This window comes from Dactylosporangium salmoneum (genome assembly GCF_039532525.1).
GTDB lineage: Bacteria > Actinomycetota > Actinomycetes > Mycobacteriales > Micromonosporaceae > Dactylosporangium > Dactylosporangium salmoneum.
Genome location: NZ_BAAARV010000070.1, coordinates 86,980 through 127,353 on the forward strand (window position 1 = coordinate 86,980; position 40,374 = coordinate 127,353).

41 protein-coding genes (1 of these 41 only partly in view) are annotated in these 40,374 nt (G+C 73.0%); 17 read left to right on the plus strand and 24 right to left on the minus strand.

Annotated elements, in window-relative coordinates; translation table 11 throughout:
• From pdxS to pgsA, 5 genes are all read right to left on the minus strand, one after another.
• Positions 1-180: the 5' portion of a pyridoxal 5'-phosphate synthase lyase subunit PdxS gene (gene pdxS / locus ABD352_RS36190; protein WP_344617042.1), read on the minus strand. Its footprint begins 720 nt before the window's first position; only the first 180 of its 900 coding nucleotides appear in the window; the start codon lies at positions 178-180; its stop codon lies off the left edge, out of view.
• A gap of 98 nt (positions 181-278) precedes the next feature.
• The gene (locus tag ABD352_RS36195) at positions 279-794 is read right to left on the minus strand and encodes a hypothetical protein (protein WP_344617043.1); all 516 of its coding nucleotides are present in this window, start codon (positions 792-794) and stop codon (positions 279-281) included.
• Positions 795-804: 10 nt separating this feature from the next.
• Complete coding sequence (locus ABD352_RS36200; protein WP_344617044.1) at positions 805-1,917, minus strand: glycosyltransferase family 4 protein; 1,113 nt, start codon at positions 1,915-1,917, stop codon at positions 805-807.
• Positions 1,918-1,929: 12 nt separating this feature from the next.
• Positions 1,930-2,847 (minus strand): phosphatidylinositol mannoside acyltransferase, encoded by a 918-nt coding sequence (locus ABD352_RS36205; RefSeq protein WP_344617045.1) that lies wholly within the window; start codon positions 2,845-2,847, stop codon positions 1,930-1,932.
• Entirely contained in the window at positions 2,844-3,485 is a 642-nt protein-coding gene (gene pgsA / locus ABD352_RS36210) for a phosphatidylinositol phosphate synthase (protein ID WP_344617046.1), read from the minus strand. Before pgsA ends, ABD352_RS36205 begins: the two co-directional genes overlap by 4 nt.
• Positions 3,486-3,676: 191 nt before the next feature.
• Between pgsA and ABD352_RS36215 the strand changes: the two genes are divergently transcribed.
• From ABD352_RS36215 to ABD352_RS36240, 6 genes are all read left to right on the plus strand, one after another.
• Entirely contained in the window at positions 3,677-5,836 is a 2,160-nt protein-coding gene (locus ABD352_RS36215; RefSeq protein ID WP_344617047.1) for an elongation factor G-like protein EF-G2, read from the plus strand.
• A 54-nt stretch (positions 5,837-5,890) separates the two neighbouring features.
• On the plus strand, positions 5,891-6,925 hold the full coding sequence (locus ABD352_RS36220) for a DUF695 domain-containing protein (RefSeq protein WP_344617048.1): 1,035 nt from the start codon (positions 5,891-5,893) through the stop codon (positions 6,923-6,925).
• Positions 6,926-6,998: 73 nt separating this feature from the next.
• A complete protein-coding gene (locus tag ABD352_RS36225; protein ID WP_425553800.1) occupies positions 6,999-8,156 on the plus strand; it encodes a cytochrome P450 in 1,158 nt (385 codons plus the stop codon).
• 14 nt (positions 8,157-8,170) lie between these two features.
• Positions 8,171-8,755, plus strand: coding sequence for a phosphatase PAP2 family protein (locus ABD352_RS36230; RefSeq protein ID WP_344617050.1), 585 nt, complete (start codon positions 8,171-8,173; stop codon positions 8,753-8,755).
• A 56-nt stretch (positions 8,756-8,811) separates the two neighbouring features.
• Positions 8,812-10,833, plus strand: coding sequence for a threonine--tRNA ligase (gene thrS, locus ABD352_RS36235; protein ID WP_344617051.1), 2,022 nt, complete (start codon positions 8,812-8,814; stop codon positions 10,831-10,833).
• Between the two features lie 50 nt (positions 10,834-10,883).
• Positions 10,884-11,357, plus strand: a complete 474-nt coding sequence (locus ABD352_RS36240; protein WP_344617088.1) for an HIT family protein — start codon at positions 10,884-10,886, stop codon at positions 11,355-11,357.
• 105 nt (positions 11,358-11,462) lie between these two features.
• On the opposite strand, the gene ABD352_RS36245 is transcribed toward ABD352_RS36240, so the two are convergent.
• Positions 11,463-11,795 carry a YciI family protein gene (locus ABD352_RS36245; protein ID WP_344617052.1) on the minus strand — a complete coding sequence of 111 codons (333 nt, stop codon included), beginning with the start codon at positions 11,793-11,795 and terminating at the stop codon, positions 11,463-11,465.
• A gap of 164 nt (positions 11,796-11,959) precedes the next feature.
• Between ABD352_RS36245 and ABD352_RS36250 the strand changes: the two genes are divergently transcribed.
• Positions 11,960-12,436, plus strand: a complete 477-nt coding sequence (locus tag ABD352_RS36250) for an SRPBCC family protein (protein WP_344617053.1) — start codon at positions 11,960-11,962, stop codon at positions 12,434-12,436.
• 231 nt (positions 12,437-12,667) lie between these two features.
• Here the strand turns inward: ABD352_RS36250 and ABD352_RS36255 are convergent, their stop codons facing one another.
• From ABD352_RS36255 to ABD352_RS36270, 4 genes are all read right to left on the minus strand, one after another.
• Positions 12,668-15,103: a VIT domain-containing protein gene (locus tag ABD352_RS36255; protein WP_344617054.1), complete on the minus strand. Its 2,436-nt coding sequence runs from the start codon at positions 15,101-15,103 to the stop codon at positions 12,668-12,670.
• Entirely contained in the window at positions 15,100-15,678 is a 579-nt protein-coding gene (locus tag ABD352_RS36260; RefSeq protein WP_344617055.1) for a helix-turn-helix domain-containing protein, read from the minus strand. Before ABD352_RS36260 ends, ABD352_RS36255 begins: the two co-directional genes overlap by 4 nt.
• Before the next feature lie 81 nt (positions 15,679-15,759).
• Positions 15,760-17,364, minus strand: a complete 1,605-nt coding sequence (locus tag ABD352_RS36265) for a CocE/NonD family hydrolase (protein WP_344617056.1) — start codon at positions 17,362-17,364, stop codon at positions 15,760-15,762.
• The gene (locus ABD352_RS36270) at positions 17,354-18,439 is read right to left on the minus strand and encodes a winged helix DNA-binding domain-containing protein (protein WP_344617057.1); all 1,086 of its coding nucleotides are present in this window, start codon (positions 18,437-18,439) and stop codon (positions 17,354-17,356) included. The genes ABD352_RS36265 and ABD352_RS36270 overlap by 11 nt, the downstream gene beginning before the upstream one ends.
• Before the next feature lie 38 nt (positions 18,440-18,477).
• Between ABD352_RS36270 and ABD352_RS36275 the strand changes: the two genes are divergently transcribed.
• Both ABD352_RS36275 and ABD352_RS36280 read left to right on the plus strand, forming a co-directional pair.
• Positions 18,478-18,660: a hypothetical protein gene (locus ABD352_RS36275; RefSeq protein ID WP_344617058.1), complete on the plus strand. Its 183-nt coding sequence runs from the start codon at positions 18,478-18,480 to the stop codon at positions 18,658-18,660.
• A 57-nt stretch (positions 18,661-18,717) separates the two neighbouring features.
• A complete protein-coding gene (locus ABD352_RS36280; protein WP_344617059.1) occupies positions 18,718-19,572 on the plus strand; it encodes an MHYT domain-containing protein in 855 nt (284 codons plus the stop codon).
• Between the two features lie 29 nt (positions 19,573-19,601).
• Here the strand turns inward: ABD352_RS36280 and ABD352_RS36285 are convergent, their stop codons facing one another.
• Complete coding sequence (locus tag ABD352_RS36285) at positions 19,602-20,726, minus strand: LolA family protein (RefSeq protein WP_344617060.1); 1,125 nt, start codon at positions 20,724-20,726, stop codon at positions 19,602-19,604.
• Between the two features lie 97 nt (positions 20,727-20,823).
• Between ABD352_RS36285 and ABD352_RS36290 the strand changes: the two genes are divergently transcribed.
• From ABD352_RS36290 to ABD352_RS36300, 3 genes are all read left to right on the plus strand, one after another.
• Positions 20,824-21,480 carry a response regulator transcription factor gene (locus ABD352_RS36290; RefSeq protein ID WP_344617061.1) on the plus strand — a complete coding sequence of 219 codons (657 nt, stop codon included), beginning with the start codon at positions 20,824-20,826 and terminating at the stop codon, positions 21,478-21,480.
• Positions 21,477-22,826: an ATP-binding protein gene (locus tag ABD352_RS36295; RefSeq protein WP_344617062.1), complete on the plus strand. Its 1,350-nt coding sequence runs from the start codon at positions 21,477-21,479 to the stop codon at positions 22,824-22,826. The genes ABD352_RS36290 and ABD352_RS36295 overlap by 4 nt, the downstream gene beginning before the upstream one ends.
• A gap of 72 nt (positions 22,827-22,898) precedes the next feature.
• On the plus strand, positions 22,899-24,014 hold the full coding sequence (locus ABD352_RS36300; RefSeq protein WP_344617063.1) for a hypothetical protein: 1,116 nt from the start codon (positions 22,899-22,901) through the stop codon (positions 24,012-24,014).
• 225 nt (positions 24,015-24,239) lie between these two features.
• Here the strand turns inward: ABD352_RS36300 and ABD352_RS36305 are convergent, their stop codons facing one another.
• The 3 genes from ABD352_RS36305 to ABD352_RS36315 all read right to left on the minus strand — a co-directional run bounded on the left by ABD352_RS36305 (position 24,240) and on the right by ABD352_RS36315 (position 26,635).
• Entirely contained in the window at positions 24,240-24,794 is a 555-nt protein-coding gene (locus ABD352_RS36305) for an isochorismatase family protein (protein WP_344617064.1), read from the minus strand.
• Positions 24,795-24,849: 55 nt separating this feature from the next.
• Positions 24,850-26,229, minus strand: coding sequence for a DUF6745 domain-containing protein (locus ABD352_RS36310; protein ID WP_344617065.1), 1,380 nt, complete (start codon positions 26,227-26,229; stop codon positions 24,850-24,852).
• A 118-nt stretch (positions 26,230-26,347) separates the two neighbouring features.
• Positions 26,348-26,635, minus strand: coding sequence for a hypothetical protein (locus ABD352_RS36315; RefSeq protein WP_344617089.1), 288 nt, complete (start codon positions 26,633-26,635; stop codon positions 26,348-26,350).
• Between the two features lie 361 nt (positions 26,636-26,996).
• Between ABD352_RS36315 and ABD352_RS36320 the strand changes: the two genes are divergently transcribed.
• Positions 26,997-28,013 carry a TerC family protein gene (locus ABD352_RS36320; protein ID WP_344617066.1) on the plus strand — a complete coding sequence of 339 codons (1,017 nt, stop codon included), beginning with the start codon at positions 26,997-26,999 and terminating at the stop codon, positions 28,011-28,013.
• An 82-nt stretch (positions 28,014-28,095) separates the two neighbouring features.
• On the plus strand, positions 28,096-29,088 hold the full coding sequence (locus tag ABD352_RS36325; protein WP_344617067.1) for a terpene synthase family protein: 993 nt from the start codon (positions 28,096-28,098) through the stop codon (positions 29,086-29,088).
• A gap of 52 nt (positions 29,089-29,140) precedes the next feature.
• On the opposite strand, the gene typA is transcribed toward ABD352_RS36325, so the two are convergent.
• Entirely contained in the window at positions 29,141-31,006 is a 1,866-nt protein-coding gene (gene typA, locus ABD352_RS36330; RefSeq protein ID WP_344617068.1) for a translational GTPase TypA, read from the minus strand.
• A gap of 144 nt (positions 31,007-31,150) precedes the next feature.
• On the opposite strand from typA, the gene ABD352_RS36335 reads away from it, so the two are divergent.
• A complete protein-coding gene (locus ABD352_RS36335) occupies positions 31,151-32,050 on the plus strand; it encodes a transglycosylase SLT domain-containing protein (protein WP_344617069.1) in 900 nt (299 codons plus the stop codon).
• On the opposite strand, the gene ABD352_RS36340 is transcribed toward ABD352_RS36335, so the two are convergent.
• Positions 32,047-32,376 (minus strand): hypothetical protein, encoded by a 330-nt coding sequence (locus tag ABD352_RS36340; RefSeq protein ID WP_344617070.1) that lies wholly within the window; start codon positions 32,374-32,376, stop codon positions 32,047-32,049. The two genes, ABD352_RS36335 and ABD352_RS36340, sit on opposite strands and share 4 nt — an antisense overlap.
• A 47-nt stretch (positions 32,377-32,423) precedes the next feature.
• Here ABD352_RS36340 and ABD352_RS36345 point away from each other — a divergent pair, with 47 nt between their 5' ends.
• The gene (locus ABD352_RS36345; protein ID WP_344617071.1) at positions 32,424-32,972 is read left to right on the plus strand and encodes a TIGR03086 family metal-binding protein; all 549 of its coding nucleotides are present in this window, start codon (positions 32,424-32,426) and stop codon (positions 32,970-32,972) included.
• Here ABD352_RS36345 and ABD352_RS36350 read toward each other — a convergent pair.
• Genes ABD352_RS36350 through pnuC form a run of 7 tightly spaced genes read right to left on the minus strand, consistent with a single transcriptional unit; the run spans position 32,953 to position 39,569 of the window.
• A complete protein-coding gene (locus ABD352_RS36350) occupies positions 32,953-33,804 on the minus strand; it encodes an STM4011 family radical SAM protein (RefSeq protein WP_344617072.1) in 852 nt (283 codons plus the stop codon). The genes ABD352_RS36345 and ABD352_RS36350 overlap by 20 nt on opposite strands.
• Positions 33,801-35,117 carry an STM4012 family radical SAM protein gene (locus ABD352_RS36355; RefSeq protein WP_344617073.1) on the minus strand — a complete coding sequence of 439 codons (1,317 nt, stop codon included), beginning with the start codon at positions 35,115-35,117 and terminating at the stop codon, positions 33,801-33,803. Before ABD352_RS36355 ends, ABD352_RS36350 begins: the two co-directional genes overlap by 4 nt.
• Complete coding sequence (locus tag ABD352_RS36360; RefSeq protein ID WP_344617074.1) at positions 35,111-35,905, minus strand: STM4013/SEN3800 family hydrolase; 795 nt, start codon at positions 35,903-35,905, stop codon at positions 35,111-35,113. Before ABD352_RS36360 ends, ABD352_RS36355 begins: the two co-directional genes overlap by 7 nt.
• Entirely contained in the window at positions 35,902-36,966 is a 1,065-nt protein-coding gene (locus ABD352_RS36365) for an STM4014 family protein (protein WP_344617075.1), read from the minus strand. Before ABD352_RS36365 ends, ABD352_RS36360 begins: the two co-directional genes overlap by 4 nt.
• Positions 36,967-36,971: 5 nt before the next feature.
• The gene (locus tag ABD352_RS36370) at positions 36,972-37,880 is read right to left on the minus strand and encodes an STM4015 family protein (RefSeq protein ID WP_344617076.1); all 909 of its coding nucleotides are present in this window, start codon (positions 37,878-37,880) and stop codon (positions 36,972-36,974) included.
• Between the two features lie 10 nt (positions 37,881-37,890).
• On the minus strand, positions 37,891-38,997 hold the full coding sequence (locus tag ABD352_RS36375) for an AAA family ATPase (protein ID WP_344617077.1): 1,107 nt from the start codon (positions 38,995-38,997) through the stop codon (positions 37,891-37,893).
• Positions 38,970-39,569: a nicotinamide riboside transporter PnuC gene (pnuC, locus tag ABD352_RS36380; protein ID WP_344617078.1), complete on the minus strand. Its 600-nt coding sequence runs from the start codon at positions 39,567-39,569 to the stop codon at positions 38,970-38,972. The genes ABD352_RS36375 and pnuC overlap by 28 nt, the downstream gene beginning before the upstream one ends.
• A 16-nt stretch (positions 39,570-39,585) precedes the next feature.
• On the opposite strand from pnuC, the gene ABD352_RS36385 reads away from it, so the two are divergent.
• Entirely contained in the window at positions 39,586-39,879 is a 294-nt protein-coding gene (locus tag ABD352_RS36385) for an antibiotic biosynthesis monooxygenase family protein (RefSeq protein WP_344617079.1), read from the plus strand.
• Here ABD352_RS36385 and ABD352_RS36390 read toward each other — a convergent pair.
• Positions 39,876-40,374: hypothetical protein (locus ABD352_RS36390; protein ID WP_344617080.1), on the minus strand; the 499-nt coding region annotated here is incomplete at its 5' end. The two genes, ABD352_RS36385 and ABD352_RS36390, sit on opposite strands and share 4 nt — an antisense overlap.

A 40,374-nucleotide genomic window follows, 5' to 3' on the forward strand; every position in this document is an offset into this window, starting at 1 on the left:
CTGGGCCCGGATGTCGGCGGGGACCCGCTCGAGCGCCATGACGGCGACGGCACCAGCGTCCTCCGCGATCTTGGCCTGCTCGGGCGTGACGACGTCCATGATGACGCCGCCCTTGAGCATTTCGGCCATGCCGCGCTTGACGCGGGCCGTGCCGGTGACCGGCGAACTGGGTGAGGACACGACGACGCACTCCTAACAGGAAAAGCTGGATTCACCCGCAAGTTTACGCTTCCGTCATCCCCCGTCCCGACGGCCAATGGCAAGCTCGCGGCCCACGCTCAGGTCAGCGACGGGTCATCCACGTCGAAATAGGCAGGTACGGGGTGTTTCCGGGCGAGCCGGAAGAGCCGGACGATCGGCCGGCGGCGCACGGCCAGCGCGTCGCGGACCACGTCGTTGTGCACCTGCCGGGCCAGCGCCACCCGGCGGCTGACCCCGACCAGCGATTCGGCCACCTCGCCGGGCACCGCCACGAAGCCGTCGCCGCCGAGGCCGTCGCCGCCCAGGCCGTCGTCGGGCCGGACCAGGCGCAGGTGCCTGGTGAGGTCGTTCTCGGCCACCTCGCGGTCGTCCGGCTGGGCGTCCAGGGCGATCTTGGCCGCGTACATGAGCGTCGGCAGCTGGGCCGACTCCGCCAGGGCCACCGCGGCGGCGGCCCGGCGCACCAGGTGGGCGTCCAGGGTGGCGTAGGCGGCCGAGGCCCGCGCGTGCAGCCGGTCGACCCGGGCCGCGAGCCACGTCAGGTAGGTGGCCACGACGACCACCAGGGCCACCACGGCGATCACCCACCACATGCGGCGCAGCCTACGGGACGGACTCCTGCACGGTCGCTCCGGCAACCTCGATTGCCGTCGCGTAGACCTCCAGCACCCGCTCGGCGACGACCGGCCAGTCGTAGGCGGCCACCACCTCGGTCCCCCGGGCGGCCAGCGCGGCCCGGCGGGCGGGGTCGTCGAGCAGCTGCGCGGCCGTGCCGGCCAGGGCGTCGGCGTCGCCGACCGGGAACAGCGCCCCGGCCGTCCCGCCGTCGAGCACCCGGCGGAACGCGTCCAGCTCGCTGGCCAGCACCGCGGTGCCGGCCGCCATGGCCTCGGTGAGGATCATGCCGAACGACTCGCCGCCGGTGTTCGGCGCCACGTAGAGGTCGACGCTGCGCAGCATGCGCGCCTTGTCCTCCTCCGACACCTTGCCCAGGAAGACCACGTTGTCCGAGAGGTCCGGCAGGGGCTCCCCCGGACCGGCCACGAGCAACCGCAGGCCCGGACGCGAGGCACGCAACGACTCGAAGGCGCTCAGGAGGTACCGAAACCCCTTCCGCGGCTCGGTGAAGCGCCCGATGAACCCGAGCGCCCCGCCCTCGCCCGGCCAGCCGGGAAGCGGCTCCGCGTCGCGATACTTCGACGCCTGCACCCCGTTGGGAATCTCCCACGCGCTGCCGCCGAGGTGCTCGACCTGCACCTTGCGGGCCAGCTCGCTGACCGCGATCCGCCCGGTGATCTTCTCCAGCACCAGCTGCAGCACGCCCTGGGCGGCGGCGAGGGCCCGCGAGCGGGTCATCGCGGTGTGGAAGGTGGCCACCACCGGCCCGCGGGCCGAGAGCACGGCGAGCATCGACAGGCTCGGGATGAGCGGCTCGTGCACGTGCAGCACGTCGAACTGGCCGGCGGCCAGCCAGCGCCGGACCCGGGTGGCCGAGATCAGGCCGAACGACACGCGGGCGACCGAGCCGTTGTACGGCACCGGCACCGTCCGCCCGGCCGGCACGACGTACGGCAGGGTCATGCCCTCATCGTCGCCGGGGGCCAGGACGCTGACGTGGTGGCCGAGGGCGATGAGCGTCTCGGCGAGGTCGCGGACGTGGTTCTGCACCCCACCGGGCACGTCGAAGGAGTACGGGCAGACGATTCCGATGCGCATCGCCACCCCCTCCTACGCCGCCGCGGGCACGGCCGGCTCGTCGAGCCAGAACCGCTGGAGCATGTGCCAGTCCTCCGGATGCCGCGCGATGCCCACGGCAAACAAGTCCGCGACACGCTGGGTGACGATCCGCATCCGGGCGTCGAGGGAGCCCTCGTCCGGGGCCGGCATCTCGACCGGGCCGTGGAGGTGCCCGGCCGCCGCGTCGGGCTCGAACCACATGTTCACGACGTAGAGCGGCGCGCCGGTGCGCAGGGCGAGCAGCGCCGGCCCGGCCGGCATCCGGGTCCGGCCGCCGAAGAACTCGACGTCCACCCCGCGCGGGGTGAGGTCGCGGTCGGCCAGCAGCGGAACCACCGACCCGGCCCGGACCCGCTCCTCGAGCACGTCGAAGGTCGGCCGCTCCCCGCCGGTCAGCGGGAGGATCTCCATGCCGAGGGAGCGGCGGAAGGCCAGGAACTTGAGGTACACGCTCTCGGGCTTGAGCCGCTCGGCGACGGTGGTGATCGGCCAGCCGTTGGCGGCGACCCACGCCCCGGCGGCGTCCCAGTTGCCGGCGTGCGGCAGCGCGATCACGGAGCCGATCCCGGCCGCCACGTTCTGCCCGAGCAGCTCGCCGCGCTCGAGCCGGAAGCCGCGCAGGATCTGCTCCTTGGAGCGCCCGGGGAGCCGGAAGGCCTCCAGGTAGTACCGCGAGTAGGAGCGCAGGGCCCGGTGCAGCAGATCCGCGAACTGCGCGTCCGGCATGTCGGGGCCGACCACCCGCCGCAGGTTCGCGGCCAGGGTCGCGGTGCCCTTCCCCGGTTTCCCGCGGCGGTACCGCCCGGAGCCGCTCGCCGCCGCGGCCGCGAACAGCGGCCAGGTCACCCCGCGGGGCAGCTTGGGCAGCAGGTTGAAGGCCGCGCCGTAGCCGAGCTCGACCAGGCTCACCGGGCGTCGACCTGTTCGGAGGGCCGCCCGGACGCGTGGGCCTGCCGGTACACGGTGCCGATGCGCTGGGCGATCGTCACGATCGACAGGGCAGCCAGCAGCCACATGACCGACTCCAGGCCGTACGGCACGCCGAACTTCCACAGCAGCCCGCCGATGCCGATGCCGATCAGCCGCTCGGCCCGCTCGATGATGCCGACGTTGCAGGTGAAGCCCAGGCCTTCGGCGCGCGCCTTGACGTAGGAGACCACCTGCCCGGTGATCAGGCACAGCAGCGCGGCCGCGACGGGGCGCAGCTCGTGCCCGGAGGCGTAGTAGTAGGCCACGGAGGCGAAGATGGCGCCGTCGGCGATGCGGTCCATCGAGGAGTCCAGCAGCGCGCCGAACTTGTTGGTGATGCCGCGCTGGCGGGCCATCGAACCGTCGATGAGGTCCGTGAAGCAGCTCAGGGTGATGATGACGAGGGCGGCGAAGAGGTAGCCGCGGGTGGCGAAACCGAACGCGCCGACGAGCACGCCGACGGTGCCGGCGACCGTGACCACATTCGGGGTCACCCCGGCCCGCAGGAGCGCGGCGGCAACGGGGTCCACTATGCGGGCCACTCCGGCCCGGCTGACTACGCTGAGGATCTTCGCCATGGCGCTCTCACGATAACCGGGGCGGAGCTTGCCGGATACCGGCGCGTGGGACTGCTCACGATGCTTGAGTAAACCGGAGCGGTTCGGGTCGGACGGCACTTGTGTCGGTGATGTTTCGGGTGTGGGATCGGTGAACAGGTCGTGACTGTGAGACTGCTCACAGATAGCTCAAGACTTTCGGGAGGCGCGTGATGGCGCAGAAGGTCCAGGAGAAGGGTGTCGCCGGCACCGCGCCGGTGGTTGATGACCCCGGCAGGGTACGCAACGTGGTGATCGTCGGGCACTCCGGCGCGGGCAAGACGACGTTGGTCGAGGCGCTGCTCGCCGCGACCGGCACGATCCCGCGGGCCGGCTCGGTGACCGAGGGCACCACGACTACCGACCACGATCCGGCGGCGCAGAAACAGCAGCGGTCCGTCACGCTGTCCTGCGCCCCGTTGCTGCACGACGGCGTGAAGGTCAACCTGCTCGACACGCCGGGCTACGCCGACTTCGTCGGGGAGCTGCGGGCCGGCCTGCGGGCGGCCGACGCGGCCCTCTTCGTCGTCTCCGCCGTCGACGGCATGGACGCCGCCACCGCCGCCCTGTGGGAGGAGTGCGCGCACGTCGGGATGCCCCGGGCGGTGGCGATCACCCGGTTGGACCACCACCGGGCCGACTTCGACGAGACCCTGCAGACCTGCCAGGAGGTCTTCGGCGACAACGTGCTGCCGCTGTACCTGCCGATGCTGGGCGACGACGGCAGCAGCGTCGAGGGGCTGATCGGCCTGATCACGCAGCGCGTCTTCGACTACTCCGCGGGCTACCCGCCGCAGACGCGGGAACCCGACCCGGAGCACCTGCCGGCGATCGAGGAGTCCCGCAACACCCTGCTCGAGGGCATCATCGCCGAGAGCGAGGACGAGACGCTCATGGACCGCTACCTCAGCGGCGAGGCGATCGAGACCAGCGTGATCATCGACGACCTCGAGAAGGCGGTCGCCCGCGGCTCGTTCTACCCGGTGGTGCCGGTCTGCGCCGAGACCCGGGTCGGGCTCGACGCGCTGCTGGGGGTGCTGGTCAGCGGATTCCCGTCGCCGCTGGAGCACGACGTGCCGCCGGTGACCGACGTGGAGGGCGAGCCCCGCGAGCCGCTGCGCTGCGACCCGGAGGGCCCGCTCGTCGCCGAGGTCGTCAAGACCACGATCGACCCGTACGTCGGAAGGGTCTCCCTGGTCCGCGTCTTCTCCGGCACGCTGCGCCCGGAGACCCCGGTGCACATCTCCGGGCACGGCATGGCCGAGCGCGGCCACCCCGACCACGACGCCGACGAGCGCTTCGCCCACCTGTTCTCCCCACTGGGCGACAACCTGCGCGAGGTGCCCCACGCCGTGGCCGGCGACCTGGTGGCGATCACCAAGTCGACCACCGCGGAGACCGGGGACACCATCTCCGGCAAGGACCACCCGCTGCTCATGGCGCCCTGGGAGATGCCGGAGCCGCTGCTGCCGATCGCGATCGTGGCCCACACCCGGTCCGACGAGGACGCGCTGGCCAAGAACCTGGGCCGGCTGGTGGCCGGGGACCCGACGCTGCGGCTGGAGCGCAACGCCGAGACGCACCAGCTGGTGCTGTGGTGCATGGGCGAGGCGCACGCCGACGTGGTGCTGGACCGGCTGCGGGCCGGCGGCGTGGAGATCGACACCGAGCCGGTGAAGGTCGCGCTGCGCGAGACGTTCGCCGCGCCGAGCCAGGGGCACGGGCGGCACGTGAAGCAGTCGGGCGGGCACGGGCAGTACGCCGTGTGCGACATCAAGGTCGAACCGCTGCCTCGCGGCGCCGGGTTCGAGTTCGTCGACAAGATCGTCGGCGGGGTCGTGCCGCACAACTACATCCCCTCGGTCGAGAAGGGCGTGCGGACCCAGATGGAGCGCGGGATGGTGGCCGGCTACCCGGTCGTCGACGTGCGAATCACCCTCTTCGACGGCAAGGCGCACTCGGTCGACTCCTCCGACGCGGCCTTCCAGACCGCCGGCGCGCTCGCCCTGCGGGAGGCGGCCGAGCAGGGCCAGACGACGCTGCTGGAGCCGATCGACGAGGTCACCATCCGGGTGCCCGACGACTTCGTCGGGGCCGTGATGAGCGACCTGTCCGGCCGCCGCGGCCGGGTGCTGGGCAACGAGCCCGACCCGGAGGGCCACGAGCGCACCCTGGTGCGGGCCGAGGTCCCGGCGACCGAGCTGATCCGCTACGCGGTCGAGCTACGGGCCATGACCTCGGGGTCGGGCACGTTCACCCGCTCGTTCGTTCGCCACGACCCGATGCCGTCACACCTCGCCGAGGCGGTCAAGAAGGAGCATGCCGCCCGCTGACGGATTTCCCCTAACGGTGATCCCGCTCACCTGGGATCACCGTTAGGGTGAGGCGTGATCTTCGGCCGGTCCAAGCGCCACGCGGGCGACGCGAGCGCGATCGCGGACTTCTGGGCGTGGTGGCCCACCGTGCGGCCCGCCGTGGAGGAGGCCATCACCTCCGGGGAGTGGGCGGCGCTCACCCCGCACATCGTCCGGCGGGTCACGGCGATCCACTCCGACCTGCAGTGGGAGTTCGCCCGCGGTACCGCCGCGAAACACGCCCTCATCGTCTCGCCCGGCGGCGCGGCCGAGCTGCGCCCGATCGCCGCCCGCTGGGGCGCCCTGGCCCCCGAGCCGGACGCCACCTGGGAGTACCACATCGCCCGGCAGGCCGACCCGCAGATGCTGCAGAGCACGATCGGGCTCGGCGGGGGCGTCCAGCTCGACCTGCAGCAGATGCGCTTCGCGTTCACCCGCGACGGCGACGCCCCCGAGATCGGCGTGGTCGCCCACCACCCCGGCTTCCGGATGTTCGGCGAGGACGTGTGCCGGCAGGTGACGTTCCTGACCCTCGACTGGCTGCTCGGCGAGGACGGCGTCGAGGAGTGGATCGGCGAGATCTCCTGGACCGGCGACGAGCCGCCCGCGGCGGCCGAGCCGGCGGCGCTTGCCGCCGCGATCGACGGGCTGCGCGAGGAGTACCGGACCCGGCGCTGGGAGCTCATGCGGGGCGAGCTGCCCGACGGCAGCCCGCTCATCGCCACCGCCCAGCGGCCGCTGCGCCCGGTGCGCTGGCCGCGCTTCGACACGCACGTGGCGATCACCCTGCCGTACACCGGCCAGAACCCGGCCGGGCTGCCCGAGGCCGAGGCGCTGGCAAGGCTGCGCGAGTTCGAGGACACCGCGCTCGACACCGCGGCCGGCGGGGACGGCGAGCTGCTGGCCCACGAGACCAGCCGGGGTGCGCGGACCCTGCACTACTACGTCGACGCCGACTCGCCCGCCGCCGACGACCTCGCCGAGGCGGCCGGCTGGTGGAAGGACGGCCGGGCCCGCGTCGAGCGCCACTTCGACCCGGCCCTGGAGCGCATCCGCCATCTCGGATAGCGACTAAGGTTGATGCGTGGCGGAGATCGTACGCAACGACGAGGTCCTGCGGCTGCTCGACGAGCTGACCACGATGACCGGGCGGGAGAACCCGTACTCGCGGTATGCCCGGCTGCGCCAGATCTCGCCGATCGTGCGGGCGGCCGACGACGCGCTCGTCGTGACCGGCTACGCCGACTGCCAGACGGTGGTGCGCGACCCGCGCTTCGCGCACATGCCGCCCGACATGCTGGCCTTCATCGGGTTCCCCGACTGGCGCGACCATCCGGCGCTGCACCAGCTCTTCACCAGCATCCTGACCCTCAACCCGCCCGACCACACCCGGCTGCGCCGCCTGGTCGGCTCCGCGTTCACCGCCCGCCGGGTGCAGGCGCTGCGCCCGGCGATCGAGCGGATGGTGGCCGAGCTGCTCGATGACCTCGCCGGCCAGGGCCCGGTGGACTTCGTGGACCGGTTCGCGTTCCCGCTGCCCGTGGCCGTGATCGGCGAGCTGCTGGGGGTGCCGGCCGAGGACCGGGCGCAGTTCCAGACCCTGGTCCGCGACTGGACCCAGGTGCTCGAGGTGATCACGCCGGAGGTGCTGGAGCGGGCCGACCCGGCCGCCGCCACGATCCGGGAGTACCTCGCCGGGCTGCTGCAGCGGCGCCGCCGCGAGCCCGCCGACGACCTGCTGACCGCGCTCGCCCAGGCCCAGGCGGCCGACGACCGGCTCAGCGACGACGAGGTGCTCAGCAACGCCGCGCTGCTGTTCGCGGCCGGCTTCGAGACGACCACCAACCTGCTGGCCAACGGCGTGGTCGCCCTGGCGGCCCACCCTGGGCAGAAGCCCCTCCTCGGCGCCGACCCGGAGCGGGCGGTGGAGGAGTTCCTGCGGTACGACAGCCCGGTTCAACTCAGCAGCCGGGTGGTCATGGAGCCCGTCGAGCTCGCCGGGGTGGCGATCGAGCCGGGCGAGCGGGTCGTGGCGTATCTCGGCGCCGGCAACCACGACCCGGCCCGCTTCGACGCCCCGCACGAGCTGCGCCTCGACCGGGCCGACAACGCGCCGCTGTCCTTCGGCGGCGGCATCCACTACTGCCTCGGCGCGCCCCTGGCCCGGCTCGAGGCGCAGATCGCGCTGCCGGCCCTGGTCGCCCGCTTCCCGGCCCTCGCCGTGGCCGGCCCGCCGCAGCGGCGCGACAGTCTGAGCCTCAAGGGCTTCACCGCGCTTCCGGTGTACACCGGGTGCTGACGTACATTCCTGCGGTGATCAGCAGACAGCGGCTCGCCAGGTGGCTGACCGAGGCGTTCGCGCCCGCCGTGCTCGTCACCGTGCTGCTCGTGCTCCTCGGGGTGCACGCCGAGCCGGGGCTGGGCCGGGGCCTGGCGCTCGGCGCGGTGGCGGCGCTGTTCGAGAGCGTCCTGCCGTACCTCTACATCCTCCGCGGCGTGCGGACCGGCAAGATCACCGATCACCACATCGGGGACCGCCGGCAGCGGCTCGTCCCGCTCTTGGTCGGGCTCGGCTCGGTCGTCGTCGGCATCGTCGTGCTGGTGGCCGCCCACGCCCACCGGGAGCTGCTCGCGGCCGTGGCCGCCGGCGGGGTCGGTCTGCTGGTCGCGGCGGCGGTCAACCACTGGTGGAAGATGTCGGTGCACGCCGCCGTCGCCGCCGGTTCGGTCGCGATCCTTTCCCTGGTGTACGGCCCGGCGCTGCTCGCCGCCCTCCCGCTGGTCGGCGCCGTGGGCTGGTCGCGGGTCGAGCTGAAGGATCACACCTGGCCGCAGGTGTGCGTGGGTGCCGTGGTGGGCGCTCTGGTCGCCGGTGGGGTGTTCGCGTCGCTTCGGTAGCCGGGTCGATAGCATCGCAGGTGATACCCGACCGTCTCTGAAGCTTGGAGCAGCCCGTGTCCGCAGCGCGCTCGAATACCGAAGCCCCACCGCGCATCGTGGTCACGGCGGGCACTACGGCGGCGGCCGCGGTCGCCGAGGCAGGACTGCCCACCAACGGCCCCAAGGCGATCGTCGTGGTCCGCGAGGCCGACGGCCGGCTGCGCGACCTGGACTGGACCCCCGACGCCGACGCCGAGGTCGAGGCGGTCGAGCTGGGCAGCCCCGACGGACTCAACGTGCTGCGCCACTCGACCGCGCACGTGCTCGCCCAGGCCGTGCAGGACGTGTTCCCCGAGGCCAAGCTGGGCATCGGCCCGCCGATCGAGAACGGCTTCTACTACGACTTCCAGGTCGCCAAGCCGTTCCAGCCCGACGACCTCGACAAGCTCGAGAAGCGCATGCAGGAGATCATCAAGTCCGGCCAGCGCTTCCGCCGCCGCCGCTTCGACTCGGTCGACCAGGCCAAGGCCGAGCTGTCCGACGAGCCCTTCAAGCTGGAGCTCGTCGACGTCAAGTCCGACGTCGACACCACCGAGGTGATGGAGGTGGGCGGCGGCGAGCTGACCATCTACGACAACCTCGACGCCCAGTCGGAGAAGGTCTGCTGGTCCGACCTGTGCCGCGGCCCGCACCTGCCGACCACCCGGCTCATCCAGGCGTTCAAGCTGACCCGCAGCGCCGCCGCCTACTGGCGCGGGTCGGAGAAGAACCCGCAGCTGCAGCGCGTCTACGGCACCGCGTGGCCGACCCGGGACGCGCTGAAGGAGTACCAGCGCCTGCTCGAGGAGGCGGCCCGCCGCGACCACCGCAAGCTCGGCGCCGACCTCGACCTGTTCAGCTTCCCCGACGAGCTCGGCTCCGGCCTCGCCGTGTTCCACCCGAAGGGCGGGATCATCCGGCGGGAGATGGAGAACTACTCGCGCCGCCGGCACGAGGAGGCGGGGTACGCCTTCGTCAACACCCCGCACATCACCAAGGGCAACCTCTACGAGGTCTCCGGCCACCTGGACTGGTACGCCGACGGCATGTTCCCGCCCATGGAGGTCGAGGGCGCGAACTACTACCTCAAGCCCATGAACTGCCCGATGCACGACCTGATCTTCCGCTCCCGGGGCCGCTCCTACCGCGAGCTGCCGCTGCGGATGTTCGAGTTCGGCACGGTGTACCGCTACGAGAAGTCGGGCGTCATCCACGGCCTGACCCGGGTGCGCGGCATGACGCAGGACGACGCGCACATCTTCTGCACCCCGGAGCAGATCGAGAGCGAGCTGACCTCCCTGCTGCAGTTCGTCCTCGACCTGCTCAAGGACTACGGCCTCACCGACTTCTACCTCGAGCTGTCGACCAAGAACCCGGACAAGTACGTCGGCTCGGACGAGGTGTGGGAGACCGCCACCGAGACGCTGCGCCGCGTCGCCACCGAGTCCGGCCTCGAGCTGGTCCCCGACCCGGGCGGCGCCGCGTTCTACGGCCCGAAGATCTCGGTCCAGGCCAAGGACGCGATCGGCCGGACCTGGCAGATGTCCACCATCCAGCTGGACTTCAACCTGCCGGAGCGCTTCGAGCTGGAGTACCAGGCCGCCGACGGCTCCCGCCAGCGCCCGGTCATGATCCACCGGGCCCTCTTCGGCTCGATCGAGCGCTTCTTCGGCGTGCTCACCGAGCACTACGCCGGCGCCTTCCCGGCCTGGCTCGCCCCCGTCCAGGTGGTCGGCATCCCGATCCGCGGCGACCACGCCGACTACCTGGAGGCCTTCGCCGCCCGCCTGCGCGCCGAGGGCATCCGCGCCGAGGTCGACCACTCCGACGAGCGCATGCAGAAGAAGATCCGCACCGCCCAGCAGCAGAAGATCCCCTTCATGGCGCTGGCCGGCGACGACGACGTCACCGCGGGCACGGTCTCCTTCCGCTACCGGGACGGCTCCCAGCGCAACGGCGTCCCGCTCGACGAGGCCGTGGCCCACGTCGTCGAGGTGGTCCGCTCGCGGGTCAACGCGGGTCCCTCCGCCGCCGTGGCCGAGGGTTCGCCCGAGTGACCAACCCCGGGGAGCCAGACGACCTGGAACGGCTGTGGACGCCGCACCGGATGGCGTACATCAGGGGCGAGGACCGCGCCGACGACCACGACCAGCCGGCCGGCTGCCCCTTTTGCCGCGCCCCGGGCGTGCCGGAGGACGAGAGCCTGATCGTGGCCCGGGGCGAGGCGGTCTACGCGATCCTCAACCTGTACCCGTACAACCCGGGCCACCTGATGGTCGTCCCCTACCGCCACGTCGCGGACTACACCGACCTGACCATGGCGGAGACGGCCGAGGTGGCGTCGTTCACGCAGACCGCCATGCGCACCGTGCGCAAGGCGAGCGGGGCCCACGGCTTCAACCTCGGCATGAACCAGGGCGCGGTGGCGGGTGCGGGCATCGCGGCCCACCTGCACCAGCACATCGTCCCGAGGTGGGGCGGCGACACCAACTTCATGCCGGTGGTGGGCCGCACCAAAGTCCTGCCCCAGCTCCTGACCGAGACCCGCACGCTGCTGGCCAAGGTCTGGCCCACGGCCTGACACGCCGTCCGAGTGGCGCCCCTGCGACCGCGGGCGGCGCCACTCGCCATTTCCGGGCCGGGTCCGCGCGGCCGGGCTCGCGCGGCCGGGCTCGCGCGGCCGGGGTCAGAGGCGGGCGGCCAGGATCGGCCGGACCTCGATGGCCGTGCCCGGGCGGGTCTCCCCGAGCAGGGTCTCGGCGATCGCCAGGGCGCCGTCGAGGTTGTCGGCCTCGACGAGGATCAGGCCCGCCAGGTACTCCTTGCTGTCGATGAACGGCCCGTCGGTCAGCAGCGTCGCCGTGTCGCCGGCGCGCATGGTCGTGGCCGACTCGGCGGCATGCAGCCGGGCCCATCCCGTGACCGCCGGGTCGGACAGGCGGCCGGCCAGGGCGGGCGGGATCGGCCGGCTCTCGCGGTCGGGTTCCTCGGGAGAGTAGGCCAGCAATGCGTATTGCACGGTTCCTCCTGTACGACGGTGCGGCTTCGCGTGTCTGGTGCCGGGTCGCGTACTCAACGAACGGCAAGGTCCGGGACGGACACCCGACGGCATGTCCGTCCGGCGGCCGGCCGTTCGTTACCGCGGCAGATCGGCACCCGACCAAGCAGACCGCGGAGGAACTGATGAGCACCAAAGCAACGCTCGTACGCACCCTCGACGCCCCGGCGTCGCTCGTCTGGAAGCTGTGGACCACCCCCGCCGGGCTGGAGGCGTGGTTCGCGCCCAGCGGGTTCGAGGTCCGGGTGAGCGAGCTCGACCTGCGCCCCGGCGGCCGGCTGCGGTACACCATGACCGCGACGGGCCCGGAGCAGGTGGCCTACATGCAGGGAGCTGGGCTCCCGTTGTCCAGCGCGCTGTGCAAGACGTTCACCGAGGTCGCGGCCCCGGGGCGGCTCGCCTTCGTGTCGCCGATCGACTTCGTGCCGGGCCACGAGCCGTACGACCACCTGACGACCGTCACCCTCGAACCCGACGGCGCCCGCACGACGGTGGCCGTGACGCTCGACCCGCTCCACGACGACGAGTGGACGCGTCAGCACCGCGCCCACCGGGCCAGCGAGCTGGACAACCTCGAGGCGGCGGCACGCTCCTGGTCGTGAGCCCTCGCCCCGCGTCCCCGGCAGCGCGCTCCCGGTCGTGAGCCCTCGCCCCCCGTCCCCGGCAGCGCGCCCCTGGTCCTGAGCCCTCGCCCCCCGTCCCCGGCAGCGCGCCCCTGGTCCTGAGCCCTCGTCCCCCGGCCACGGCGGCGCGCTCCTGGGTGTAGTGCCCCCGACCGCGGCGGCGCGCTCCCGGGCGTAGGGCCCGAGACCGCGCCGCCGATCGATCAGCCGTCAGCGCCTCCAGAAGGCCGCGCGGGCCTTCGGCTGCGCCCCCTCGGCCGAGGCCTGCGGCTGCGCCACCCGGTCCAGCGCCTCCAGCACGAAGGCCCACAGCTCGGCGAAGGGGCGGGTGGCGATGGCCTGCGGGGTCAGTGCCTCCGTCAGCTCGCGCAGCTCGGGCAGCGACAGCGCGGCCAGGCGAGAGGCCAGGTCCTCCAGCATCTCCCGGCGCTCGTACTCCGGGCGCGACTCGGCCGCGCGCAGCCGGTCCGCCTCCTGCGCGGCCAGCTCGCGGGCGTCGACGGCCGGCTCGGGTCCCTCCTCCGCCATCTTGCCCAGGCGTGCCGAGCCGCGGGTGTGGAACGCCTTGCGGCTCAGCACCGGGCCGCCGGCGCCGCCCTGGCCACCCGCGGGCCGGGCGCCCGGCGGCGGCGCCATCGCCGGCATGGCCATCGGGCGGCCCACAGACGGGGCCGCGGCCGGGCTCGGAGCCGGCGGCGGCCCGCCGGCCGGCCCGGCCAGGGACGAGTACTGCACCGTCGCCGAGGTCGGGTGCAGGGGCGGGGGCGGCACGGCCTTCGGCAACTCCCAGCCCGACGGGGTCTCCACCGGCTGGGTGACCTTGTGCGGCGCCGCGCCGTCCGTCACGACCCGGCTGTCGACGGCGACGAACGCGGTGAAGCGGCACAGCACGTTGAAGCGCAGCGACGTCTGGGTGATGCGGGTCTCCAGCGGGGCCGGCTCGTGGGTGCCGCTGACGTACTGGTCCTCCAGGTCGCGCAGCAGCGACCTCGCCCAGACCGCGGTCAGGGCGGTCGAGTCGTGGCGCTCGGCCGGCACGGTGACCGACCACGGCCGGCCGTCGCGGGTGGCGCCGGCGACCGTCACCGCGCCGGTGACGTCGCCGCGGTAGCGGCCGGTGACCACGAAGGGCACGCCCGGGAAGACGTCCGGGAGCCGGGACGGGGTGCGGGTGTCGTCCAGCAGCGTCAGGCCGGCCTCGGGGGTCAGGGTCACCCCGTTGACGACCGGGGCGGCGATGCGGCGGTGGATGTGGTCCATCGCCTCGTCCAGGTGGTCCTCGCTCTCCACCAGCTCGCACCGGCCGCCGCCGGCGATGGCCAGGCGGCCCAGGAAGCCGGCGTTCACGGCGCGGTCGATGCCGACCGTGTGCACGCGCACGCCGCGCAGGCGCGACGAGATCGTGTGCAGGATCTGGTCCTCGTTGCCGACCTGACCGTCGGTGACCAGGACCACGACGCGGTCGCGGGACTCGTCGCCGCCGAGCAGGCTCAGGGCCTCCAGGAGGGGGTCGAGCAGCTCGGTGCCGCCGCGGGCGGTCATCCGGGACAGGTGCTCCACGGCGCGGTACCGGTTGCGGTCGGTGCCGCCGGACAGACCGGCGCCGAGGGACTCCGGCGTCTCGACGCGGTCGTCGAAGGCGAGCACGGCGAAGCGGTCGTGGGCCGCCAGGGTGTCGACGATCCGGCTCGCGGCCCGGCGGGCGGCGACCATCTTCCAGCCGCCCATGCTGCCGGAGCGGTCGAGCAGCAGCACGACGTCCTTCGGGCGGGGGGCCGCGTCCGGCTCCGGCGGGAGAACGGTCAGGCGGTAGGTGCCCTCCTCGCCCTCTGCGTCCGGGGAGAGCGAGAGGCTCTGGGCGCCCGGTCCGTAGGCGAGCCGCAGGACGAAGTCGCGGTCGGCGCGGTCACCGGGCAGCACCGAGACATGGTTCTCGTCCCGCGAGACGGCGTGCAGGCTGGAGCGCACGGCGCCGAGGGCCAGCCCCGACGGGTCGATGTCGACGTCGATCGACAGGCGCAGCGGGTTGGGGAAGCCGGGCAGCAGGACCGGCGGGCTGATGCGGGAGGCGTCGGGGACGGCGTCGGTGTCCAGCGCGTGCCCGTCGCCGACACTGTCACCGTCGAGGGGGCTGCCCGGGACATACCGCGGCGCCACCACGAGCGGGAAGCGGAACGTCGCCTCCCCGTCCTCGAAGGCGAGGGGGCCGACCAGGCTGAGCCGCACGCTGACCCGCTCGCCGGGCAGGATGTTGCCGACCCGCATGGTGAACACGTCGGGGCGCTCCTCCTCGGCGATCGAGGCGCGCTGGCCGGCCGCGATGGCGGTGTCGTAGGCCTGCCGGGCGGCGCCGCGCTCCTGCAGGTCGGCCTCCACGACCCGGTCGTCGGCGGTCATCGCCATGGCGACGACGGCGGCGCGGTCGGGCAGCGGGAAGATGTACGTCGCCTCGAGCGGCTCGCCGTGAACGTTCACGAACTCCTGCGTGAGGTCGGTGCGGGCCACCAGGCCGGTGACTGCGGCGCGCACCTCCAGGCGGTCGAGCGGCAGGTTGCCGCGCTCGGTCCGCAGCGCCCCCAGCCCGGCCTCGTCGATCGGCGCGGCGACCTTGCGCGCCTCGTCGTCGGTCATCGTCGCGAGTCTCATTCGGCGCTCCCTCTCGAGTCCGCTTGCTGGGTTGCGATCAGGCCGAGCTCGTGCAACACGTCCATCAGCTCGCGCGCCGCCCCTCGGATGCGCGCGACATCGTCCTCGCCGGGGGTCGCCGGGAGCAGCAGCACCGCTCCCCCGCCCAGCGGCACCCCCGTGATCAGCTGCTCCTCCGGCGGCATCAGCTGTTCCTCCGGCGGCGCCGGCCTTTCCACTACCCGCGGCGCGGCCGCCGGCAGGTCCACTACCCGCGGCACGTGCGCCGCAGGCTGCGCCTTCCAAAACGGCATCTCCGCGATGCGCATGAGCGCGTCGTCGGGCACCCCGGCCAGCTCGACCTGGATGTCAGCGAGCTTGTGGCCCTGCGACTGGAGCCGCTTGATGGCGACGAGCTGCGCCAGGTGCCGCGGGCCGTAGAGCGCCGTTCTCCCCTGCATGACCGGCCGGTCGACCAGGCCGATGGTCGAATACCACCGCACGGCTCGCGCGTCCGGGACCTCGCGGACCCGGCCGTTGGGCGCGCCCGCGTAGGCGGTCAGATCAAGCGTGGCGGCGACCTTGCCGATCAGCACGTCGATCGTCCAATTGGTTTCGGCCATGCACCCATCTTGACACTGTCACCACAACACTGTCAAGATGCGTTCGTGACAGTGTCAGGGCGCAGACGGCAGCGTGATCGAGGTGCCGCCCAGGATCTCCTGGCGGACCGGCCGCAGCTCCACCTCATGGCCCAGCGGGGCGCCGGTGCCGGGGTTGCGGGAGAAACGAGGGTGGGCGCCGCCGCTGATCTGCAGCCGGATCCGGCGGCCGGTGGCGAAACGGTGCGCGGCGGGCCACAGCTCGACACGGATGGGGTCGGCCGCGTCGCGGTGGTCGGTCGTGCGGGCCAGGCCGTCGCAGATGTTCCAGGAGCGGCCCTGCTCGTCGACCTCGCAGAGCCGGACGAAGACGTCGAAGTGCGGCAGCGTGGCCCGGACGAAGACCTCGGCGTGGATCGGGCCGACGATGTCGAGGTGCTCGGCGAGCGGGGCCGAGGTGAAGGTCAGCACGTCGGGCCGGGCCTCCAGCGCGCGGTTGTCGCGGCGGCCGGCGATCTTGCCGACCAGGCGCGGGCCGCCCACGGCCGGCGTCGGGTCCTTCGGGTCGTAGACGAAGGAGGCGAGGGTCTCCCCCTCGGCGGCGGGCTTCTCGGACAGGGTGGCGGAGGGCCCGGCGTACCACTGCTGGGGTTGGCTCTTCGGCGGCGGCCAGTCGGACAGCTCGTGCCAGCCGTCGGCGCCCCCGACGTGGACCCGCACCGGGCGCTCGCGGATGGTCTCGGGGCCGCCGGTGTGGGCCCGGAACCAGGCCACCGCCTCGGCCGCCGACTGCTGGAACAGCCCGGCGCTGCCGTGGTGCCAGGGGCCGATGGTGAGGTACGGCTGCTGCCCCGCCGCCCGCAGCGCCGCGTAGTCGGCGAGCTGCCACGGGAGAAAGATGTCGTACCAGCCGCCGATCATCAGGACCGGCGCGGTGACGTTGGGCAGGCGATGGGCGTGCCCGCGCTCGGTCCAGTAGGGCGAGGTGGGGTCGGCCTCGGCCAGCCAGCGCTGGAAGTACTCGATCTCGTTGCCCGTGGTGACCCGGTCGGCCTCGGCCATCGGCACCCGGGCCAGGCCGCGCTGCAAGCGGGGCTGGCCGCGCAGCAGCTCGACCACGTTGTCGAGGCGGCGGCCGCGCTGGGCGTCGAGCAGCGCCGACCAGGTGAGCACCGTGTCGAGGGAGAAGGCTCCGCCGGCGTAGGTGGGCGGGCCGAAGTCGGAGGCGGTGACGATGGTGGCCATCGCCTTGAGTTCGTCGCCGGCCTCGGCGGCCAGCGCCCACTGCACGAAGCCGACGTAGCTCGGGCCGTAGGTGAGCAGGCGGCCGTCGTACCACGGCTGGCAGCGCAGCCAGTCCAGCGAGTCGAGGCCGTCCTCGCGCTCCTGCAGCAGCGGCTCGAAGGTGCCGCCGGAGTCGCTCGTGCCGCGGCAGGACTGGATGAACACGTTGAAGCCGCGCTGCGCGACCGCCCGGCACAGGAGGCTGACCGGCGCGCCGCGGCCGTAGGGGGTGCGCACCATCACCGTGGGCACCTCGGCGTCCAGGGCCGGGCCGTAGTGGTCGGCCCGCAGGATGACGCCGTCGCGCATCCGGATCGGGATGGCCCGCGTGACCCTGACCCGGCCCGTCAGCGCGGCGGGCAGCTTCAGCAGACGTCCGACCGGATCAAGCCTCATGCGTTCCGAGACTAGCCCCGGCCAGCCCGCGGACCGCCGCGACGGTCTCGGCCTCCGCTTCCAGGGCCGCCGGGTCCACCGGGCGCCACAGCGACACTGTCACTTCCAGCCGCTTACGTACCGCCCGGGCCCGCCACGTCCCCGCGAGGTCCCCGTCCGCGAGCACGACCCCGGGGTTGCCCAGGATTCGCCAGACCTCCTTCGCCTGCGACGTGTCCGGCACGAGGAGGGCGCGGTCGCGCGCCTGCAGGAAGGGGTCGGACGGCGGCAGCAGCCGCACCCCGCGCACCGGCGGCGCGGCCAGCAGCGCGCCGAGATCCTCCTCCGGCAGCCACGCCCTGCGCCCGTCGACCGAGACCTCGGCCAGGCCGCCGGGCCAGACCGTCTTCAGCGCGCTGACGCTCGTCCCGAGGTACTTGGCCGCGTCCCCCGGCGTCGCCGGCCCGAGCAGCCGCAGGTAGGCGCGGACGAACTCGGCGGTGCCGGCGGCCTCGGCGGGGATCGGCGGGCGCGGGTCGGCCGGGAGCAGGACGGTCTTGGCCGCGTCCTCGTCGAGCCGGACGCCGCCGGCCGGGCCGCACAGCTGGAACAGACCGCCGGAGATGTGGCGGGACCGGCAGACCTTGCAGTCGTACGTGAGCTCGGCCGGCACCCGGTCGCTGACCCCGCGGCTCACCTCGCCTTTCGCCGTCGGCCGCGTGACCACCTCCCGCAGGGCGGCCGCCGTGGCCCGGAAGGCCTCGATGCCGAGCTCGCCTGCCTCCTTCGGCAGCTGGTTGGTGGCGAAACGGGCCGCGGCGTCGGCGTCGCTGAGCGGCCACAGCGCGGCGGCCAGCCCCGGCAGGTCGGCCGAGCGGTGCAGGTGCGGGGCGCCGCGAGTGGACCAGGCCAGCACCAGTCCGCCGCCGAGCGGGTCGATGCAGCGCGCGGCGAGGGCCTGGCGGGCCGAGCCGGCCGGCACGTTGGGCACCCCGAGGTCGAGCACGGCCAGGTCATCGACGGTCTTGACGCGCTCGTGCAGGTCGTTGCGCATGATTCGGTACCGCATGACCTGGCCCCGCCCGGCACTGTTCATGCTTGTCATTCTCGCCGGTGACGCGGGAGGATCGGTGCGTGGAGGAGCGCTTCACCGACGACGAGCTCGCGTTCCTGCGTCACGCCCGGTTCGGGGAGCTGCCGAACCGGGTCCGGCCGGAGGAGCGCGTCGAGCTGGAAGAGATCGAGGCCCCGCGCACCTGGATCGACGTCGGGCCGAGCCGGGAGCAGCAGCAGACCCTCAACGCGTGGGCGGGCTGACGGTTTCGCACAGGTTGTCCGTTCCACGGCCGGTGAGAGCTGGCTGAATCGACCCTCGTGACCGCGGTTGAGCAGTTCGCATATGGCTGGATTACGCCCACCCTGGCCCTCGCCCTGGCATTCCTGGGCTGCCTGCTCGGGACGTTCCTGGCCAGCCGCTCCCGGGCGTCCAGCGGCGGCAGCCGGGCCCGGTGGCTGACCCTGTCAGCCGTCGCCATCGGGGGCACCGGGACCTGGGTGCCGCACTTCATGGCGATGCTGGGCCTCGACGTGCCGGTGGGCGCCGTGCGGTACGACGTCGCCACCACGGCACTCGGGCTCGGCATCGCCGTGATCGTCTACTGCCTGGGGCTCTACGTCGCCGGCTTCGGCCGGCCGAGCCCATGGAAGATCCTGCCGGCCGGGCTGTTCACCGGGCTCGGCCTGGTCGCCGTCTACGCCACCGGGCCGCTGTCCATGCGGCTGACCGGGAGGATCGAGTACGAGCCGTGGATCCTGATGGCCGCGGCGGCCGCGGCGATCGTCGGGGCGACCGTGACCCTGTGGTGCGCCGCCGTCATCCGCGGGACCGGGGCGATGGTGTGCGCCGCGACGATCATGGCGATCACCGTGTGCAGCACGCACTATGCGGTCATGGCGTCGGTGCGCATCGAGCCGGCCCCGCCGGCCGAGCCGGTGTCCGGCGTCACACTCTTCGCAATGCTCGTGCCGGTCTGCGTGCTCGCCGGCGTGCTGCTCTCGGCGCTGGCGTACAGCACCGTCGGCTTCACGGTGCGCCAGGACACGGCCACGGAGGAGGCGCTGCTGCGGCGGGCGCGGGACATGTACTCCGTCGCCACCCTCGCCCGGGCGCACCGGCACCGCAACGCGGAAAGGGACCGCGACGTCGCCGCGGTCCCCTCCCAGCCGTGAGCCCCCACCCGCTCACTTGACCTTCTTGCCTACTTGAGCTGCGCGGCCGGGTCGGCGGCCACCTGGGTCAGCTTCTCCGGCGTGACCGAGCCGATGAGCACCCGGCCGTCGTCGGTGAACAGCACGCTCACCAGCTTGCTGTTGAACGTGCGGCCGCCGTTGCCGGCGGGCAGCTGACCGATCGCGTCCTGCGCCTTCTTGGCTTCGTCCGCGTTCGCGCCCGCCCCGGCACCGGAGGACCGCAGCACCAGGACCGAGGTCCAGCCGGTGCCGACGACCGCGGTCTTCGGCTTCTCGCCGGTGGCCCCGGCGTGCTGCTGCTCCTGCTCCTGCCCCTGCGCCGCCTTGACCGCGTCGTTGCCCTCGGTGACCTTGGTGTCGGCCGGCGGGTTGAACGCGAACTCGGCGTTGTCCGGGCGGGTGAAGCTCACCTGGGTGAACGCGACCTCGAAGGCCGGGTTCGCGGTGCCGCGGGGCAGCACCTGCACCCGCAGCGGCAGCTTCTCCTGGGCGTCGATGGCCAGCCGCACCTCGCCGACCAGCGACGCGGTGTCCCGCGGCCGCAGGACCAGCTCGTAGGCGTTGCGGCCGGCGATCCTCGCCGAGTTGCCGGTCGTGACCTGGGTCGTCGAGTCGATCGCCTTGAGCGCCAGGTCGGCGGCCTCCTGCGGCGACGTCGGCAGGTCGGTCGGCGTCGGGCGGGCGCCCGGCTTGTCACCGTCCTGCGGCGAGCCGGTGAAGTGCTGCGCCTCCTTGGCCTGGCTGTCCCAGATCCAGGTGTCGTTGCCATTGTGAATGATGTCGCTCTGCCCCTGCGTGCCCAGCAGCGACACCCTGGCCTTGTCGGGGCCCGAGTACCACACGCGCAGGGTGTGCTTGCCGGCCACCAGCGACGAGAGCTTGGCGCTCTGGTCGCCGGTCAGCAGCGGGATCGCCGGCAGTCCGAGATCGGCTCGCTCCACCACCGTGCCGGACAGCCCGTCGAGGCGGGCGGTCTGCAGGTCGACGAGCAGCTGCGCGGCGGTGCGCGGCGGCAGGTCGGGCTCGGCGGCGACGGCGAGGGTCTTCGCTGCCACGCCAGCACCGACCACAGCGACCGCAGCTGCCGCGGGCACCGCCCACCGAAGGACGGGGCGGGACGTGAAGTTGGACATTGGTACACCTCCTGCCGACCATGTTGCTCGGGTCCGGCTGTGACATCGCTGAGACCGTCTGTGCCGGAGCACAGCCGAGCATGCCACGCTGTTACTCGTGCGGCTGCTGGTGGTTGAGGACGAGATGCGAATGGCCCACGCGCTGCAGCGGGGCCTGCAGGCGGAGGGCTTCGCCGTGGACGTGGCCGGCGACGGCCCGAACGGCCTGGAGATGGCCAGACACGGCGGCTACGACGCGGTGATCCTCGACATCATGCTGCCCGGGCTGTCGGGCTACCGCGTCGTGCAGACCCTGCGGGCCGAGAAGAACTGGGTCCCGGTGCTCATGCTCTCGGCCAAGGACGGGGAGTACGACCAGGCCGACGGCCTCGACTGCGGCGCCGACGACTACCTGACCAAGCCGTTCTCGTACGTCGTGCTCGTCGCCCGGCTCCGGGCCCTGCTGCGCCGCGGCGCGCCGGAGCGTCCCAGCGTGCTCACTGTCGGTGACCTGAGCCTGGACCCGGCCCGGCGCCGGGTGACCAGCGGCGGCGAGGAGATCGTGCTCACAGCGCGGGAGTACGCGCTGCTGGAGTACCTCATGCGCCGCCCCGGCCAGGTGGTCTCCAAGACCGAGCTGCTCGACCACGTGTGGGACGCCAGCATCGACACCGCCCCGAACGCCGTCGAGGTCTACGTCGGCTACCTGCGGCGCAAGCTCGGCCGCGATCTGCTGGAGACCGTCCGCGGCGCCGGATATCGGCTCCGCCAATGAAGTGGTGGGCTTCCCTCTCGCTGCGGGGCCGGCTGGTCCTGCTCGGTACCAGCGGGCTCATCGTCGGGCTGGCGATCGCCGGCGTGGCCATGGCGACGGCCATGACGTACAGCTTCCGCGGCTCCCTCGACCGCTCCGCCGACGCCACCGCGACCGAGATGGCCGCGCTGCTCGAAGAGGGCGGCCGGCTGCCCGAGACGCTGCCGGCCCCCTCCAACCAGATCGTGCAGATCCTCGATTCCCAGGGGCGCAGCGTCATCGCCGGCGACTCGAGTGCCGATCTTCTGGTACCGCTGCTACGCGGCACCGAGGTCGACCGCGCACTGGACGGCGAGCGGATCGAGGTCCCGGGCGACCGCGCCGTGCAGCCCGACACGCTGCGGGTCACCGCCCGGCAGGTCCCCGGCGGCCGGATCATCCTGGTCGGCGTGCCGCTGGGCGACTACCACCGCAGCCTGGAGCTGTTGCGCAACGCGCTGTGGGTGACGTACCCCGCGCTGGTCCTCGTCCTGGTCCTGATCGCCTGGCGGGTCGTCGGCGCCGCCCTCTCCCCCGTCGACCGCCTGCGCCTGGGCGCCGAGCGGATCACCGGCGCCGCCACCGACGAGCGCCTGCCGGTCCCCCCGTCCTCGGACGAGATCCAACGCCTGGCCATCACCCTCAACCACATGCTCGACCGCCTGGCCGTCTCCCGCGCCCGCCAGCGCTCCTTCATCGCCGACGCCGCCCACGAGCTGCGCAGCCCGCTCGCCTCCATCCGGATCCAGATCGAGGTCGCCCAGAAGCTCGACGACTGGCCCTCGGTCGCCGACGAGATCATCGCCGACCTCGACCGCCTGACCCGCCTCGTCGACGACCTCCTACTGCTGGCCCGCGCCGACGCCTCGGACGCCCGCCGCGTCGCCCGGGAGCCCGTCGAGCTGCGCACGCTGCTGAACTCGCTGGCCAAGCGCTACGACAGGGTCACCGTGGAGCCGGGCGAGTCCCTCTGGGCCGAGGGCGAGCCGGACGCGCTCCTGCGCGTGGTGCTGAACCTCGTCGACAACGCTGTGCGGCACGCCCACACCGCCGTGACCCTGGCCGTGGTCCCCGAGGGCCAGTCCGAGGTCCTCGTCACGGTCACCGACGACGGCGAGGGCATCCCGGCCCCCCTCCGCGAACGCGTCTTCGACCGTTTCGCCCGGCTGGACGACGGCCGCGCCAGGGACGCCGGCGGCAGCGGCCTGGGCCTGGCCATCGTCCGCGAACTGGTACGCCGCCACGGCGGCACGGTCCGGCTGAACGACGCCCGCCCGGGCATCCGCGCCGAGGTCCGCCTCCCCCGCCTCCCCGACAGCACCATGTGACACCTCGGGCCTCCCCGACAGCGCCGTGCGATGCCCGCGGGCCCGGAGCTCCCGAGTTGCTACCGTCGGCGGGTGAGGCGGCTTGGCTCCCGAACGCTGTCCCGAACCTCCCTGGCCGCGGCGCTGACCGTGGGCGCGTGGCTCGTCCTCGCCCCGAGCCCGCCCGGCACCCCGGCCGCGACCCCCTCGCTGCCCTCGCTCCGCACGGCCTGGCCGGCCGCGGCCGTGATCGACACCCCGGCCCGGCTGGCGGACGGCACCGACTTCCTGCCGTTGCTGTACGTCACCCCGGACGTCTCCCTGGGCACCGCCCCCACCCCGGATCACGCCGCCCAACGCCTGCTGCTGCGCACCACCGCGGGCGAGCGCGAGCTACGCCGGGTCGACGCCACGCTGTACCCGCAGTTCTTCGGCTTCACCCACACTGCCGACCACGTCTACTGGGCCGAGTCCACCACGGCCGCCGCCACCGAGACCGGGTTCTGGCGGGCCCCGCTGTCCCCCGACGGCGCCGCCACCCAGATCGTGCCGCCCGGTGACGTCGGCGCGGCCACCTTCTTCGGCTCGGAGGACGACCTGGTCATCGCCGACGACCACCTCTACTGGGCCGCCACGGGCACCACAACAACCCGAGACGCTGGTGCGGTCACCGAGATCAGGTCGGTACCGATCGGCGGCGGCGCCGTCGGCGTGCGGCGGCTGGACGGCGAGTACCGGCTCTCGACGTGGCCCTGGGCGCGCACTATCCCCGGCGTGAAGGGCCCGCAGCAGCTGCTCGACCTGGAGACCGGCGCCCGCCGGACCGTCGTGGGCGCGGCCGCGGAGCAGCTGGCCTGCGAACCGGTCTGGTGCCGGGCCGTGGTGACCACCGGCTCGGACCAGGTGGCCCTGTACGACATGGTCCGCACCGACGGCACCGACCGCCGCCGGATCGGCGCCGGGACGGTGACCGCGGCCGTGCCCGACGTGGCCCGGCTGGACCGCTTCGAGCCCCTTCTCCAGGCCCAGGACCCGGCCGCCGCGAGCTCGCCGTGGCGACTCGTCCTCTACGACCTCGTGCGCGATCGGACCGTGGCGATCACCGATGGCGTCGGCGCCGTGCGGGCCAACCAGAACATGCTGTGGTGGCAGACCCGCAGCGGCGGCGCCGTGCAGTGGCACAGCCTCGACCTGACCACCCTGACCTGACCTGACCCCCTGCCCGGCCGGGCCTCGGCCGCCACCCCGAGCCGCAGGACCGGCGACATCCCGGCACGCGCCGGACCGGCACTGGCCCGGACCGGGCAGGACCGGCGCTGGCCCGGGCGGGGCCGGGTGCTGGCCCGGGCGGGGCCGGGTGCTGGCCCGGGCGGGGCCGGGTGCTGGCCCGGGCAACAGGTCGCTCCGGGGCGACGGGCGGGCGACGCGGCGCGGTCAGTCGGTGAAGGTGACGTCCTTGGTCTCGACCGTGCCGCCCTTGCGACCGGGGGCGGCCTGCCAGCCCCAGGACAGGTTGGTGTGGGCGACGACCTGCTCGGGTGCCGGGGCGCCCCACTGGCTCAGGTCCTCGGTCGTGTGAGCGTCGCCGACCAGGATGGCGTCGTACCCACGGACCAGGGCGCCGTGCAGGGTCGAACGGATGCAGGCGTCGGTCTGGGCGCCGGTGACGATCAGGCGGCCGACGCCGCCGGCGGACAGGTGGGACTCGAGGTCGGTGTCCTCGAAGGAGTCGAGGTAGCACTTGTGGACCAGGGGCTCGGAGTCGAGGCGGGTGAGCTCCGGGACGTACTGCCAGGCGTCGGAGTCGCGCGGCAGGTGCTCGTCGTTGTGCTGGACCCACACCACCGGCACCTGCTCGGCGCGGGCCTTGTCCAGCAGGGTGTTGATGTTGGCGATCACGGTGTCGCGGTTGTGGCTGCCGTTCACGGTGCCGTTCTGCACGTCGATGACGAGCAGCGCGGTGTTCGGGCGGTTCGGCAGGGTCGTCATGGGCTCCTCCTCGATGGTTCGCGTGATCCGGGTCCGAAATCGGGGGCGGCCGTCATCAAGTCTGGACCAGCGGCCGGTACTCGTCCTCCGTCAGGCCGAAGGTCCAGGCCACGCCCTCGCGGGCGGTGCGGGTCTGCGGGGGCACGCGCAGCCAGTACACCCGGCTCGTGCCGTCCGGCTCCGGGGTGCTGTTCACGACCTCGACCATGGCCAGGGGCTCGTCGTCGGTGAATGTCACGCGCCACAGGACGCCGGTCTCGTCCTCGGCGACCCGGCGGGCGCCGGCCTCGCGGACATATCGTTCGTACCCGAAGTGTTCCAGCATCACCCGGCGCAGCTCGGCGTTGCGCTCCTTGGCGATCTCGCGGTGGGTCAGGCGGGACAGCCGGTCGACAAGGTCCGAGGGGATCGGCATGCCGCGCCAGGCGTGGATGGCATACCCGTCGCTGTAGTGCAAGGCCGGGGTGTCGGCGGCGTGCAGGCGGCCGAGGTTGTCGCGGTGCAGGGCGTCGGGCCGGTCGGTGAGGATCGCGACGTTCGCATACGGCCACCACCACGAGGACGAGCGGGCCACCCCGGCCAGGCCGGCCAGGAGCTGCACGGCGTGCAGGGCCGCGCCGCCGCCCGACCCGAACGCACCAACCGGCGACGACGGCCGCACCGGCCCGCCGGGAGCAGGCGCGCCCGCCCGAACGGCCCCGGCCGGGCCGGCGCTGAAGTCCATGGGAGCGGCCGCCGGCGGGGACGAAACAACCGACACCGCCGCGGCAGCGGAGCCCGACGGCGACGGACCCGCCGACCAGGACGGGACGGCCTCGGCCGGCGCAGCACCGGGCGACGCCGCCGCCGGGGGCGGGGTGGCGGCGTCGAAGGCGGCGAGCCAGCCCGCGTCGTGCTGGCCGCCGACGGCGTCGAGCAGGACGGCGCGGGCGTGGGCGGGCAGCTCGCCGCGCAGGTGGGTGCGCAGCGGGGTCGCGATGCGGTCGTTGACCAGGCCCCAGACGTCGGCGGCGCAGGCGGACCACAGGGCGGCCCAGCCGTCCGGGCCGAGCAGGGTGTGGGCCTCGGCGCGGGCCGCGGCCCACGGGGCGGTGCGGACCGCGTTGCGCACCGAAGGGCCGGCGCTGCCGCTCACCGGCGGGCAGCCCTGGGCGCGTAGCTCGGCGGCGATGGCCTCGTCGGCGGGGTCGGGCGCGTCGCCGGGCAGGCCGCGGCGGCCGGTGAGCAGGGCGGCGGCGCGGGCGGCGGCCAGCGGGGAGGCGAACCACACCACGTGGCGGGGCTCGGGGAGGCCGGCCGAGCGGTACGCCAGGCGGGCCGCCTCGGTGGCCGCGGCCCGGTCGGCCGGGGCGGTGGACAGGCCGGCGGCCAGCCACTTCGCGGAGACGGCGCCGAGGGCCGCGGCCCGCGACTCGGGAGTGGAGGGGGTAGTCATCGGTCAGCCACATTCCGGTAGGCGCCGGGCGCGCACCCGCGCCGGCGGACGATGCGACGAGGGGCCGCGGGAACGATGCGCCGATCGCATCGGTGGAGGTCGGCGGGCACGGCGCTCATCAGTCGGCCACGTACCGGTAGGCGCCGGGGATGTACTCGCGCTGCCGGACCACGCGGTAGGTCCCCGCCGGGATGGTGATCGGCCCGTGCTCCTCGTGGACCACGTGGGCGCGGGTGGCGATCTTCACGAAGAGGCTGGCGGGGTCGTCGGGGATGGTCAGCAGGGCGGTGTCCGGGCCGACGATGACGTGGGCGTGGCCGGTGGCCTCGCCGCGGGCCAGGATCATGCGGCCGGTGCGGTCGCGCGGGGCGGGCACGGCGGTTGCGGGTAGCTGCGTGCCGGGCACGGGGACCAACAGAACGTCACCTTGGCGATACACGGATGTCTCCCCTCGACGGCCATGCGTGAGTGAGCGGCGAAAGAACCGCCCGGTCATGCGGTGTCGAGCAGGACGATAGACGTGGGGTACGACAATTTTTCGCCCCCGCTCGTCCGGACGTGACGGCCTGATGGACAATGGTTGACGAGCAACAGGAGGGGAGTATTCCCCCGCGACGGTCGTCGTCAGCACGGTGCCTCGGCACCCGGCGCCGTCGGTCATCCGGCGAGTGCGGGTGGCGGAAGAGACCTCCGGTGTCAACTACACAGCCCACGCGTCCCTAAGGGGTCGGCGTGGCCTGTGGTGTGTCAACCGGAGGTTATTGCACGTGGACGTTGCCGGCTGGATCTGGACAGCGACTCTCGTCGGTCTGGGCGCAATCCTCCTGTTCGATCTCGCGATCGTGGCCCACCGACCTCATGAGCCGTCCATCAAAGAGTCCACGATCTGGGTCACGGTGTACGTCGCCCTCGCGCTCGCGTTCGGACTGTTCGTGTACGCCAAGTGGGGCGGGGCGTTCGCCGGGGAGTTCTACGCCGGATGGCTGACCGAGTACAGCCTGTCGGTCGACAACCTGTTCGTCTTCGTGATCATCTTGTCCCGCTTCAGGGTGCCGCGGCAGTTCCAGCAGAAGATCTTGTTGATCGGCATTGTGCTGGCGCTGATCATGCGCGGCGGGTTCATCGCGCTGGGGTCGGCGGCGATCAGCCGCTTCTCGTGGGTTTTCTACATCTTTGCCGCGTTCCTGGTCTACACGGCGGTCAAGCTCGCGTTCCAGGGCGAGACCGAAGATTCGGACTTCAAGGAGAACGCGCTGATCCGCTGGTCGCGGCGGGTGCTGCCGATGACGCCCGAGTACCACGAGTCGCGGCTCACGGCGCGTGACGAGCGCGGCCGCCTGCACATGACGCCGATGATCGTGGTGCTCATCGCGATCGGGACCACCGACCTGATCTTCGCGCTCGACTCGATCCCGGCGATCTTCGGGCTGACCTCCGAGCCATACCTGGTGTTCACCGCGAACGTGTTCGCGCTGATGGGACTGCGGCAGCTGTACTTCCTGATCGGCGGCCTGCTTGATCGACTGGTGTATCTGTCCATCGGGCTCGCCGTGGTGCTCGGGTTCATCGGCGTGAAGCTCTTCCTCGAAGCGCTCGCGGACAACAACCTGCCATTCATCAACGGCGGGGAGCCTGTCGAGTGGGCGCCGCACATCGGCATCGGGCTGTCACTCGCCGTGATCATCGGCACCCTTGCCATCACCACCGTCGCGTCGCTGGTCAAGTCGCGGCGGGATTCACGTGCACAGAAAGCACAACCGGACAAGACACACAATGCTCACTAATGCTTGAGCAGGACTCGCGCTGAGCGCGAATCAGGGCGAGGATGGGGTACCACGGCCGGGCGGGTGATGCATCTTGCACGAAATGACACAGCGGGGTTTGAGCGTTGCCCCGTCGGTACTGTGCCCTTTCCAGCCCCGGATCTCCCCGCACGCGGACGCCGTGCAGCGCTGGTCGCTGCAGTGGGCGACCCGGCACGGCCTGCTGGACCGGCCGGGCGCCCGTCAGGCGTTCGCCAAGGCCCGGTTCGCCAACCTCATGGCCCGCGCCCACCCCGACGCGGGCGAGCCCGAGCTGCGGCTGGCCACGGCCTGGCTGATCAGCATCTTCGTGCTCGACGACCTGCTGGAGCGGGCGCTGGTGCGCGACCCCGAGCCGGCCCGCGCGGCCGTCGCCGAGGTGGTGCGCCTGTTACGCGACCAGCAGCCGGCCCCGATCCTGGCCACGACGCTGGGCCGGCCGCTGGCCACCGCGCTGGGCGAGGTGTGGCGGCGCACCGAGCCGCGGGTGGGGGCGGCATGGCGGGAGCGGTTCGTCGGGCACGTCGCGGACTACCTCGCCGGCACGGTCTGGGAGGCCGGCAACCGGGCCGCCGACCGGCCGCCGCTGCTGGAGGAGTACCGCCGGATGCGCCACCAGAGCGCGGCCACCGACATGTTCTTCGACCTCATCGAGCCGATGCACGGCGTCGAGCTGCCCGCCGACCTGCTCGGCGACCCGGACTTCGACGCCGCCCGGCGGACCGCCGGCACCGTGATCGGGATCTTCAACGACCTGATCTCGTGGCCCAAGGAGGCGGCGGTCGGCGACCATCACAACATCGTCTTCGCGCTGCAGCGCGAGCACCGGCTCAGCCTGGACGAGGCCGTCCAGGCCGCCGTCGCCGAGCATGACGAGCAGGTCATCGCCTTCCAGGTGGCCCGCGACCGGCTCGAGACGCGGCACTGGGCCGACCAGGCGGCGATCATCGGGATCACCGACCTCGTGCACTGGATCCGCGGCAACCTGGACTGGTCGATGGAGTCGGGCCGTTACGCCCCTGCCGAACTTCCCGGCCCCCGCCGCCCACTGGACTGAAGTTGTACGTCCTGTGCTCGACCGAGCACAGGACGTACAACTGGGAAATCAATCAGGCGTGCGCCCGCTTGCGCGCGACGCGCTCGCGGTCCTTCTGGTCCAGCATGACCTTCCGGATGCGGATGGCCTGCGGCGTGATCTCCACGCACTCGTCCTCGCGGCAGAACTCGAGCGCCTGCTCCAGGGACAGCTTGCGGGGCGGAATCAGCTTCTCCGTCTCGTCGGCGGCCGACGAGCGCATGTTCGTGAGCTTCTTCTCCTTGGTGATGTTCACGTCCATGTCGTCGGCGCGGGAGTTCTCCCCGACGATCATGCCCTCGTACACCTCGGTGGTGGGCTCCACGAACATCGAGCCGCGCTCCTGCAGGTTCATCATCGCGAACGGCGTCGCGACGCCCGCGCGGTCGGCGACCAGCGAGCCGGTGGCGCGGGTGCGCAGCTCGCCGAACCAGGGCTCGTAGGACTCGAACACGTGGTGCAGGATGCCGGTGCCGCGGGTGTCGGTGAGGAACTCGGTGCGGAAGCCGATCAGGCCGCGCGCGGGGACCAGCCACTCCATGCGGATCCAGCCGGTGCCGTGGTTGACCATCTGCTCCATGCGCCCCTTGCGGGTGGCCAGCAGCTGGGTGATCGCGCCGAGGTACTCCTCCGGGGCGTCGATCGTGAGCCGCTCGACCGGCTCGTGCACCTTGCCGTTGATCTCGCGGGTCACCACCTGCGGCTTGCCGACGGTGAGTTCGTAGCCCTCGCGGCGCATCTGCTCGACCAGGATGGCCAGGGCCAGCTCGCCACGGCCCTGCACCTCCCAGGCGTCGGGGCGCTCGGTCGGCAGCACGCGCAGCGACACGTTGCCGACCAGCTCGCGCTCCAGGCGGTCCTTGACCAGCCGGGCGGTGACCTTGGCCCCCTTCACCTTGCCGGCCAGCGGCGAGGTGTTGGTGCCGATGGTCATGGAGATGGCCGGCTCGTCGACGGTGATCCGGGGCAGCGCGATCGGGTTCTCGGCGTCGGCCAGGGTGTCGCCGATCATGATGTCGGCGATGCCGGCCACGGCGATGATGTCGCCCGGCCCGGCCTGCTCGGCCGGCTTGCGCTCCAGCGCCTCGGTCATGAGCAGCTCGGAGATGCGCACCGAGGTCTGCGCGCCGTCCTCGCGGCACCAGGCCACCGTCTGGCCCTTGCGGATCGTGCCCTGGCGCACCCGGCACAGGGCCAGGCGGCCGAGGAACGGCGAGGCGTCGAGGTTGGTCACGTGGGCCTGCAGCGGGGCGGCCTCGTCGTAGGCGGGCGCCGGGATGTAGTCCAGCAGGGTCCTGAACAGCGGCTGCAGGCTGTCGCTGTCCTCGGGGATGGTGCCGTCCTTGGGCTGGGACACCGAGGCGATGCCGTCGCGGGCGCAGGCGTAGACGATCGGGAACTCGATCTGCTCCTCGTCGGCGTCGAGGTCGAGGAACAGCTCGTAGGTCTCGTCCACGACCTCCTTGATCCGCGCGTCGGGGCGGTCCACCTTGTTGATCACCAGGATGATCGGCATCCGGGCCTTGAGCGCCTTGCGCAGCACGAACCGGGTCTGCGGCAGCGGCCCCTCGCTCGCGTCGACGAGCAGGACGACCCCGTCGACCATGGTCAGGCCGCGCTCGACCTCGCCACCGAAGTCGGCGTGGCCGGGCGTGTCGATGATGTTGATGGTCACCGGGTCGCCGCCGTCGCCCGGGACGTACCGGACAGCGGTGTTCTTGGCGAGAATGGTGATGCCCTTCTCGCGCTCGAGGTCCATCGAGTCCATGACCCGGTCGGTGAGCTCGGCGCGAGCGTGGAACGCGCCGGCCTGCCGCAACATCGCGTCGACGAGGGTGGTCTTGCCGTGGTCGACGTGGGCGACGATAGCCACGTTGCGGAGGTCTGAGCGGGTCTGCATACCTCCATTGTTCCAGGCACCCCCGCAAGCCCGTGGACCGCTCCGGGGGATGTGACTTCGCGCTCCGGTACATCGAAACACGGGGCTGACCACGTCCTTATTTCTGGGTAGCCTGACCAGGCACGGGGGAGGAGACGGGTATCGATGAGCTACGACTTCTACGAAGAGGACGACACCGCCGAGCTGGCACCACTGAAGGCCAAGCGCCACTGGGGCATGATCCTGCTCGGCGTGGCCATGGCCGTGGTCCTGGTCGGGTGTGGGGTCATGGCCACCATGCTCAAAGGCAAGGGCCAGGACAAGAACCCAGTGGCGGCCGCGCCGAAGGAGTCGAAGGACTGGGCCACGCCGGTCCAGTCGGCCGCGCCGGGGGTGCCGACCACTGAGGCGCCGGCCGCGCTGGCCAGCAGCGGCCCCGCGAAGGTGCCGACGACGACCAAGCCGCCGCCGTCGAAGAAGCCGACGATCGTGCTGACCACCCAGGCGCCCGCGCCCAAGCACTCCACACCGGCCGGGTGCACGCCCAGCCGAGGGCCGAACCAGCTGGCCAAGGCCGACGTCAGGGACCTGCTCGACACGGCGGCGGGCACCGCGTTCTGGGGCACGGCGACCAAGGCGGAGTACGCCGACATCCGGGTGCCGGCCCGCCTGCTCTACGCGATCGCGGAGCAGGAGAGCGGGTGGCAGTCCGACATCAAGGCCTGCGACGGCGGGCTGGGCCTCATGCAGATCATGCCCACCACGCAGACCTTCGTGAACAACCGCTTCGGCAAGAGCTGGGACCGCACCAAGCCCTCGGGCAACGTGATGTGCGGCGCGAACTACCTGGCCTGGCTCATCGCCTACTACGGCGACAAGATCGCGGTCAAGAACAACGCGGACGCGAACTACGACATCGCGACCAACGCGGAGCTGCTCAAGCCGGTCATCTCGGCCTACAACTGGGGCACGGTCGGCGTGGAGCCCGGCGGGCCGTATCCGAACGGGACGTACGTGCAGAACGTCGTCGCCCTGATGGACCACAGCCGGGCGGGCAACTACTAGTCCTCGAAGGAGGAGGGCCCCACGTCGGTGTAGCGGCCGGCGTCGGGGTCCCACTCGAACTGGCGGCCCTCGGAGCCGGCGCTGACGATCGTGCCGAACGCCGGGTAGCGCTCCACCAGCCACTCCAGGTCGGGCATGAGCAGCTCCCCCGCGTCGGCCAGCTGCTCATCGGTCTCGTCGCCGACCAGCAGGTTCCAGCCGCTGGCCCGGCGGCCGTCGGGGGTGGCCGGGAGCGTGGCGTCCTCCGGGTCGTGGTACACGTAGCCCGGGGTCAGCGACTCGTCCTCCACCAGGCGCCGGGACGCGAACGCGATCAAGTAACCCATGCCGAACAGTATGGCCTCGCGCGCCGGGGGCCGGCCGAGGAGGACCCATGCCCACGTCGCAGGATGACCACCGCGCCGTCGCCGCCCGCTTCACGCAGGTCGTCGAGGGCACCACCGACTGGTCCGCCCCGGCGCCCTGCGAGGGCTGGACGGCCCGGGACGTCGTCGGCCACCTCGTCGGGTGGCTGCCCTCCTTCCTGCACTCCGGGGCCGGGATCGAGCTACCGGCCGGCCCGCCGGTCGAGTCGGACCCGGCCGGGGCCTGGCGGGCGCACACCGCCGCCGTCCAGGCCGTCCTCGACGACCCGGCGATCGGCTCGGTCGCCTTCTCCAACCCGCACACCGGCACGATGCCCCTGGCCGCGGCGATCGCGACCTTCTACACCTCCGACGTGTTCCTGCACACCTGGGACCTGGCCCGGGCCACCGGGCAGGACGAGCGCCTCGACCCGCAGCGCTGCGCGCAGATGCTGGAGGGCATGCGGCCGATGGAGGGACCGATGCGCGCCAGCGGCCAGTTCGGCCCGGCCGTCGCCGTCCCCGACGACGCCGACCCGCAGACCAGGCTGCTCGCCTTCATCGGCCGCCGGCCCTGATCCCGGCGGGGATCCGCTCCAGCACGCCGCCCTCGAACACCTCGTACAGCGGCAGCGTCCGCAGGTGGACGTAGCCGATGTGGCAGTCGCAGGCCGCCTTCGGGCACGGGCGCGGGCCCCGGCGGGCCGCCCACGAGCCGTCGTAGAGGTTGCCCAGCGGCTCGGCGACGAAGTGGCAGCGGCGGACCGTCCCGTCGCCGAAGACCGAGATCGCCTCGTCGCCGGTGCGGCAGTCGCGGCCCAGGGACGCGTGCGGGCGGACGCTGTAGCCGAAGAGCGGGTCGAGCGCGGTCCAGGCCGCCTCCTCCTCGGCGGTGTAGGCGTGCCCGTCGGCCGCATTCACCCAGAGGTACACCTCGGGTGGCAGCCGGCTCCTCAGTTCCCTGGCCGGGCCGAGGTGCTCCGGCAGTCCGACGACGCCGACCGAGTGCCGCACGCCGTGGCGGTGCAGGGTGGCACACGCGGCCAGGAAGCGCTCCGGGGTCGTCTGGCCCGGGTGGTACGTGCACCAGAGCGCCAGCCGCGACCGATCCGCGTCGGCGACCCAGCCCAGCCGGCCGGACAGGTTCGTCTGGATCGCGGCCCGTCCCACGTGCGGCAGGTGGGACAGCTCGACGAGCGCCTCGCGGTACCACGATCGGGTGAGCCCCTCACCCCAGGGCGTGAACAGCACCTCGATCGGCTCGTCGGCGGCTCGCACCCAGTCGACGAACCGCCGCAGCGCCGCCCGGTCCGCGCGCAGCAGCTCGGGTGGGTCGCGGCGCTTGGCGAACGGGCAGTACGGGCAGTCGTAGTTGCAGCTGGCGAGCGGGCCGCGGTAGAGGATCCTCATCGCGTCACGTGCCCCGCCATGGCCGCGCGGACGCCGGCCGAGATCAGCCACGGGCCGATCGCGTCGGAGTGCGCGAGACCCTCCGCGGTGAGCCGGTGCCCGTCGACGTATCCCGCGTCGCGCAGCCGGGCCAGGGCCGGGAAGTCCTCGTCGACGCCGGTGCCGAACCGGGCCGCGTACCGCCCGGCGTCGAGCCCCTCGGCCCGCAGCAGCGACTTGAGCAGCCAGCGGCGGCGCTGCTCGGCCCCGTCCAGCGCGAAGCCGACCTCGGCGAAGGCGAAGTCGTCCTCCGGACGGGCCAGGTAGTCCTCGATGATGGCGCGCACCGGCCGGACCCCGACCGCGTAGTCGAACGAGTAGTGCAGCGCGCTGGTGTAGGAGCGCGCCCCGCAGCCGAGGCCCACCATGCCGTCGTCCTGGCAGCAGTACTGCGGGCCATCGACCGGCGCCCCGGCCCGCCGGAACTGCCGCATCGACAGCTGCTCGTACCCTTCGGCGGCGAGCCGGGCGGCCGCGTGCCGGTAGAGCGCGAGCCGCTGGGCGTCCCAGTCCGGGTCGCTCCCGGCTGGGTCGCTCCCGGCCGGGTCGGCCCGCCGTCCGAGGCCGGTCAGCGGCCGGACGTACAGCGGGTAGAGGTACAGCTCCTCCGGGGCCCAGGCCAGCGCGGCGGTCAGCGACTCGTCCCACGTCCGCCGGGTCTGGCCCGGGATCCCGTAGATCAGGTCGATGTTGAGCTCCGCGCGGCCGGCGGCCCGGATCGCGCCCAGCGCCCGCTCGACCTCGGCGCGCCGCTGCGGCCGGCCGGCGGCGCGCGCCTCGGCGTCGAGGAAGCTCTGCACGCCGATGCTGATCCGGGTGGCGCCGCGCTCCATCAGCACCGCGAGCCGGTCGGGGGTGGCGGTGGCCGGGGACGTCTCCACCGACGTCGGCACCCGCGTGAGCCCGGCGGCCTCCTGCAGCAGGTCGAAGAGCTCGGTCAGCTCGGCCGCGGTCAGGTACGTCGGGGTGCCGCCCCCGATCGCCGCCCGCGCGAACCGGGCCCTGGGCAGCGCCTCGGCGACTTGGCGGGCCTGCCGGCGCAGCTGGGCCAGGTAGGCCGTGGCGTGCCCCTCCGGCGGGTTGGCCCGGGTGAACAGGTTGCAGAAGCCGCAGCGCATCTCGCAGAAGGGCACGTGCGTGTAGAGGAACAGGGCGCCGGTGTCCTCGCCGGCCCACACGTCGGCCAGCCGGGGGCGCGGGTCGAGCGGGCGGTAGGCGGTCTTGTGCGGATACGCGTACAGGTACCCCTGATACGGCGGGCCGAGATTCACCATGCGCCCGCCTCCAGCGTGAACTCGGCGTAGGGCACGGTCCACACGACCTCGTGGGCGATCCGGTGCCCGGTGTGGCCGTCCTCGCCGTAGGCGGTGCCGTGGTCGCTGCACAGGATCACCCGGCACGGGCGGCCGCGGGACGTGACCAGGCGCAGCAGGGTCGGCAGGTGCGCGTCGACGTACTCCAGCGCGGCCCCGTGCGAGGCCGGCCCGTCCTGCGCCGCGCCCGGCAGGTAGTGCCGGTTCGGCTGGTGCATCGCGGCGATGTTGACGAACGTGAACAGCGGCTCGTCGCGCGGCATGACCTCGGCGAGCCTGTCCAGCTGGGCCTCGAAGCAGGCCGGGTTGGTGACGCCGAACGCGGGGGTCCAGTGCGCCTCGTCGAACAGCGCGGGCAGGACCCGGCCCTGCGGCGAGGTCATGGCGAAGAACCCGACGCCGCCGAGGCAGATGGTGTGGTACCCCTCGGCGCGCAGCCCGGTGACCACGTCGGGCGCCTCGAAGACCCAGGTGTCGGGGCCGATCGTGGAGCTGCCCGGGAACCTCGCCGCGAACGCCCGCTCGTGCGGGCCCGGCCTCACCGGGGTGGGCAGGAAGCCGCCGAAGAAGGCGTGATGGGCCGCATACGTGAACGACGCCGGGGTGTGCCGCCGCTCCCACGCCCCGCCCGGCAGCGCCCGGGCCAGGTTGGGGGTGCGGCCGGCGGCGAGCAGCTCGGCGGCGACGTCGTAGCGCAGCGTGTCGAGCGTGACGAACAGCAGGTCGTGGCTGCCCAGCAGCGACTTCACAGCGCCGCCACCTCCGCCCCGCGGGTCGCGGCGGGCGTTCGCAGCAGCGCCGCCACCTCGGCCGCGTAGGTGTCGCGGCCGTCGACCAGCAGGCCCGGTAGCAGGTCGCCGAACGCGTTGACCTCGGCCACGGCCACCTCCTCGAACCCCGGCGCGAGCATCAGGTCGACGCCCACGTGCAGGCTGTCCGGGAAGCAGGCCGCGGCCCGCTCGCAGGTCGCCATCGCCGCCGCCCAGCGCTCCCGCCCCACCGCGGCCCGGATCGCGGCCAGGTCGCCGCGGGCGTTGCCGAGGTGCAGGTTGGTCAGCGGGGTGCGGCTGGTGCGGGCCACCACGTGGGCGGCCCGCCCGGCGATGACGACGACCCGCAGGTCGAACACCCGCCCGGCGTGGTCCGCCTTCGGGAACCAGCGCTCGACGTGCAGCCCGTCGGCGCCGAGCCGGTCGATGATCGCGGCCACCTCCCGCTCGCCGGTGTAGTGGTGGACCCGCAGTTCGTTGAAGAGCCGGCCGCCGTCCAGCGCGGCCGACGTGTAGGCGCTGACCCGGCCGCGGTGCATCGCGAGGGCGACCACGCCGGAGGCCGAGCTGCCGTGGGCCGGCTTGACGAACACGCGGCCCCATCCGGCGTCGCGGACCTGCGCGTAGCCGTCGGCGGCGAACCCGTCCGGGACCGGCACGCCGTGCGCGCGCAGCCGGGCGTGGCAACGGCGCTTGTCGAACAGGACGGCGAGGTCGTCGACCGGGTTGAGCAACCGGCCGGTGACCCGCTCGGCGACCCGGCGGGCGGCGGCGAGGAACCCGCGATACCAGGCGGCGAGGCCGACGATCTCGCCGTGCGCCGCCGGGGCCGGCGCGCCCCGCAGGAGCCGGTCGACCTCGGCGTCCTCCCCCGGCGACTCCAGCCGCACCGTGGAGCCCGGCGCGAGGGCGAAGTCGCCGGCGCACACGTCGCGCCAGTCGACGAACGCCGGCTCGCCCAGCCCCGCCGCGACCGCGGCGGCCCGGAACAGCTCCACCCGCCGGTGGCCCCGGATCCCGACGACGCTCAGCGCGGTCATCGCCGCTACTCCGTCACCGACACGTAGCGGTCGCCGTCGTCGGTCTCCTGCTCGTCGCTGACGTCGACCCGGACCCCGGGCAGCTCCTCGCCGAAGCGGGAGGCGAACTCGCCGGATATGAAGTGGTGGGACAGGTTCAGGGCCCGCAGGTGAGTGAGCGGCTGGCCGAGCAGCAGCGCCTCGGCGCCCGCGTCGGACAGCGCCCCCAGCGACAGGTCCAGCTCCTCCAGCCGGGCCACCACCGGCGCGCCGGCCAGGGCGCCGGCAAGATCGTCGGCGATCTCGGCGTTGCGCAGCGCCAGCCGGCGCAGGGCCGGCAGCTCGGTCCCGTTGAGGATCGGGGCGAGGTCGGCGACGGTGGCGTCGCCGCCGTACATCTGCACGCCCAGCCACAGCTCCAGCGCCTCCAGGGCCGGGAACGACGAGTCGGCGAAGCCGCGGACGAACTCGGCCGGCAGCCCACCGGCCTCGACCGCCAGCTCCCGCAGCCGCCGATGGCGCACCGGGGACATCCGCAGGCCCTCGGAGCCGCGGATCCGAAGGATCTCCAGGCGCGGGAACGCGGCCAGCAGTGGCGAGATGTCGCCGTGGTGGATCCAGGAGATCTCGCACTCCTCGTAGGTCATCTCCCCCACGAAGAGGGCCCGCAGGCGGGGCAGCCGGTCGCGGGCGGCGATGAGCAGGTGCAGCGGCGCCGGGTTCTCGTAGGGCGAGCCCCACTCGCCCATGACCAGGGCCTCGATCGTGCCGCCGCCGACGGTGTCGAGGAGCAGTCCGAGCTCCTCGGCGAAGCGGTCCTCGTCCGCGTCGTAGTCCACCGAGAGGCGCCAGGCCACCTCGCCGGGGCGCTCGCCGCGCCGGAAGTTGCGCACTGGAAGCCCGCCGAAGGTGGTGATGTGGGAACCGATCGCCATGGCGCGGACGTTAGCAGGACCCCCCGACAATTCTGCCGGGGTCGGCCGGCAGCAGCGGCGTCGCCAGGTCCCAGCCCCGGGCGAGCAGTTCGTCGCAGGCCTGCACGGCGCGGGACAGGCGGGCGCGGAAGGGCCCGGTCAGCTCGATCCACGGCACCCCGCGCGCGGCGAGCTCGTCGCGGAACCGGCCGGTCATCCAGGCCCGCAGGTGCTCGCCGTCGCGCATGCCGTCGTCGGCGAACGGCACGCCCTCGTCGCTCGTCAGCAGGTACAGGTGCGGGCGTCGCGCGGCGTCACGGACCGCTGACGATGCGCTGCCCAGGTACCGCTCCTCCCAGATCGCCGTGGCAAAACTGTCGGTGTCGCACAGCAGAATGGGGCCGCCGGATCGGGCGGCGGCATCCTCGGCGGCGTTCTGCTCGCGGGCGACGGTCACGAAGTCCGCGCGGGTCCACTCGAGGTCCGCCACCCCCTGACCCGGCGCCAGATCGGCCATCTTGAGGGAGGTCAGCGTGCGTCCGTACTCCTCGACCCAGGCGGTGGTGGCGAACGCGCCGCCGCGCAGGCGCAGGTGCGTGGCCAGGGCGCGGGTCAGCGTGGTCGTGCCGGTGGACTCCGCGCCGACGACCACGACCCGCCGGGCGAACCAGGCACGCACCGGCGGGGCCAGGAACGCCCAGCCGGCGACTGGGTCGGCGCGCACAGCGGTGCCGGAGACCGGCACGGCGGCGCGGGCCGGGTCGACCGGCACGTGCTCGGCGTCGAAGCGGCGGGCCAGCTCCTCGCCGTACGGCTCGGAGGAGAAGACCTTGTCGACCCGCCGCTCCCCCACCGCCGCGCGGAACACGGCGCAGTGGGCCTCCCAGGCGTCCGCCGACCCGTAGTCGATCGGCAGGTCGTCGTAGACGCCGGCGAACCGCACGTGCGGGCTCGCCGCGTGCACCTCGCGCAGCCAGGCCAGCCGGTCGGCCAGCGGGATCGACTCCACTGTGGACGGCGCGACGACCACGGTCACCTCGTCGCAGGCCCGCGCGGCCGAGTCGACGAGGTGATGGTGACCCGCGTGCGGCGGGTAGAACTTGCCGACGATCAGGCCGTGGACCACTGCGCCCGCCACGCTCGCAGCCCCGCCACACACAGGCCCAGGAACACCAGATAGAGGATCGCGGTCAGCCAGAGGTCCTTGTAGCCGTAGAGGGGGACGTAGACGACGTCGACGGCGATCCACAGCCACCAGCTCTCCAGCAGCCGCCGCGTCTGGCCGTAGGTCGCCAGCAGCGAGACCGCGGTCGTGGCGGCGTCGGGCCAGGGCACGGTCGACTCGGTGAAGCGGTGGAGGTACCACCACAGCGCCACGGTCAGCAGCACCCCGGCGGCGGCGAGCCAGGCCCACTCGGCCCGCGTGGTCGTGCGCACTTGCTGCTGCCGCGCGCCCGCGCGCCAAGCCCACCAGCCGTAGAAGCCGAGCACGACGTAGACGACCTGCAGCCAGGCGTCGCCGTAGAGCCCGACGTGCCAGAAGGCGACCATGAGGAGCAGGACGTTGGCGATCCCGAGCGGCCAGTTCGCGATGTGCTGGCGCACGACGAGATAGACGGTGAGCAGGCCGCTGGCGAATCCGAGCAGCTCGGCCCAGGTGGTGGGGGCCCCGAACGCGTGGAACGCCGCAGAGGTCAGCCAGTCGAGCACGGTCTACCCTAGCTGGATGGTTCTGGAAGTCGCACTGATCGACGTGCTTGAAGGCCGCGAGGACGAGTTCGCCGCCGCGTACCGCAAGGCCCACAACATCCTCGCCACCACCCCGGGCCTGCGCTCGGTGCGCATGACCCGGGGCATCGAGAGCCCGTCGCGATTCGTGCTGCTCGTCGAGTGGGACTCGGTCGACGCGCATCTGGACAACTTCCGCGCCACCGACCGGTTCACGCAGTGGCGCGCGCTCATCGGGCCGTACTTCGACGGCGCGCCCCGCGTCGAGCACTTCACCGACGTCGAGCCCTAGTCGCCCGTCTTCTTGTAGACGATGTAGTCCAGGTTCGCCGAGAACAGCGCGCCGGGGACCGCTTCGCCGGGCCGGGTCATGAACCAGGCGTAGCGGCCCTCGCTCGTGCGCACGCACACCTTCGAGCCCGGCACCAGCGTCGCCAGGACGATCTGGCGGGTCCAGCCGGTCTCCGGCACCGCCGTGCAGGTGGCCAGCGAGGGCGTGTCGCCGCCGAGCAGCACCGCGAACTTGGCACCGTTGGCCGCGGACAGGCCCAGGACGCTCGCGGTGGCGTCGGCCCCGGCGACCTGCTTCAGGCCGCTGTCGAAGTCGTAGGCGTCGTCGGGCTGCCCGGCCACGATCGCCAGCTGGGCCGTGCCGGAGCGCAGGATTCCGGTGCTCGGCGGGGCGGCCGGCGACCCGCTCGAGCTCGGGTCGGCCGACGGTGCCCCGCTGGCCGCGCCGCTCGCCTGGCCCGACGGGTCGGCGCTCGCCGCGGCGCTGCCCGCGCCG

Excerpts from the sequence above, each read along its gene's own strand:
- ABD352_RS36270 (WP_344617057.1), bottom strand. The coding sequence starts at position 18,439 with ATGAACAGTGCCGGGCGGGGCCAGGTCATGCGGTACCGAATCATGCGC.
- ABD352_RS36385 (WP_344617079.1), top strand. The coding sequence starts at position 39,586 with ATGGTTCTGGAAGTCGCACTGATCGACGTGCTTGAAGGCCGCGAGGAC.
- ABD352_RS36345 (WP_344617071.1), top strand. The coding sequence starts at position 32,424 with ATGCCCACGTCGCAGGATGACCACCGCGCCGTCGCCGCCCGCTTCACG.
- pgsA (WP_344617046.1), bottom strand. The coding sequence starts at position 3,485 with ATGGCGAAGATCCTCAGCGTAGTCAGCCGGGCCGGAGTGGCCCGCATA.
- ABD352_RS36200 (WP_344617044.1), bottom strand. The coding sequence starts at position 1,917 with ATGCGCATCGGAATCGTCTGCCCGTACTCCTTCGACGTGCCCGGTGGG.
- ABD352_RS36370 (WP_344617076.1), bottom strand. The coding sequence starts at position 37,880 with ATGGCGATCGGTTCCCACATCACCACCTTCGGCGGGCTTCCAGTGCGC.
- ABD352_RS36240 (WP_344617088.1), top strand. The coding sequence starts at position 10,884 with ATGGCGTACATCAGGGGCGAGGACCGCGCCGACGACCACGACCAGCCG.
- ABD352_RS36225 (WP_425553800.1), top strand. The coding sequence starts at position 6,999 with ATGACCGGGCGGGAGAACCCGTACTCGCGGTATGCCCGGCTGCGCCAG.
- ABD352_RS36335 (WP_344617069.1), top strand. The coding sequence starts at position 31,151 with ATGAGCTACGACTTCTACGAAGAGGACGACACCGCCGAGCTGGCACCA.
- ABD352_RS36195 (WP_344617043.1), bottom strand. The coding sequence starts at position 794 with ATGTGGTGGGTGATCGCCGTGGTGGCCCTGGTGGTCGTCGTGGCCACC.
- ABD352_RS36355 (WP_344617073.1), bottom strand. The coding sequence starts at position 35,117 with ATGGTGAATCTCGGCCCGCCGTATCAGGGGTACCTGTACGCGTATCCG.
- ABD352_RS36215 (WP_344617047.1), top strand. The coding sequence starts at position 3,677 with ATGGCGCAGAAGGTCCAGGAGAAGGGTGTCGCCGGCACCGCGCCGGTG.
- ABD352_RS36250 (WP_344617053.1), top strand. The coding sequence starts at position 11,960 with ATGAGCACCAAAGCAACGCTCGTACGCACCCTCGACGCCCCGGCGTCG.
- ABD352_RS36255 (WP_344617054.1), bottom strand. The coding sequence starts at position 15,103 with ATGAGACTCGCGACGATGACCGACGACGAGGCGCGCAAGGTCGCCGCG.
- ABD352_RS36340 (WP_344617070.1), bottom strand. The coding sequence starts at position 32,376 with ATGGGTTACTTGATCGCGTTCGCGTCCCGGCGCCTGGTGGAGGACGAG.
- ABD352_RS36305 (WP_344617064.1), bottom strand. The coding sequence starts at position 24,794 with ATGACGACCCTGCCGAACCGCCCGAACACCGCGCTGCTCGTCATCGAC.
- ABD352_RS36265 (WP_344617056.1), bottom strand. The coding sequence starts at position 17,364 with ATGAGGCTTGATCCGGTCGGACGTCTGCTGAAGCTGCCCGCCGCGCTG.
- ABD352_RS36325 (WP_344617067.1), top strand. The coding sequence starts at position 28,096 with ATGACACAGCGGGGTTTGAGCGTTGCCCCGTCGGTACTGTGCCCTTTC.
- ABD352_RS36295 (WP_344617062.1), top strand. The coding sequence starts at position 21,477 with ATGAAGTGGTGGGCTTCCCTCTCGCTGCGGGGCCGGCTGGTCCTGCTC.
- ABD352_RS36310 (WP_344617065.1), bottom strand. The coding sequence starts at position 26,229 with ATGACTACCCCCTCCACTCCCGAGTCGCGGGCCGCGGCCCTCGGCGCC.
- ABD352_RS36350 (WP_344617072.1), bottom strand. The coding sequence starts at position 33,804 with ATGAGGATCCTCTACCGCGGCCCGCTCGCCAGCTGCAACTACGACTGC.
- typA (WP_344617068.1), bottom strand. The coding sequence starts at position 31,006 with ATGCAGACCCGCTCAGACCTCCGCAACGTGGCTATCGTCGCCCACGTC.
- ABD352_RS36365 (WP_344617075.1), bottom strand. The coding sequence starts at position 36,966 with ATGACCGCGCTGAGCGTCGTCGGGATCCGGGGCCACCGGCGGGTGGAG.
- ABD352_RS36285 (WP_344617060.1), bottom strand. The coding sequence starts at position 20,726 with ATGTCCAACTTCACGTCCCGCCCCGTCCTTCGGTGGGCGGTGCCCGCG.